46 protein-coding genes, 1 tRNA gene and 6 pseudogenes (1 of these 53 running past the window's edge) are annotated in these 57671 nt (G+C 57.9%); 25 read left to right on the top strand and 28 right to left on the bottom strand.

Annotated elements, in window-relative coordinates; all coding sequences use genetic code 11:
• On the top strand, nt 1-385 hold the end of the coding sequence (locus ACQZ5N_RS16375) for a LysR family transcriptional regulator (RefSeq protein WP_149622401.1). Its footprint begins 527 nt before the window's first position; only the last 385 of its 912 coding nucleotides appear in the window; its start codon lies beyond the left edge, outside the window; its stop codon occupies nt 383-385.
• Here the strand turns inward: ACQZ5N_RS16375 and ACQZ5N_RS16370 are convergent.
• The 10 genes from ACQZ5N_RS16370 to ACQZ5N_RS16325 all read right to left on the bottom strand — a co-directional run bounded on the left by ACQZ5N_RS16370 (nt 382) and on the right by ACQZ5N_RS16325 (nt 12808).
• Nucleotides 382-1584 (bottom strand): MFS transporter, encoded by a 1203-nt coding sequence (locus ACQZ5N_RS16370; protein WP_448733488.1) that lies wholly within the window; start codon nt 1582-1584, stop codon nt 382-384. The two genes, ACQZ5N_RS16375 and ACQZ5N_RS16370, sit on opposite strands and share 4 nt — an antisense overlap.
• A gap of 47 nt (nt 1585-1631) precedes the next feature.
• A complete protein-coding gene (locus ACQZ5N_RS16365) occupies nt 1632-2615 on the bottom strand; it encodes a D-2-hydroxyacid dehydrogenase family protein (protein WP_448733487.1) in 984 nt (327 codons plus the stop codon).
• A gap of 46 nt (nt 2616-2661) precedes the next feature.
• Complete coding sequence (locus ACQZ5N_RS16360) at nt 2662-4350, bottom strand: peptide ABC transporter substrate-binding protein (RefSeq protein WP_448733486.1); 1689 nt, start codon at nt 4348-4350, stop codon at nt 2662-2664.
• A 33-nt stretch (nt 4351-4383) separates the two neighbouring features.
• Nucleotides 4384-5334, bottom strand: a complete 951-nt coding sequence (locus tag ACQZ5N_RS16355; protein WP_448733485.1) for an ABC transporter permease — start codon at nt 5332-5334, stop codon at nt 4384-4386.
• Nucleotides 5331-6284 carry an ABC transporter permease gene (locus ACQZ5N_RS16350; RefSeq protein ID WP_448733484.1) on the bottom strand — a complete coding sequence of 318 codons (954 nt, stop codon included), beginning with the start codon at nt 6282-6284 and terminating at the stop codon, nt 5331-5333. The genes ACQZ5N_RS16355 and ACQZ5N_RS16350 overlap by 4 nt, the downstream gene beginning before the upstream one ends.
• Nucleotides 6285-6288: 4 nt before the next feature.
• On the bottom strand, nt 6289-7233 hold the full coding sequence (locus tag ACQZ5N_RS16345) for an ABC transporter ATP-binding protein (RefSeq protein WP_448733483.1): 945 nt from the start codon (nt 7231-7233) through the stop codon (nt 6289-6291).
• Entirely contained in the window at nt 7230-8243 is a 1014-nt protein-coding gene (locus ACQZ5N_RS16340; RefSeq protein WP_448733482.1) for an ABC transporter ATP-binding protein, read from the bottom strand. The genes ACQZ5N_RS16345 and ACQZ5N_RS16340 overlap by 4 nt, the downstream gene beginning before the upstream one ends.
• Nucleotides 8244-8343: 100 nt before the next feature.
• Nucleotides 8344-9705, bottom strand: coding sequence for a CapA family protein (locus tag ACQZ5N_RS16335; RefSeq protein WP_448733481.1), 1362 nt, complete (start codon nt 9703-9705; stop codon nt 8344-8346).
• A 1393-nt stretch (nt 9706-11098) separates the two neighbouring features.
• Nucleotides 11099-12052 (bottom strand): VOC family protein, encoded by a 954-nt coding sequence (locus ACQZ5N_RS16330; RefSeq protein ID WP_448733480.1) that lies wholly within the window; start codon nt 12050-12052, stop codon nt 11099-11101.
• A 21-nt stretch (nt 12053-12073) separates the two neighbouring features.
• Nucleotides 12074-12808, bottom strand: a complete 735-nt coding sequence (locus tag ACQZ5N_RS16325) for a PIG-L deacetylase family protein (RefSeq protein WP_448733479.1) — start codon at nt 12806-12808, stop codon at nt 12074-12076.
• Nucleotides 12809-13084: 276 nt separating this feature from the next.
• Between ACQZ5N_RS16325 and ACQZ5N_RS16320 the strand changes: the two genes are divergently transcribed.
• The 7 genes from ACQZ5N_RS16320 to ACQZ5N_RS16290 all read left to right on the top strand — a co-directional run bounded on the left by ACQZ5N_RS16320 (nt 13085) and on the right by ACQZ5N_RS16290 (nt 19838).
• Nucleotides 13085-13939 carry a branched-chain amino acid ABC transporter permease gene (locus tag ACQZ5N_RS16320; protein WP_448733478.1) on the top strand — a complete coding sequence of 285 codons (855 nt, stop codon included), beginning with the start codon at nt 13085-13087 and terminating at the stop codon, nt 13937-13939.
• Nucleotides 13939-14994 carry a branched-chain amino acid ABC transporter permease gene (locus tag ACQZ5N_RS16315; RefSeq protein WP_448733477.1) on the top strand — a complete coding sequence of 352 codons (1056 nt, stop codon included), beginning with the start codon at nt 13939-13941 and terminating at the stop codon, nt 14992-14994. Before ACQZ5N_RS16320 ends, ACQZ5N_RS16315 begins: the two co-directional genes overlap by 1 nt.
• Nucleotides 14991-15746 carry an ABC transporter ATP-binding protein gene (locus tag ACQZ5N_RS16310; RefSeq protein WP_448733476.1) on the top strand — a complete coding sequence of 252 codons (756 nt, stop codon included), beginning with the start codon at nt 14991-14993 and terminating at the stop codon, nt 15744-15746. Before ACQZ5N_RS16315 ends, ACQZ5N_RS16310 begins: the two co-directional genes overlap by 4 nt.
• On the top strand, nt 15739-16449 hold the full coding sequence (locus tag ACQZ5N_RS16305; protein WP_448733475.1) for an ABC transporter ATP-binding protein: 711 nt from the start codon (nt 15739-15741) through the stop codon (nt 16447-16449). Before ACQZ5N_RS16310 ends, ACQZ5N_RS16305 begins: the two co-directional genes overlap by 8 nt.
• 40 nt (nt 16450-16489) lie before the next feature.
• A complete protein-coding gene (locus ACQZ5N_RS16300) occupies nt 16490-17662 on the top strand; it encodes an ABC transporter substrate-binding protein (protein ID WP_448733474.1) in 1173 nt (390 codons plus the stop codon).
• A 92-nt stretch (nt 17663-17754) separates the two neighbouring features.
• Nucleotides 17755-18639: a DUF1932 domain-containing protein gene (locus tag ACQZ5N_RS16295; RefSeq protein ID WP_448733473.1), complete on the top strand. Its 885-nt coding sequence runs from the start codon at nt 17755-17757 to the stop codon at nt 18637-18639.
• Entirely contained in the window at nt 18636-19838 is a 1203-nt protein-coding gene (locus ACQZ5N_RS16290; RefSeq protein WP_448733472.1) for a LysR family transcriptional regulator, read from the top strand. Before ACQZ5N_RS16295 ends, ACQZ5N_RS16290 begins: the two co-directional genes overlap by 4 nt.
• Nucleotides 19839-19861: 23 nt before the next feature.
• Here ACQZ5N_RS16290 and ACQZ5N_RS16285 read toward each other — a convergent pair whose 3' ends face one another.
• The 4 genes from ACQZ5N_RS16285 to dctA form a co-directional block, all read right to left on the bottom strand.
• Complete coding sequence (locus ACQZ5N_RS16285; protein ID WP_448733471.1) at nt 19862-20872, bottom strand: Bug family tripartite tricarboxylate transporter substrate binding protein; 1011 nt, start codon at nt 20870-20872, stop codon at nt 19862-19864.
• 102 nt (nt 20873-20974) lie between these two features.
• Nucleotides 20975-22039 carry a 4-oxalomesaconate tautomerase gene (locus tag ACQZ5N_RS16280; RefSeq protein WP_448733470.1) on the bottom strand — a complete coding sequence of 355 codons (1065 nt, stop codon included), beginning with the start codon at nt 22037-22039 and terminating at the stop codon, nt 20975-20977.
• Nucleotides 22032-22703, bottom strand: coding sequence for a 4-carboxy-4-hydroxy-2-oxoadipate aldolase/oxaloacetate decarboxylase (locus tag ACQZ5N_RS16275; protein WP_448733469.1), 672 nt, complete (start codon nt 22701-22703; stop codon nt 22032-22034). Before ACQZ5N_RS16275 ends, ACQZ5N_RS16280 begins: the two co-directional genes overlap by 8 nt.
• Nucleotides 22704-22744: 41 nt before the next feature.
• Entirely contained in the window at nt 22745-24091 is a 1347-nt protein-coding gene (dctA, locus tag ACQZ5N_RS16270) for a C4-dicarboxylate transporter DctA (RefSeq protein ID WP_448733468.1), read from the bottom strand.
• Nucleotides 24092-24371: 280 nt separating this feature from the next.
• Between dctA and ACQZ5N_RS16265 the strand changes: the two genes are divergently transcribed.
• From ACQZ5N_RS16265 to ACQZ5N_RS16255, 3 genes are all read left to right on the top strand, one after another.
• A complete protein-coding gene (locus ACQZ5N_RS16265; protein ID WP_448733467.1) occupies nt 24372-25661 on the top strand; it encodes a LysR family transcriptional regulator in 1290 nt (429 codons plus the stop codon).
• A 148-nt stretch (nt 25662-25809) separates the two neighbouring features.
• Entirely contained in the window at nt 25810-26832 is a 1023-nt protein-coding gene (locus tag ACQZ5N_RS16260; RefSeq protein ID WP_149622380.1) for an amidohydrolase family protein, read from the top strand.
• Entirely contained in the window at nt 26832-27722 is an 891-nt protein-coding gene (locus ACQZ5N_RS16255) for an amidohydrolase family protein (protein WP_448733466.1), read from the top strand. The genes ACQZ5N_RS16260 and ACQZ5N_RS16255 overlap by 1 nt, the downstream gene beginning before the upstream one ends.
• Nucleotides 27723-27749: 27 nt before the next feature.
• On the opposite strand, the gene ACQZ5N_RS16250 is transcribed toward ACQZ5N_RS16255, so the two are convergent.
• Nucleotides 27750-28664 carry a LysR family transcriptional regulator gene (locus ACQZ5N_RS16250; protein ID WP_448733465.1) on the bottom strand — a complete coding sequence of 305 codons (915 nt, stop codon included), beginning with the start codon at nt 28662-28664 and terminating at the stop codon, nt 27750-27752.
• A gap of 102 nt (nt 28665-28766) precedes the next feature.
• Between ACQZ5N_RS16250 and ACQZ5N_RS16245 the strand changes: the two genes are divergently transcribed.
• The 4 genes and pseudogenes from ACQZ5N_RS16245 to ACQZ5N_RS16230 form a co-directional block, all read left to right on the top strand.
• Nucleotides 28767-29417 carry a tripartite tricarboxylate transporter TctB family protein gene (locus tag ACQZ5N_RS16245; protein WP_448733464.1) on the top strand — a complete coding sequence of 217 codons (651 nt, stop codon included), beginning with the start codon at nt 28767-28769 and terminating at the stop codon, nt 29415-29417.
• Nucleotides 29410-30915, top strand: coding sequence for a tripartite tricarboxylate transporter permease (locus ACQZ5N_RS16240; protein WP_448733463.1), 1506 nt, complete (start codon nt 29410-29412; stop codon nt 30913-30915). Before ACQZ5N_RS16245 ends, ACQZ5N_RS16240 begins: the two co-directional genes overlap by 8 nt.
• Before the next feature lie 28 nt (nt 30916-30943).
• Complete coding sequence (locus ACQZ5N_RS16235) at nt 30944-31936, top strand: Bug family tripartite tricarboxylate transporter substrate binding protein (protein WP_448733462.1); 993 nt, start codon at nt 30944-30946, stop codon at nt 31934-31936.
• A gap of 82 nt (nt 31937-32018) precedes the next feature.
• Nucleotides 32019-32150, top strand: a pseudogene (locus ACQZ5N_RS16230) (integrase core domain-containing protein); the annotation flags it as partial.
• 349 nt (nt 32151-32499) lie between these two features.
• Here the strand turns inward: ACQZ5N_RS16230 and ACQZ5N_RS16225 are convergent.
• Entirely contained in the window at nt 32500-33276 is a 777-nt protein-coding gene (locus ACQZ5N_RS16225) for an IclR family transcriptional regulator (protein ID WP_448733461.1), read from the bottom strand.
• Between the two features lie 271 nt (nt 33277-33547).
• Between ACQZ5N_RS16225 and ACQZ5N_RS16220 the strand changes: the two genes are divergently transcribed.
• Entirely contained in the window at nt 33548-35647 is a 2100-nt protein-coding gene (locus ACQZ5N_RS16220) for a TonB-dependent receptor (RefSeq protein WP_448733460.1), read from the top strand.
• Between the two features lie 117 nt (nt 35648-35764).
• Here ACQZ5N_RS16220 and ACQZ5N_RS16215 read toward each other — a convergent pair.
• The 4 genes and pseudogenes from ACQZ5N_RS16215 to ACQZ5N_RS16200 all read right to left on the bottom strand — a co-directional run.
• Nucleotides 35765-36456: pseudogene (locus tag ACQZ5N_RS16215) on the bottom strand (transposase); the annotation flags it as partial.
• Nucleotides 36457-37090: 634 nt separating this feature from the next.
• Nucleotides 37091-38575 carry an efflux transporter outer membrane subunit gene (locus ACQZ5N_RS16210; RefSeq protein ID WP_448733459.1) on the bottom strand — a complete coding sequence of 495 codons (1485 nt, stop codon included), beginning with the start codon at nt 38573-38575 and terminating at the stop codon, nt 37091-37093.
• Nucleotides 38576-38841: 266 nt separating this feature from the next.
• Nucleotides 38842-39492: an invasion associated locus B family protein gene (locus ACQZ5N_RS16205; RefSeq protein WP_149622372.1), complete on the bottom strand. Its 651-nt coding sequence runs from the start codon at nt 39490-39492 to the stop codon at nt 38842-38844.
• A 229-nt stretch (nt 39493-39721) separates the two neighbouring features.
• Nucleotides 39722-40471, bottom strand: coding sequence for a hypothetical protein (locus tag ACQZ5N_RS16200; RefSeq protein ID WP_448733458.1), 750 nt, complete (start codon nt 40469-40471; stop codon nt 39722-39724).
• Between the two features lie 225 nt (nt 40472-40696).
• On the opposite strand from ACQZ5N_RS16200, the gene ACQZ5N_RS16195 reads away from it, so the two are divergent.
• On the top strand, nt 40697-41422 hold the full coding sequence (locus ACQZ5N_RS16195; protein ID WP_448733457.1) for a response regulator: 726 nt from the start codon (nt 40697-40699) through the stop codon (nt 41420-41422).
• A gap of 219 nt (nt 41423-41641) precedes the next feature.
• Here the strand turns inward: ACQZ5N_RS16195 and ACQZ5N_RS16190 are convergent, their stop codons facing one another.
• Together ACQZ5N_RS16190 and ACQZ5N_RS16185 are read right to left on the bottom strand one after the other, a co-directional pair.
• The gene (locus tag ACQZ5N_RS16190; protein WP_448733572.1) at nt 41642-41974 is read right to left on the bottom strand and encodes a transposase; all 333 of its coding nucleotides are present in this window, start codon (nt 41972-41974) and stop codon (nt 41642-41644) included.
• Complete coding sequence (locus tag ACQZ5N_RS16185) at nt 41971-42339, bottom strand: transposase (RefSeq protein WP_448733456.1); 369 nt, start codon at nt 42337-42339, stop codon at nt 41971-41973. Before ACQZ5N_RS16185 ends, ACQZ5N_RS16190 begins: the two co-directional genes overlap by 4 nt.
• Before the next feature lie 367 nt (nt 42340-42706).
• Between ACQZ5N_RS16185 and ACQZ5N_RS16180 the strand changes: the two genes are divergently transcribed.
• The 4 genes and pseudogenes from ACQZ5N_RS16180 to ACQZ5N_RS16165 form a co-directional block, all read left to right on the top strand.
• Nucleotides 42707-44371, top strand: a complete 1665-nt coding sequence (locus ACQZ5N_RS16180; RefSeq protein ID WP_448733455.1) for a carboxylesterase/lipase family protein — start codon at nt 42707-42709, stop codon at nt 44369-44371.
• 79 nt (nt 44372-44450) lie between these two features.
• Nucleotides 44451-45938 carry a neutral/alkaline non-lysosomal ceramidase N-terminal domain-containing protein gene (locus ACQZ5N_RS16175; RefSeq protein ID WP_448733454.1) on the top strand — a complete coding sequence of 496 codons (1488 nt, stop codon included), beginning with the start codon at nt 44451-44453 and terminating at the stop codon, nt 45936-45938.
• A gap of 54 nt (nt 45939-45992) precedes the next feature.
• Nucleotides 45993-47549: a carboxylesterase/lipase family protein gene (locus tag ACQZ5N_RS16170; protein WP_448733453.1), complete on the top strand. Its 1557-nt coding sequence runs from the start codon at nt 45993-45995 to the stop codon at nt 47547-47549.
• 615 nt (nt 47550-48164) lie between these two features.
• A pseudogene (locus ACQZ5N_RS16165) lies at nt 48165-48638 on the top strand (substrate-binding domain-containing protein); the annotation flags it as partial.
• Nucleotides 48639-48806: 168 nt separating this feature from the next.
• Here the strand turns inward: ACQZ5N_RS16165 and ACQZ5N_RS16160 are convergent.
• The 3 genes and pseudogenes from ACQZ5N_RS16160 to ACQZ5N_RS16150 all read right to left on the bottom strand — a co-directional run bounded on the left by ACQZ5N_RS16160 (nt 48807) and on the right by ACQZ5N_RS16150 (nt 53486).
• Nucleotides 48807-50297, bottom strand: coding sequence for a carotenoid oxygenase family protein (locus tag ACQZ5N_RS16160; RefSeq protein WP_149622365.1), 1491 nt, complete (start codon nt 50295-50297; stop codon nt 48807-48809).
• 44 nt (nt 50298-50341) lie between these two features.
• Nucleotides 50342-51814 (bottom strand): annotated as a pseudogene (locus tag ACQZ5N_RS16155) (aldehyde dehydrogenase family protein).
• On the bottom strand, nt 51807-53486 hold the full coding sequence (locus ACQZ5N_RS16150) for an FUSC family protein (RefSeq protein ID WP_448733452.1): 1680 nt from the start codon (nt 53484-53486) through the stop codon (nt 51807-51809). Before ACQZ5N_RS16150 ends, ACQZ5N_RS16155 begins: the two are co-directional and overlap by 8 nt.
• Before the next feature lie 213 nt (nt 53487-53699).
• Between ACQZ5N_RS16150 and ACQZ5N_RS16145 the strand changes: the two genes are divergently transcribed.
• Nucleotides 53700-54296 (top strand): TetR/AcrR family transcriptional regulator, encoded by a 597-nt coding sequence (locus ACQZ5N_RS16145; protein ID WP_448733451.1) that lies wholly within the window; start codon nt 53700-53702, stop codon nt 54294-54296.
• 3 nt (nt 54297-54299) lie between these two features.
• Nucleotides 54300-54524 carry a hypothetical protein gene (locus ACQZ5N_RS16140; RefSeq protein WP_448733450.1) on the top strand — a complete coding sequence of 75 codons (225 nt, stop codon included), beginning with the start codon at nt 54300-54302 and terminating at the stop codon, nt 54522-54524.
• Here the strand turns inward: ACQZ5N_RS16140 and ACQZ5N_RS16135 are convergent.
• Nucleotides 54468-54827, bottom strand: coding sequence for a helix-turn-helix domain-containing protein (locus ACQZ5N_RS16135; RefSeq protein WP_448733571.1), 360 nt, complete (start codon nt 54825-54827; stop codon nt 54468-54470). The two genes, ACQZ5N_RS16140 and ACQZ5N_RS16135, sit on opposite strands and share 57 nt — an antisense overlap.
• 147 nt (nt 54828-54974) lie before the next feature.
• Nucleotides 54975-55259, bottom strand: a pseudogene (locus ACQZ5N_RS16130) (acetyl-CoA C-acetyltransferase); the annotation flags it as partial.
• A 382-nt stretch (nt 55260-55641) separates the two neighbouring features.
• On the opposite strand from ACQZ5N_RS16130, the gene ACQZ5N_RS16125 reads away from it, so the two are divergent.
• Nucleotides 55642-55726, top strand: a tRNA-Leu gene (locus tag ACQZ5N_RS16125).
• Nucleotides 55727-55795: 69 nt separating this feature from the next.
• Here the strand turns inward: ACQZ5N_RS16125 and ACQZ5N_RS16120 are convergent.
• Nucleotides 55796-56950: an ROK family protein gene (locus ACQZ5N_RS16120; RefSeq protein ID WP_448733449.1), complete on the bottom strand. Its 1155-nt coding sequence runs from the start codon at nt 56948-56950 to the stop codon at nt 55796-55798.
• A gap of 191 nt (nt 56951-57141) precedes the next feature.
• Between ACQZ5N_RS16120 and ACQZ5N_RS16115 the strand changes: the two are divergent.
• A pseudogene (locus ACQZ5N_RS16115) lies at nt 57142-57570 on the top strand (extracellular solute-binding protein); the annotation flags it as partial.
• Nucleotides 57571-57671 lie beyond the last annotated feature (101 nt).

The raw sequence follows: 57671 nt of genomic DNA, 5'->3' as shown, positions 1-57671 counted from the left end.
CGACAAACCGGTGCTTCTGGAATCCCTTGCGGCGGTGCCGATGGTGATCGCATGTCGTCCAAACAGCACACGGGTCGTGCTCGATTCGGAACTGGCACGGCTCGGACAGAAGCTCAATATCGTCTTTGAGTTGGACCCTCTCGACACCATGTTCGACCTTGTCAGGGATGGTTATGGATTCACTGTCGCATCTATACGCACTCTAGCGTCGAAAGGGCCGAAGGCTGAGCAAGGATTGGAGCTGCGCAAGATCGTCGGGCCGGAACTCATCCTTGCCGTCCAGCTTGTTCGACCGGCTCGGAGACTTTCAAACAGACTGCACGAAGCAGCGTTCCGCATTATGCGAGATCTGAGTCTGAAGCTTCTTCGTCCGCAGCCGGCTTAATCGTCGTCCGGCCGAAAGCTCATTCGGGATGCGGATGGCAGGAAAATGCCTGTGATTACGATCACGACGGCGGCGCTCGCGAAGGCCGCCGTAGCGAGGCCAAAGATGTCCGAAGCCATGCCGAGTCCCAGTGCTCCGAGCGAGGGGCTGGCGCGAAATATAAGGCCATGCACGCTGAGCGCACGCCCCCTCAGCGCTGCCGGAATAGCCAACTGGATAAATGTCTGAGTGGCGATGAGACTTACAGAGGACAGATAGCCCATCAACATAGCGAAAACGGCCAGAATGCAGATCGAGCTTCCGAGAGCAAACACCATGGCCGCGCAGCCCGAGAGTAACCACCCCAGCGTGACCTGATGGGGAAGCCTTGAGGTGGAGAGATAGGTGTTCATGGTGAGTCCGGCCATTATCGATCCAAATGCCATAGACGATGTCAGCACCGCGAGGCCGGTTGTCGGCACCGCAGAAAACTGGGCGGCAAAGGCCGGAAGCATTTCTGCAATCGCGCGGACGAACACACCGCCGGCCAGAAGCAAAAGCAGCATTGCCCGAATGCTGTGGTTCGACCCCACGTAACGAAATCCGTCCAGGATCTCAGCGAGCACGTTTCGGCTCGGCCTCGTCTTCGATATCGCGACGGCCGGAGCAAGGTGATGAAGCACGGCGACGAAGACGATGGTGACGAGCGTGTTCAGCAGGAATACCCAGATCACGTCGAACTGGACGATCAGCAGCCCGGCGAGAGCCGGCCCAACCAATCGGGCGAGATTGACGTTCATGGAATTGATGGCGACTGCGGTCGAGATATCGTCCCGGTTCACGAGCTCCTGAACGATCGTCATACGCGCCGACTGACCAAGCGCGATAACACAACCCTGCAATGCAATGATCGAAATCAACGCACTCAGAGTGAGGAGATCCAAATACATGAATAACGTCAGCAACGCCGCGGTGAGGGCAATCGCAAGCTGCGACAGTTTATTCAGCTTCAGTACATCCCATCGGTCGGCCACAGCGCCACCGATCGGTCCGACGAACACGGTCGGCAACAGGTCGGCAGCCGCCAGAACCCCCAGCCAGAACGGCGAATGCGTCATATCCCAGACGACGAGACTGCAGGCTATCCGTTGCATCCACGTACCGAGCAGTGAGAGGCAGTTACCCGCGGTATAAGCCGCGAACTGCCCCTTGGTCAGCAATCGTACCAGCCGCGAACGTGCTATCTTCGGAAGAAGCGACGACACCCTCAAGTACCGGTATCCGGCCTTGAGTTGACCACGCGCCGCGGGCGCCCATCCAGGAAGGCGCCGATCAGACGGATCGCATCGCCATAGTAGGTCCCAAGCATCTCGTGCGTGAAATAGCCAAGATGCGGCGTGATTACCACGTTCGGCAGACTGCGGAAGGGATGGTCGACCGGAAGCGGCTCCTTCTCGTAGACATCGAGACCGGCACCGGCGATCGAACCTGAGCGCAGGGCGTCGATCAGCGCGGTCTCGTCGACGATCGCCCCGCGGGCGGTGTTGATAAGGTAGGCGGTCTTCTTCATCGCCCGCAGTTCGGGAGCGCCGACGATGCCGCGCGTCCGTTCGCTGAGCGCCAGATGGACGGTGATGATATCGCTGCTGGCGAACAGCTCTTCTTTCGACACAAGGCGAGCATGGGCGGCTTCCGCCTGTTCGGCGGTCATATTTTGGCTCCACGCCTGAATCTCCATGTTGAAGACACGGCCGATTTCAGCCACCCGCCTACCGAGTCCACCGAGCCCCAGAATGCCCAACGTCTTGCCGCCGATGGTGGTGCCGGCCTGATGCTGCCAGCCGCCGCTGCGCATCATACGATCTTCGGAAGCGATATTCCGGGTTGAAGCGAGGATGAGGCCCCAGACGAGTTCGGCGACCCCGCCGGCACCGCCGCCGCTTACCGGCGTATTGGAGACCAGAATACCGCGACGGGCCGCCGCTGCGACATCCACAGTATCATAACGTTTGCCGGTTACGACGACGTATTTAAGCCGCGGCAAACGGGCAATCAGCTCTTCTGGGATCGGCATCCGCTCCCGCAGCGTGCAGATGATGTCGAAGTCGGCAAGTTCTCTTGCCGCTTCGTCCATCAAGGGCAACGGTTTGTCAAAGACGACGACATTGGCGCGGGACTTCAAGTCTCTCCAGTCAGCGACCACTTGAGAAATTCCCAGATAGTCATCGAGAATGGCGATGTTCATGTTCATAAATCCCCGCGCGATGCTGTTCCAAAGACTTGACCGAGTTTCCGGCCTATTTGCGCTGCCATTCCTCCGACCAGATCTGCAGCGGGTCCAGCGTTCCTTGCCGGAAGTTGGTGAGGTCGGTCACTGTCACGTAGGCCCGCGGATAAAAATAGAGCGGCAGCATCGGCAGGTCTTCGGCAAAAATCTTCTGGACCTCTGCCCATTTTTCCTTCGCCATCTGGGGATCGAGCGCCTTTTCGAGGTCGGAAATGGCCTTGTCCATCGCCGGGCTGGCATAACCGGAAAAATTGTTGCCAACGCCGTTGTTCTCAGGTTTCGGAATGGCGTCCGAACCCAGCGCAATGCGTGGAGAAACCGAGGGAGAAAAGTCTATCGACGACATCATCAGCGCCTTGAACTTACGCTTGCGGGCCATTTCGCCGTTGAATTCCTGCAGCGGCACGAAGTGGTTGGTAATCTCGACGCATACCTCCTTGAGTTGGCTCTGGATCACCTGGGCAATCTGCTCGCGCGTTTGGTTGCCGGCCGTGGAAACGAGTTCGAGAGAAAGACGATCCCCCTTGTCGTTCACGCAGATCCCGTCCCTCCCCGGCTTCCATCCTGCGCTTTCCAAGAGTTTCTTCGCCTCGTCTGCGTCATAGGCGTAAAGGGTCATATCCTTGTTGTAATAAGCGTTCTCGTTGCTGAGAATGCCGTTGGCAACCGGCTGGAGACCGCCAAAAAGCTCGTCGCTGATCGCCTGCCGGTCGATCGCGTAGAGGATCGCCTGACGCACCGATTTGTCCTTCAGGATCGGGTTGTCGAAGTTCATCGCGATGCGCTCGACGTTGGTGCCGTAATCGAGGTGATAGGTAAACTTGTCCGGCTGCTGGTTCTTCAAGTCCAGCATCTGCGAGAAGCTGATTCCACCCGGACTGACCGGCACAGCTTCAACCGAACCGGCGAGCAGATTTTGCAGCAATGAGGATGAATTATCGCGATAGCTCAGGATGATCCTCTTCAGGTGTGGTTTGGTTCCCGGCCAATTCGGATTGGGAGTGAAGACAATGCGGGTACCGATCTGGTAGTCGCTGAGCAAATACGAGCCGTTCCACAGGCCAGGATTTGTAGGCTGGGTATTGTAGAGCGATTGCTTGACATAGGTGTCCAGCGTTGGATTGGCGGCGTAGACTGGCCCTTCCAGATGCTCCGGAATTACCTGGTCCCAAGAATTGTAGCTGGACAAGATTTGCGGGATCGTCAGAATGACGGTCTGCGGATCCAATATTTCGAGGTCGGATGCACGCGTCCAGGAATTATAGTTGGAAAAGCCGATCTTCGGATCGCGGGCCATCTTCCAGGTAAATTCGATGTCCTTCGAAGTCACTGGCTTGCCGTCCCCCCAAGCAAGACCCTCCTTCAGCTTCAGCGTTACCTTCATTCCTCTTTTGCCACCAGGCAGGTCCACGATCTTTGCGAGACCGTTTTCGACGGTCGGCAGCCTTTCGCAGAGAACGCACTGGTTGACGACATTTTCGTCGAAGGCGGTGATAGGGCGAAGGGAATAGTTCACGACCAGTCGCTTCGTATTGTTGACCTGTACCAACGGGTGGAAATTGGTCAGAAACTGCAATTGGCCGACGACGAGCTGGTCTTTCGACTGAGCCATCGCGCTGACGATGGTCAACGAGGTGAGGGCCACTGTGGCCAGCGCGGTTTTGGCGAATCTCCTCAATTTCGATCTTACAGACGTCATTTTCTCCTCCATGAGACTTCTGTTTGAGTTGGTTCAATGCGATCCGGAACGTGTTTCCGAACGAGGGTCGAACGCCGATCGAACGCCGTCGCCGACGAAGTTCACGGCCATCACCGTGGCGAAGATCAGAAGACCCGGATAAACGGCTAGCATGGGCGCCGAGATAATCAGTTGCTGCGCGTTGGTCAGCATGTTGCCCCAGGTAGGTGTCGGCGGAACGATGCCGAAGCCGAGGAAGCTGAGCGTCGACTCGAACAGGATGATGCGCCCGACCGATAGCGTCATGGCGACGATGAGCGGTGTGGCGATGTTCGGCAACACATGGATGAAGACATTGTAGCGGCCGCTGGCACCGCTGACGGTCGCCGCACGGACATAGTCGACATCCCGAAGGCTGATCGTGCCAGCGCGCGCAATTCGGGCGATCGTCGTCCAGTCCACCAGCGCGATGATGATGACAATCCGGAGAAAGACTGCCGTGGGCGACGTTGCCGCGGTCTGGCTCAGCCCGAGTTTCGTCAGGTCCACTGCCCCCAGAACGATCAGCACCGGGATGAGCGGCAGGGCAATGATACAGTCCGTCATTCGCATGAGAATGTTGTCGAACTGACCGCCAATATAGCCGGCTGTGACACCGATCGCGATACCGATAATCGCGGTGATGAACGTGGCGAACAGCCCGACAGCGATGGATACCTGTCCACCGTAAAGCAAACGCAGCAACACATCGCGTCCGAGTTCGTCGGTGCCGAGCCAATGCTGCGCCGACGGTGGTCGGAACCGCCGCAAGAGGTTTGTCGCATTGGCGTCGATGCCCGTCAGATACTCGATCGGACCGGCCATGGCGCAGGCCAGCGCCAGAATGACGACGAACACTAGCGATATCATCGCAAGCTTGTTGTGGCGGAAACGCTCCCAGCGCTTGCTCCAGACGGAATTCGATCCGGCGTCTGCCGGTGCTTTGTCGGCGGTGACGGTGCTCATTTCAGGGTAATCCTCGGGTCAAGCCATGCATAGGCGAGGTCAGCGAGAAGGCTCGAGAACAGTGTGACGATAGTCGCCAGCAGCAGGCCGACGAGAGCCAGATTAAAGTCGATATTGCTGATCGCGTCGTAGATGACCTTACCCATGCCGAGCATGCCGAAGATCGTCTCGACGACCAGCGCGCCGGAAAACAGCGAGCCGAAGCCCAGTGCCAGCACGGTCACCATCGGAATGAGGGCATTGCGCAGCGCATGACGCATCACGACGGTGATTTCCGAAAGACCCTTGGCCCGCGCGGTGCGGACGAAGTCCGAGTTCAGGGTCTCGATCATCGAGGCGCGGACGTACCGCACCAGAGGCCCGACATGGAAAAAGGTCAGGACTGTCACCGGCAGTATCAGATGGACGAATTGCTCGCTGATTGCCGCATCGCTCATCAGAGGCGTGCCGCTCGCCGGAAGCCAGCCCAGCTTTACCGAAAACACGATAATCAGGATGAGCGATGTCCAGAAGCCCGGAAGCGAGATACTGGCGAAAGCAAGCAGGCTAATAATGCTGTCCGTCCAGCCGCCGGGCTTGCGAGCGGCAAGCGCTCCGAGCAGCATCGCGAGCGGAATGCTGATCAGTTCCGTCGCGACAAGCAGCTTTGCGGTCTGGATCACCGCCGGCCATAGAACGTCCAGAACTGGCCTGAAATAGACACTTGAGTAGCCGAGGTCACCCTGGAACGCGGAATAGAGCCAATGACCGTAGCGGGTATAGAGAGGCTGGTCCATTCCATAAAGCGCCCTCATCTGCGCCATCGTCTCCGGGGTCAGCGCCGGGTTTCCTTCTAGCATGTTCTCGACTGGATCGCCCGGCATCAGGCCGATCAGCATGAACAACAGTAGCGACATCACGAGAGTGACGAGAACTGCCTGGAGAAGACGCGAAATCGTATATCTCAACATCAGTTCAATCCTTGAAGTGGCACGCGGAAAGCTGGGCGGCCCGTCCGGGTGCAGGCAGAAGCGCTGGGCGCTCCTGTTTGCAGATATCCTGTGCTTTCGGACAGCGGGTGTGGAAGACGCAGCCGGAAGGTGGCGCCAAGGGTGACGGAATTTCACCCATAAGGATCTGCTCTTTCTTCCGCCGCCCCCTGCCGATGCGCGGCACGGCGGCAAGCAAGGCCTGCGTATAAGGATGACTCGGCGTGACGAACAGGTCTTCGGACGCCGCCACTTCCATCAATCGGCCGAGATAGAGAACCGCGACCCTGTCCGCCAGATGGCGAACGACGCCGAGATCATGGCTGATGAAGAGGTAGCTGATGCCGTGTTGCTTCTTGATGTCGTCTAGCAGGTTGAGCACCTGGCTTTGGATCGAGACATCGAGAGCCGAAAGCGGCTCGTCGGCGACAATCAATTCCGGCTCGGCGATAAGCGCGCGGGCAATCGCGATACGTTGGCGCTGGCCGCCGGAAAATTGGTGCGGATAACGCCGCGCGGCGTCCGGCGGCAGCCCCACCTGCCCCAGCACCTCGATTGCCCTCGCCTGCCGCTGGTCCGACGGCACGCCCTTGAGCCTCAAAGGCTCGGCAACAATCTCTCCGACCACCATGCGCGGATCGAGCGCAGAAAATGGATCCTGGAAAATGACTTGCACCGGGGCACCCGTGTTGCTATCGCGCCTCTCACTGTTGAACGTTACGGAGCCTGCGGTCTGCTTGCGCAGGCCGGCCACGACATAGCCAAGCGTCGATTTTCCGCTGCCACTTTCTCCGACGAGCGCCAGCGTTTCGCCCTTGGCAACACTCAGCGACACGTTGTTTACGGCCTGAAGCCAGAGTGCAGGCTTCATGAACCCGCCGCCAATTGGAATGTCAACGTTGATATGGTCGAGCTTTAGCAGTTCGGTCATGGCTTAACCCTGTGGCAGGCGACGTGATGGTTGGGGACAACTTCAAGAAGGTCCGGTTCTATCTGCCGGCACGTTTCGTCCGCATAAGGACAGCGTTTAGCGAAACGACATCCTGCGGTGACGTCCGAGGTGACACGTCCGGGTATCACGTAGAGACGCTCGACCCGCTTGTCAGGGTCCGGCAACGTCTGGATCAATCCTTGCGTATAGGGATGCAGCGGATTGGCGAACAGTGTGTCGGCCGGCGCGTATTCGACCGCTTTGCCGGCATACATCACCATGATCGCATGGGCGATCTCGGAGACGACAGCGAGGTTATGGCTGATGAACTGGATCGACATGTGTGCGTCGTCCTGCAGCGTCAGCATGAGGTCGAGAATCTGCGCCTGGATGGTCACGTCGAGCGCGGTCGTCGGTTCGTCGGCGATCAGAAGCTGGGGCCGGCAGGCGAGCGCCATGGCGATCATCGCGCGCTGGCGCATGCCGCCGGAGAGTTGGTGCGGATAGTCCTCCGCACGGCGCGCCGGCGACGGTATGCCGACCTGCGCAAGCAGGTCCACCGCCCGCTTTTGCGCTTCGCCCTTGCCGAGCTTCTCGTGCTTTATCAGAACCTCGGCTATCTGGCGGCCCACCGGCATGACAGGGTTCATGGCAGTCATCGGCTCCTGGAAGATCATGGCGATCTCTCGTCCGCGGACCTGCTGCCACTGGCGCTGGCTGAAGCTGGCAAGGTTCTTGCCGGTGAAATCGATCGTCCCGCCAACCTTGCCCCCGCCCGCCACCAGACCGAGTAGAGCAAGCGATGTCATGGTCTTGCCGCAGCCGCTTTCCCCGACAATGCCCAGGGTCTGGCCGCGCGGGATCTTGTAGCTCAGACCTCTTACGATTTGCAAAGGACCCATTGGCCCCGGAAAGGAGACCGTCAGGTCGCGAACGTCCAGCAAAGGCGTGGTGCCCTCCGCGATCGACGCAGCTCCGTCACCAACAATGACGTCGTTGACATAAAGCATTCGTCACCTCCCTTTCGAATGCCTGGCCTTTCAAAGGCTCAGTTATTGTTCTCTTCTATAGCTGCTTGCAGCGGCACAAGCCGCTGCAAGCAGGTCCTGATTAGAGATCGACGACGCCCACGCCATTCCTGATCTCGATCCTCGTCCCAAACGGCTCGGAGAGACGACGGTAGCGATCGATGATACGGACGGCATCCTCTCCCTTTGCCGCCATTGGCCGGCCTTCGGTATTGTGGTGATCACCATTGCCGGTGCGTCGAGTCTGCTTGACCTCGGGCGACGAGTCGCGCCCCATTTCCACCGGATGCAGAAGGATGCGCCTCAGCTTTTCGCCCTCCATCTCAAGCTTGATGATCGCAGAACTCCACCAGGTGTCGGAGGGCGTATCGAGGCCCGGATGAAGCGGATGGGCAGCGGGCGTCAGCATAGACAGACGATCCACATCGTGACCCCAGGCATCGTAGCTGTCGTAGGGAACGCGCTGTATGAATTCGGACTGCGCAAAGAAATTGCCGATACCGTAGAAGATCGGCTTTCCATTGTAAATTTCGATACCGAGCGTTCGGTGCCAGCCGTGGCCGACATAGACATCGGCGCCGCCATCGATGACCGCACGCGCGAATTCCTTGACGAAGCCGGGCGGAGTATCTCCGCGGGGGCCGTCGGAGACGCTGAAGTGATGCGCCACGATGACTAGGTCCGCCATCGATCGCGCTTCATGGACCGAACGCAGGTTGCGCTCCAGGTCGCGCTTGTGGCAACGACTGATGATCTCGCAACGATCGCCGACAAAGAAGGATTCCGGATCGCCCCATTGCTGCGCGCCGGGGATCTGGATGCCGAAGGAGCCCTCGCGGCCATGCTTTGGCTTCTTCATCACGTTGAGCTTGTTGCCGAAATCCTTGAGGTTTCTGGCAGTCTCCGCATCAACCATGAATTCGAAGGTCAAACGTTGGGGGTTGACGCCGGGGCGGCCCTTGAGTGCTCCCTTCGGCATGCCTGCCCACATGAAATGCTGGTTGCCCGAGCTGGTCGAAACGAGCGCAACGCGACCGTTTTTCTTTTCGACGTACCCCGGCTCGCTTGCGAGCTCAAGATCCGCGCCGGTGCCTGCGGTGACGATACCAGCGGCCTTCATATGCTTCTTGGTTGCGATTAGACCTTCAGCCCCAAAATCGAAGCTATGGTTGTGCGCCGTAGACATGATGTCAAAGCCGACCCACTTGAGATCCTTGGCAATCTCCGGGTCCGCCATCATGAAACTGCCGATACCCTGACCGCGCGCCGGGTACTTGAGTTCATCGTAATCGGCAAAATTCATTTCCAGATGGCCGTAAGTGACGTCGGCCTCCTTCAGGACATCCCAAACTTCCTTGAATTCGGGTTCGTCATGCATGGAGAAGGGGCGACACACCATGCATTCGCCCGCCAGTGCCACTTTCCAGTTTCGTGTCGATACCATAAAACCTCCTGAGCCGGCACGGGCAGATACACCGAAGTGCCGATGCCGCGCGACTGCCGCTTTCGTGTAATTCGTAAGTTAGAAAATCTCGCAATGCGACGATGCCTCACTCCCATCGCATCCCAACCATATCACTCTCCCCCGATATCACTAGTTTCATAACTTTGCTTTCAGATATACCTTTTCGGCATAGAATCCCGCTCGCGGGTGGACGTCGAGACTGCGCTTTCCGGAAATCGCTGCGCGCCTCCGTTTGTCATTCTTATCAACCGCACTCTTGCGGACACGGTCTGCCTTGGAATCTCCAGAGTGACAGCGTCTAGCAGCTGTCGATGCCCAAACACGACCACAATGCCGCTCGATCTCCTGCTTTGTGATGGCTAGGCAAGGCCAAAGCCGTTTCGTGCAGTTGCATTGCATCGCTGCCGCGGGAAAATGGCCGGAATATCCGCAAGCTCAGGCGATAATACTCTTGCCCTTCGTGAAGCCAGACGGCCCCGGTTCCTGCGCGATGACGATGACGCTGCGGACACTCTTTGCATCAACGACGCTTTGATAAGCGGTCGCCGGCCAATGGCAGAGACCGTTAGACCAACGGGCTGAGGCGCGGCCTTGGCCGCGCGTGCGCAAGCCTTCACTGTTCTAATCTCTCTCGCGAAAGCAATCGCTCCGCAACATCAAGGGAAAAGACCCGTCGCTGGCGCTATGTCCTCGGAAATGGCGCTAACATTGAGGAGCACGCTGAATGTGAGCAATCCGCGATCGATGCGGCCATCATCAGCCAGATAATGGAGAAAAATTTCCAGAACAGTTCGCGCAATCGATTGAACAACGTTTGGCCGGCTTCCCTCGCGCCGAGCTTCTGGCGGACGCTGCTGAACGTCGATCCGCCGATCAAATGGCATCAAGGGTCGCCCGAAAGCATGGTTCTATATCTCCTGTTTTGACGAGTTGGCTCGCATTGCGGGCAACCGCCATTCTCGACACCATCAATCACGACTTCGCGGCGTTTCCCATAAAGGGACCGCTGTGGGCGGCGATCTGAGATATCGAGCCACATCCGATGTCATCGACCAGCAGTAACCGATACCGCGCACAAACCGCGGTTCAGTTTGATAAGATCGACGATTACACAGTTCACCCTTTCAAATTCCTTTCGTCCGTTCTTTGGCCGGGAAACTTCACTATCATGAGATATGCTATCGAAAGTGATCAAGAAATTTGCACATGGCTTGATTGGCACCCGCAATGATCTGCTAGAGAGTGCTGTCCCCATACCCAAACCACCGAGACTGAATCCGTTCGAAACGGAAGGAGTTTGGCTGGATGCGCGCACCGCTCCTTCAAGCGTCAGCGGCCTTCCGCTGACGCAGAGCTTCTTCATATTGCTTCCTTATCTGTCCGACGGCGGCGTGCCGTGGGTATGAAATGTCTCGATGGTCTTGAGGCCCCAGGCTTGGCCCTTCTTGCGATCCGTCTCCGTCCAAACGACCGGCTCCCAGTCGGGCGCCAGGATCAACCGTGCACCAGCGTTGGCAAGCTCGACGCGATTTCCGGCCGGCTCCCAGACATAGAGAAAGAAGGTGCCCTGGATTGCATGTTTGTGCGGGCCAGTCTCGATATGCACGCCGTTTTCCAGGAATATATCGGCGGCGCGCAGGATATCCTCGCGCGTGTCGGTCGCATAGGTGACATGATGCAGACGGCCATCGGCGCGCCCATGCTCTTCCGTGCAGGCAAGATCATAGGTCTTGTTGTTGACGGTAAACCAGCATCCGCCGACCCTGCCATTGTCCAACTGAATCATCTCAGTCACCCTTGAGCCGAGGCAGGTTTCCATGAACCGTCGGAATTCGGAAACATCGGAGGCGAGAAGGTTGAGATGATCGAGGCGACGCGGATGGCATCCCCGTGCGTGAAAACGCTGTGCCAAATTCTTCAGCTTCGGCGTTTCCTCGAGCGGCGGACGATAGCGAACGGTGTCGTAATAGATCTCGAACACATGACCGAAAGGGTCCTCGAAGCGAAACGCCCGGCCATGCCCAAGATCGCCGTCGACCCAGCCGATTACCTTGTAGCCACTCGCCTCGATGGCACTTGCCCGCCGCTCCAGCGCCTGCGGGGAACTCGCTCGATAGGCAATATGGCCGACACCCGTCGTCGTGTGGCGGGTCAGTTTCAGCGTGTGAAACTCGTAGTCATCCCAAGCCCGCAGATAGGCCGAGTTTTCGTCCCTGTCGGTCACGGTCAGACCGTAGACGTTCACAAAGAAATCGAGACTTTCCTCGAACCTGTCCGAATACATCTCGACATGCGCCAGATGCGCGATATCAAAGCACTGCTCCATTTTTCTCCTCCCGTCGGCCTGTCAAAGTTCATCGACCGTTCGCGGGAAGACGGACTGAAAGCCTTCTGCATATTGTGCTGCCCGACCGCCCGACTGGCCGCCGGAATTACGTTGGAAGTGATTGGCGCGGTTCTGGGCGACGCGGGTGTAGAATTCCCACAGATGTTCCTGGCCCTCCATGCATTCTATCGCCGCCCGCTTCTTTTCCCAGACAGAGGTGATATCGAGAAATACATCCGGTTTCCAGCCCATCTGTTCGGTCTGATGCGGCTCGAAGAGGTAGAGTTGCGGCGCACCAAGAACTTTTTCGCCGGGATTATGGCCCCATGCCTGGGCGATCATTCGGGTTTCCAGTGCAACCTGCGTCGCGTACATATGGTCGGTATTATAGGGATCGTATTGCGAATGGCTGAGCATGAAGGAAGGCTGCACATGCCTGATCACATCGACCAGACGATACTTGTCCTCGTCCGTTAGTCGAAGCGGGTAATCCCCGAGATCGAAACTGATGATGTCATGAACGCCGAGCGCTCTGGCTGCTTGCTCGGCTTCTGTTCGACGCGCGGATTTAACCCTGTCCAAGGTCATTCCAGGCTGTTTCCAGAGCTTGGCGGACTCGCCACGCTCGCCGAATGAAAGGCATACGACAGTAACGTCATATCCCATTTCCGCGTGGAGCGCGATTGCGCCGCCGCAGCGCCAGACGAAATCCGCGGCATGCGCGCTGATGACAAGCGCCGTCTTTTTCTTTGACATGATGATCTCCTTCCTCGTGGCAGAGATTCCAAGCTTCGAAGACCGATTTGCCAATTTGGATTTCCGCTCAAATCCATAAGATATTGCTATAGTCACTGGCTCCGAAAAACAGAAAGCTATAGCTATTTTTTATGACGACCACGCCAATTTGAAATAGGCATTATCCAACATTGGCGTAAGCCTTAGGCCTCGAACTGGCGCCGCTCTCGCGATTGCCATGGAGAAAGTTCGAGTTTGGTGCCGCTCTCAGGAGGAGGGCATCTGTCGGGAGGAAAAATGCTGACCCTTCTATTCGATGGGCTCGCCTATGGGATGCTGCTGTTCGTATTGTCATGCGGACTGGCCGTTACCCTCGGGCTCATGAACTTTATCAATCTCGCCCACGGTGCCTTTGCCATGGCCGGCGGCTATGTCACGGTCATCCTGACCAACCGCTTGGGCGTGCCTTTTCTTTTGTCCCTGCCAGCCGCTTTCCTCGTCACTGCACTTGTGGGCGGGCTCTTGGAAAAGACGCTCTATTGCCGCCTTTACGACAAGAGCCATCTCGACCAGGTGCTGTTTTCGATCGGCATTGTATTTGTCGCCGTAGCCGGGATCGACTACGTCATGGGATCGCAGCAGCAGATCCTCAGACTGCCGGAATACCTGCACGGCCGCCTGACGATTTTCGGTGTCGGCGTCGGTGTTTATCGCGCCTTTCTGATCGTCGTCTGCGGCATTCTTGCTGTGGCACTTCAGCTTGTTCTTGCCCGCACGCGTTTTGGCAGCCGACTGCGGGCATCGGTTGATGACCGGCGCGTCGCCCGTGGAGTTGGCATCCGGGTCAACACGATCTTTGCTGTGACCTTCGCCGTTGGTTCCGGCCTTGCCGGCCTAGGCGGCGCGCTCGGTGCTGAGATCTTGGGCCTCGACCCGACCTTTCCGTTGAAGTTCATGGTCTATTTCCTGATCGTTGTGTCCGTAGGCGGCACATCCAGCATGACCGGCCCCCTTGTCGCCTCGATCCTTCTCGGCGTCGCCGACGTGCTCGGCAAATATTATGTCCCGTCGCTTGGCGGCTTCATCATCTATATCGTCCTCGTCGCGGTGCTGGTCGTGCGCCCGCAGGGCCTTTTCGCGAGGGCGAACTGATGCCGCACAGTAAAACAGAAGCCCCCGTCATTCCCGCTAACATCGATGCCGGCATGCGGCGCAAAACTCGCTGGTCGCCGCTCGAGATCATCTTCTGGGTTTGTGCCGTGGCCGCATGGTTCTTCGCTCCAGATGAACATCTGATCCTGACCGAAATCGTCGGCTTTGCTGTCCTTGCACTGTCGATCGACCTCGTACTCGGCTATGCCGGTATCGTCACGCTCGGCCAGGCTGCAATGTTTGGCGTTGGCGCTTATGCGAGCGGACTGTTTTCGATCTATGTCACTGCCGAACCGTTGACCGGACTCCTGATCGCAGCACTTGCTGGCGCGGCAGTCGCTTTACCGACAAGCCTGCTCCTTTTGCGCGGGGCGGATCTGACGCGGCTGATGGTCACGCTCGGCGTCGCCGCGGTCCTGCATGAGATCGCCAACCAGGCGAGTTGGCTGACCGGCGGCGCTGATGGGCTTCAAGGGATCACGATCGAACCCTTGTTTGGACGTTTCGAGTTCGATTTTTATGGTCATACCGGCTACGCCTACAGTCTCGCCGTCCTTTTCGTTCTGTTTGTCATCGCCCGCTTCATCGTCGCCTCTCCGTTTGGCTATTCCCTGAGAGCGATCCGCGACAATCCCTTGCGCGCATCTGCAATTGGGGTTCCCGTCAAGACGCGCCTGATTGCCGTCTATACACTCTCCGGTGCATATGCCGGCATCGCCGGCGCGCTTTTCACCCAGACCCAGCAGTTTATCTCACTTGATGTCCTATCGTTTCAGAAATCTGCCGATGGCCTGATGGTGCTCGTGATCGGCGGGACCGGCTATCTGTATGGCGGGATCGTTGGTGCCCTGGTCTACAAACTCATCCAGGACACGCTATCGTCGCTCACGCCGCAATACTGGCAGTTCTGGCTCGGACTTCTGCTGATCGCCTTTGTCATCATCGGACGCGATCGTCCACGCCAAACCGTGGAAATGCTCACCGCCTGGCTGACGTCCAGAAAACGTACCGTCGCACAGTCCCGAAACCTCAATAGCGAAGGCAAGGCGTCATGACGGCTGTCGCACTGGAAACCCGAAATCTCAACAAAACCTTCGGTGCGTTGAAGGCGACCACCGATGTCAGCTTCCGTCTCGCCAAGGGCGCACGCCATGCACTAATCGGCCCGAACGGTGCCGGCAAGACGACCTTCATCAACCTTCTAACCGGTGTCATCCGCCCTTCGAGTGGTGATGTGCTTCTTGACGGCGAGAGCGTGACGGGGCTGAACCGCGAACGCCGCGTTCATCGGGGGCTCGTGCGCACCTTCCAGATCAACCAGCTTTTTGCGGGCCTCACTGTCGTGGAAAGCCTGATGCTGGTGATCAATGAACGCGAAGGGCGCGGCTGGAACTGCTTACGATTCGCGGCGAAGTTTGCCGGGCTCGAAACGGAAGTCGCACAACTGCTGAAAGACTTCGGACTCGACACGGTTTTCGACCAAAAATGCTCCTCTCTTCCCTACGGTAAGCAGCGACTCTTGGAGATTGCACTAGCCGTCGCCTGCAAGCCGAAGGTTCTGCTGCTCGACGAACCGGCAGCCGGCGTTCCCGAGGCCGATCGCAAGGAGGTGATGGCGCGGATTGCCGCCCTTCCCAACGAGGTCTCCATTCTGTTGATCGAGCACGACATGGATCTCGTCTTCAATTTTGCCAAACGCATCTCGGTTCTCGTGGCCGGTGCGCTCTTTGCGGAGGGTTCCGTCGAGGAAATCTCGAAAGACCAGCGGGTCAAGCAAGTCTATCTTGGAGGCGCAGAGCATGGGTGAACTGCTCAGCATAACGTCGCTTTCGGCCGGATACGGCAAGGCGACCGTCATCCACGGCATCGATCTTGCGCTCGAACGTGGCAAGGCCCTGGCCCTGCTTGGGCGCAATGGCGTCGGCAAGACGACACTGCTCAACACCATGGTGGGCCTGACCCGTCACCATGGCGGAGTGATCACGCTCGACGGCCTTGATGTGACGAAGATGACACCGGAGCGCCGCGTCGAGGCGGGTATCGGCTGGGTGCCGCAGGAACGCGGCATCTTCCGCTCGCTGACCGTCGAGGAGAACATCACGGCGGTCGCGCGGCCGGGGAAATGGACGCTTGCTTCCATGTATGCGCTCTTTCCCCGGCTGGAGGAACGGCGCTCGAATTTCGGCAATCAGCTCTCAGGAGGCGAGCAGCAGATGCTGTCTATCGCCCGCGCATTGGTCCTTAATCCGAAAGTGCTTCTGCTTGATGAGCCAACCGAAGGATTGGCGCCGATCATCGTAGAGGAACTTCTTGCTGCGATCAGGAAGATCGTTTGCGACGAAGGAATGGCGGCAATCATCGTAGAGCAGCATGCCCAGCAGATCCTCTCCATCACGGACGAGGCGATCATTCTTGACCGGGGCAGCGTCGCTCATGCCTGCCAAAGCTCGACGCTTGCGGCCGATCACCAGACTTTAGGTCGGTTTCTGGGGGTCGGCGCGCAAGTTTAAAAACCACAGGACAATGAAAACCAAAACACAGGAGGAGAGAATGAAACGACTGAACAAATTCCTGACAGGCGCGATGGCCGCGGTTGCGCTGATGGCGGGGGGAGCCTCCACGCTACACGCGGAAGACAGTGTCAAGGTCGGTGTGGTCATCCCGCTGACTGGTGGTTTCCAATCAAACGGCCGCCAGATCAACGCAGCGCTGAAGGCCTATGTGGCGACCCATGGTGAGACTGCCGGCGGAAAGAAAGTCGAATTCATCGTCAAGGACGATGGCAGCGTCCCGGATAACGCGCTGCGAATCTCACAGGAGCTTGTCGCCAATGACAAGGTTTCGATCCTGACCGGTTTCGGCAATACGCCGACCGCACTTTCCGTGGCGCAATTGTCCAAGCGCGCAAAGGTCCCGCAGATCATCATGGTAGCAGCGACCTCTTCGATCATGAAGGCCTCGCCATATATCCTGCGCACCTCCTGGACCATCCCTCAGGTCGCCAGCGTGATCGGCAAATGGGCGCCGGAGAACGGCGCCAAGAAATTCGTCAGCGTGGTCTCCGACTACGGTCCGGGGAAGGATGCGGAGGAATGGTTCACGAAAGCGATCGAGGCCAATGGCGGCACGGTCGTATCCAAACTCAAGGTGCCGCTGGCCAACCCGGATTTTGCCCCCTTTTTGCAGCGCGCGGCCGATGAGAAGCCTGAGGCGTTGTTCGTCTTCGTGCCGACCGGCGCAGGCGCTGCCTTCATGAAGCAGTTCGTCGAGCGTGGTCTCGACAAGTCCGGCATCAAGGTCATCGCCATGGCCGACGTCACCGATGACGACATCCTCGACAGCATGGGCGATCCTGTGATCGGTGTCATCACAGGCGGACCTTACTCGACCAACCACGATTCTCCTCAGAACAAGGCCTTCGTTGAAGCCTTCAAGAAGAGCAATGACGGGATGCGCCCTAACATGGTGGCTGCCGCTGCCTGGGATTCGCTGGATCTTATCTACAAGACACTCGACAAGACCAAGGGCGATACCAGCGGCGATAAGTTTGTCGATGCGGCCAAGGGCATGCAACTCGACAGCCCACGCGGGCCAATTTCGATCGACCCTGACACCCGCGACATCGTACAGAACATCTACATGCGCAAGGTCGAGCGCGTGGAAGGTACGCTCTACAACACTGAGTTCAAGACCTTTGAAAAAGTGAAGGACCCGGCGCAGTGAGCGCCTGATCCCCTACACAAAAGGGGGCGCGACATCATGCGCCCCCGCGCAGGACATGAGATTGGGTTGGTGCGCGCGGGTCGGGAGAGATCATGTTGAAAATTGCGACTTTGGGCTTCGGTGAAGCGGCTCAGGCCTTCGTCTCCGGCTGGCGAAGCGAAATCGATGCAAAAAAACTGGGCCTGGTTTCGACCTTCGATATCAAGATCGAGGACAAAACGCAGCATAATGTGCTCATCGATGCCTGCGCAAAGCTCGACGTCACCTGCGCTCCGACGCGGGCCGCCGCCTTCAAAGGCAGTTCGGCGGTCTTCAGCCTCGTCACGGCCGACTGCGCTTTGGAAGCGGCAGAAGCCGCTCTGCCCTTTCTCGAAGGCGACAGCCTTTATCTCGACTGTAATTCCTGCTCCCCTGCGACCAAGTCAGCCGCCGCCGCGCTGATCGAAGGCGCGGGCGCCCGATATGTCGACGTCGCTGTCATGTCTCCGGTCCATCCCGGCCGACATCGCACGCCGCTCCTGCTTTCGGGCGAAAATGCACCGAGTGCCTTGGCTTTACTGGGCGATCTCGGCATGAATGCCCGGATTGCCGGCGAGAACGTCGGCGAGGCATCTTCGATCAAAATGCTTCGGTCGGTTATGATCAAGGGCCTTGAGGCGCTAACCGCAGAATGCATGCTGGCCGCCCGGCGCGCCGGCGTCGAGCAACAAGTGCTCGCCTCGCTTCAGGCGTCCGACCCCGGCATAGACTGGACCGCTCGTTCCGCATACAATCTGGAGAGAATGCTGGTCCATGGAAAACGGCGCGCCGCTGAGATGCGCGAGGTTGCGATGACATTGAGCGAATTGAACCTACCCAATCGCATGGCCCTTGCCACCGTGGACTGGCAGAGCCAACTTGGCGAACTCGATGCCGAAATCACCGACGCCAGCCTGACCGGACGGGCAGATGCAATATTGAAATCCCTCCCGACGTGACCCTGATTCAGACCGCATCGAACGTTCAACACAATCTTCGACATCTGCGGGTCTTCCTCGCGGTTGCCGACACTAATTCGGTAACCCGGGCGGCGGCGCTTTGCTATCTGTCGCAACCCGCAGTCACCCAGGCACTTTCGAAGATCGAGCGCATTTTGAAGACGCCCCTATTCGAGCGCACGGCGCAGGGCCTTTTTCCCAACGCCGAAGGCCAGGTTCTGGAGCGGCGCGTGCGGCGCGCCTTCGATTTTCTCGATCCGGCCCTCGCCGAACTCAGCCCACGCCTGAAACTTATCGCAACCACATCCCAGCTTGAAGCGCTGATCGCGGTCAAGGAAGCCGGCAACTTTACGCTGGCGGCCCATAGGCTCGGTCTGGCACAGCCCACCGTCCATCGCGCCGTAACACAATTGGAGGCAGAGGCCGCCAAGCCACTGTTCGAGCGGACATCTTACGGTATCATAGCCACGAAACAAGCTGTCAGCATTGCCGAGGCAGCAAGGCTCGCCTTTACCGAACTTATACAGGCGGAAGTCGATCTGGCGGAAACGCGGTCGGAAGAGGTTGGCAAGATCGTTGTTGGTGCGCTACCGTTGTCGCGTTCGTATTTACTGCCAAGAGCCATCGCCGAATTTCGCAATTGGCGCAGAAAGATCACAATTCAAATAGTCGACGGACCTTATGCCGAACTCCTAGCCGGCCTGCGTCGAGGTGAGATCGATTTCCTGATTGGCGCCCTTCGCGACCCACTTCCGATCGCCGACGTTAAGCAAACATTTCTCTTCAGCGACACAATTGTGATCGTTGCCGGGAAATCTCATCCGATACTAAAAGATATGCCCGTGCGAGCTGATAGGCTCGTGGAATATCCCTGGATCGTCAGCCTACCCGGTACGCCCATTCGTACACAGTTCGATCGCATGTTCGAACGGTGGAACTGTCGTCCGGACAGCATCGTGGAATCGGCTTCGCTTATCCTAATGCGGGAACTGCTGCTGACAACCGATCATCTCGGATGCATCTCATACCGCCAAGCTCAAGCAGAACTGTCGCGCGGCCTCATTTCATCCATATCGCTGGATCTCGAGCAAACGGCTCGCCCGATAGGTCTCACCACTCGAGCCAACTGGGTGCCCACCGCGCCTCAACGCCAATTTCTTGAGATTGTAGACAAGTATTCCAAAGCCGATATGGAATAGGGGACACCCAAGCCAACCCGTTCTTACTGCTTCGGCACTCCCGCACGATCGATCACCGACGACCACTTCGCGATATCATCTGCCAGCCGCTTCCCGATTTCCTGCGGTTCGCTCGAACGTGCCTCAACGCCTAAGTCTGCAAAGCGTTTTTTTATCCCTTCGTCCGCAAGTACCTCCTTAAGGGCGCCATTGAGGACCTCCAATGCCTCTCGCGGCGTGCCCTTGGGCGCAAAAACAGCATTCCACGAAGTGACTTCAAAGCCTGTAACACCTGCCTCCGCAACCGTCGGAACATCTCCCGTAAGACTTGATCGTTGAGCCCCGGAAGAAGCAATCGCAATAGCATTGTTCTGTTGCAACGCGGCCTTTAACGCCGATGGACTGTCAATGATCATGTCGAGTTCGCCTCCCAACAATGCGACTTGGAGGTCAGGAGTGGCCTTGTAAGGAACGATTGTGAAATCTATCCCCGCGGATGATTTGAATAGCTCAGCCGCGAGGTTCTGGCTGCTGCCTGTGTTGATCGTCCCAACGTTCAACGCTCCCGGATCTGCCTTTGCGGCATCCAGAACATCCTTCAGCGAGTTGAACTTGCTACCCGCCTTGGTGACGAAAACGAAATCGAAGTAAGCAAGGCTGGAAACCGGTACGAACTCGGCAACTGGATCGAATGGTAACTTTTTAAACAGCGGCACGCTGATCGCCGTTCCGTTCGAAAAAAGGGCAAGCGTGTAGCCATCCGGCTCAGCATTGAGAACGGCACGTGCCGCGGACGCTCCACCAGCTCCGGGCTGGTTCATGATTATGATCTGACGTCCAAGCTTTTTGCCGAGTGCATCCGACACGATGCGCGCAGTTATGTCGGCGATCCCTCCAGGACCAAAAGGCAGAACGAGAGTAATGTCTCGCTCCGGGTAACTCTGCGCCTCAGCAAAGTTGGGAAACACACCTGCCAACGCAAATGCTCCAACAGCCATGGTGAACCTCGTAGCTTTACAAAAACCACCAGCAATCTTGTGAACGAATAGCCTCATGTCTTCTCCTCCCATTTAAGCCGCAGGGCAGCTTGGTTTTATGATCTGGATAGCGCTCACCGCCGAGGCTCCTCTTCCATCGGTGATAAGCGGTTGTGATCGTCAATCCATCGGTGCAGGAAATACTAACCCGTCGAAAAGCTTGCGCGCCGTTCGCACGGTGCCAGCCGCGTTGATCTGTCCGTCAGCATCGATGTCGAGAAATACCTCCATGGCGCCGGTGGGATGCTCGATCAGGTACCGGCCGTCGTCTGGCGTCGTAACGAGTTCCGCAGCCGGACTCTTTGGAAGCCGCGTTGCAGTGGCGACGGTCACGGCCGCCAGAACGCCAACCGACGCATGGACGCGATGGGGAATGAAGCTGCGGGTGGAGATTGCTCCACCATCGGAGGCTTTTGAGACCAAAGTCATCTTTGGAACCGAAGCAGCTGTGACGTCCCCGAGGTTCATCATAGGCCCGGCTTTCAATCGGATCGTTTCGATACGCTGCTTCAGTTGCGCATCGGCTTCAATTTGCTCACGCGTCTCCGAGCCGCTCAGGCCGAAATCGGAGGCGCGCATCACGACGCATGGCATGCCGTTGTCTATGAGGGTTGCAGAGATGCCATCAATAACATCGACTTCATTGCCGGTGGGCAGCAATGATCCACACATCGATCCAGCAATGTTCTCGAATAATAGCGGCACAGCCGCGTGGCGGCCCGGTACGCCGGCGATTTCGGTTTCGCCTCGATAGTCGACGCGCTGACCAGGAGTAGCGACCTTCGCCACAGCCACCTCACCTGAGTTGACCATGTGGATGCGGACTTCGGTGACCCCGTCTGTTGCCGTGACAAGCCCGCGTTCGATCGCCGCGGGGCCGACCCCCGCCAGGATGTTCCCGCATCCTTGCGCATCGCTCACCAGAGCCTGGTCGACAAAAACCTGCAGAAAGAGGTAGTCGACATCCGCATCATCGCGCGTCGAAGGTGAAAGGATTGCGACCTTCGACGTGAGTGGATCGGCGCCGCCGATGCCATCGATCTGGCGTGGGTCCGGCGATCCCATGATGGCGAGCAGCAATGCATCGCGCGCGCGCGGCTCACCGGGTATATGTTCCCCGAGGAAATAGGCGCCTTTGGATGTGCCGCCGCGCATCCAAAGGCACGGAATACCTTCTTCAAACATATTTGAGACCCTTCTGCTCAAGCACCGGGCGCATATTGTAGATATCCAGGCCGAGTTCTCCGGCAGCAAGCTTGGTGCGCTTGGCGTCTTCGTTCGCAAGCCGCTTTTCCGCAGCCGCGAGTACGGTTGACGCCTCGATGCGCTTGACAACGCATACGCCGTCATCATCGGCGACGATAACGTCCCCGGCCTCTATATGTGCACCGGCACAGACAATCGGCACGTTGACGGAGCCCAACGTCTCCTTCACCGTCCCCTGCGCGGAGATTGCCTTGGACCAAACCGGAAAACCCATTGCCGTCAGGTCGCGGATATCACGTACGCCCGCGTCGATGACCAGGCCCTTGCAGCCGCGGGCCATTGCCGAGGTCGCCAGAAGATCGCCGAAATAACCGTTGTCGCAGGGGGAGGTTGGCGCCAACACAAGGATGTCCCCGTCCTTCAACTGTTCAATTGCAACATGCAGCATCCAGTTGTCGCCAGGAGGCGAGGAAATGGTGACCGCCGACCCAGCGACCTGACCACCGGCATAGATCGGGCGCATGTAGCTCGCCAACATTCCCTTCCGGCCCTGTGCCTCATGCACGGTCGCGACACCAGCCGCGCCAAGACGCTTGATGATGTCTGCTTCGACCCGCTCGATATTTTGAACAACGATACCCATTTCTATAAGTCCTTTTATCTATGAGAAAGTCTGCGTGAGGTTCACGCGGCAACAACGCCTTGAACGCGTCTTAAGCGAGCATTGCCAACCGTCTCTGCCAGCATCTTTTCATCGAGCTTGCCTTCCCATTTGGCGATGACGATCGATGCCAGGGAATTGCCGATGAGGTTCACGAAAGTCAGCCCTTCGGCCAGAATGCGGTGAATGCCGAGGATGAGAGCGATGCTCGCGACAGGGATGGCGCCGGTCGTATTGAGCGTGGCCGCGAGAACGACGAATGCCGCACCCGCAACGCCCGCAGCCCCCTTCGATGTCAGGAGAAGTACGCCGATCAGGCTCAGTTCATGCCAGATGGTGAGAGGCGTGTTCGTTGCCTGGGCAAGAAAGACTGCGACCGTCGTGAGATAAAGGCATGTCCCGTCCAGATTGAACGAATAGCCTGCCGGAATGACAAACCCGACGACGGATTCCTCGCAACCAGCCTCGCCCATCTTTTGGATGAGCCGCGGCAGCACCGTCTCGGTCGACGTGGTGGCCGCAACAATGATGATTTCATCCCACAGATAGCTGAACAGTCGGAACAGGCTGACCCCGCACCAGTGGGCAATCGTGCCGAAAACAATTGCGGTAAAAAGCGCGCAGACCGCAAAAAACTCGATGATCAATGAACCCAGCGACCAGAGAGACGACGTACCGAACTGACCGATAGTGAATGCGATGGCTCCAAACGCGCCAAGCGGCGCGAAATACATGATGTAGCCGATGATCTTGAAAAAGCCCTGCGACGCGCTTTCGATCACATGAAAGACCGGCCGGCCGCGCTCACCGATCGAAGCCAGGGCGATGCCGAACAGGACCGAAATGAACAGGACCTGGAGGACGTGCCCTTCGGTGAAAGCGCTAACGAAACTGTCAGGTATGATACCCATGAAATAGGCGGTCATCGACTGATCATGCGCCGTTGCGACATAGGATTTGATCGATGACGCATCAAGCGTCGTCGGATCGATGTTCATGGCTGCACCGGGCTTCCATAGATTGACGGCAACAAGGCCGAAAACCAGGGCAAGTGTGGTAATGACTTCAAAATAGAAGATCGACTTCAAAGCAACCCGGCCAACGCTCTTCATGTCGTTCATGCCGGCGATGCCGTGAACAACGGTGACGAAGATGATCGGCCCGATCATCATTCGGATCATCTTGATGAAAGCATCGCCGAACGGCTTCATCGCAATCGCTATTTCCGGTGCGAAATTGCCGAGCAGGATGCCGATCACCGTGCCGGCGAGAACCTGAAACCAGAGCTGCCCTAAAATGCCAAACCGGCTGCTTTCGCCGACCTTGCCCGGCCTTGTCGGCACAGGACTGCTTATTCCTGAATAAGTCACGCGATATTCTCCTCCCGAAGCCTCGGCTCCAACCCCGACAGGGTCTCGGATTGCGGTCCCGGCACATAATTGGCGCTATGCCACTCCCCGGACATCAAGCACGCGCTTGTGCTCGCTCGATATCCGAACTCCATGGAGATGAAGGGAAAGCAACCCGGCCCGCTCCCGCGATCCCGTTGCAAGGCCAGACACAGAGGTCACCTTTCCCGTTGGGCTTTGTAGAAGACCTCCTCTTCAACCTCCGACCCAAATTAAGGGACAAAGCGCCTGAAAAGGCAAAATGGATTTGCGCACGACCCATAAGTTCTGGTTAAGTATCGATATGACCTTGCAGCGTGAGATCAACTTTCGTCACTTCGAAGCCGTCGCGATTGCCGGCCGTTTAGGCAGCATTAGCAGCGCCGCAAACGCGATGAACCTATCGCAGCCGGCCGTGACCCAGGCAGTGGCCAAGGTGGAAGCTCAGCTTGGGCATATTCTTCTTGAACGACAGCCCGGCGGTGTGGTCCTGACCCAGGCGGGTCATCTCATGACGCAGCGAATAGAGCGGGCACTCGCCTACATTATCAGAGGCGGACAGGGAGTTCGTCGCTCAGCCCGCCTGCCTGCATTGCCGAATATCGAACGTCGCATCACGTTCGGACAGTTGCGCGCACTCACCGCTGTCGATCAGGCAGGCAGCTTTGCGTTGGCTTCAAAGATGACCGCACTTTCAGAGCCTGCCTTGCATCGATCGTCTCGAGAGCTCGAGCAGCTTCTTGGTGTATTGCTCCTCACTCGACATGGGCGGACAGTTCAGCCAACCCACGCGGCCTCACATCTCCTACGCTTTGCACGCTTGGCGCTTGCCGAAATTGAAGCCGGTTTCGATGAGCTGGCGGCGCTTCATCGTGATGGTGCCGGCCGACTGACGATTGGCACATTACCCATGGCGCAGACAATCTTGCTCCCACGGGCTCTCGCTCGTTTCTCCAGTGCCAATCCAGCTGCCAGTATCACCGTCGTTGAAGGGCCGTACGCAGACCTGCTCGTCAATCTTCGCAATGGCCAAATGGATGTGCTGATTGGTGCCGTTCGTGATCCCTCACCCGTGAAGGACGTGGTGCAAGAGGAATTGTTTGACGATGACTTGGTCATCGTCGCACGCAAGAAACACCCTCTGGCCCGGCGCAAAGAGGTCGACTTTACAAGCCTGAGAGATTTCCCGTGGATCACTGCATCCAGCGGGGCGCCAATGCGCTTGAAATGGGAATCGATATTCACGGAGCATGGTATTGACCCGCCGCCGATGCGGATCGAAAGCAATTCGGTCACGATCAGTCGCGGCTTGATGCTCAACGATGACTGGCTAACGTTGATGTCGCGAGACCAGTTCGTTGTTGAAAGGCTTGCCGGCCTTCTCGTCGAAATCCCCAGCGCTTTCTCTTCACAGCGGAAGATTGGCCTGACGTTCCGCAGCGACTGGCAACCGACCCGTCTACAAGCCGCATTCGTAGCAGAATTCCGCCGAGCTTGTGTTGACTGGACTTCAGAAAAACGAATGGAGAGTAACTCATTCCGATACGGCTGATATCGGCTTGCCAGCTATAACGCAATGAGCCGGGAGGAGAACCGCTCACCAAGTCTGATCACGTTCCAAACTCCTTCCGCTTGTCATGGATGCGGCCGCAGCTTCGCGCTTTCAGGACGCTTAAAAATACAGGAGGAACCCGGACGTCATGATTATCGATTGCCACGGCCACTACACAACTGCACCCGCCGCTCATTCTCAATGGCGCGGTCGTCAGGAAGACGCGATCAAAAGCGGTGGCGATATCAATCCAGCTTATCCCGAAATTTCCGACGACGAGATCCGCGAGACGATCGAGGCTAACCAGTTGCGGCTCTTGCGCGAGCGCGGCGCCGACATGACGATCTTTTCACCACGCGCTTCGGCGATGGCGCCTCACGTCGGCGACCAGCCTGCGGCAAAAGTATGGGCACGGCGTTCCAACGATCTGATCAAGCGCGTTGTCGACCTCTATCCGGAGACATTCGTCGGTGTTTGCCAACTGCCGCAGACACCCGGCATCTCCGTTTCCACCTCGATCGAAGAGCTGGAACGCTGCGTTTCGGAACTGGGATTTGTCGGCTGCAATCTAAACCCCGATCCGTCTGGCGGACGTTTCGATGCACCGCCTCTGACGGACAAGGCCTGGTATCCGTTCTTCGAGAAAATGGTCGAGCTCGATGTCCCGGCGATGATCCATGTCTCCGGGAGTTGCAATTGCGCCATGCATGCCACCGGCGCCTACTATATTGCCGCGGACACGATTGCCTTCATGCAATTCCTAGAGGGTGACTTGTTCAAGGACTTTCCGGATCTGCGCTTCATAATTCCCCACGGCGGTGGCGCTGTCCCCTATCACTGGGGGCGTTATCGCGGACTGGCGGACATGCTGAAACGGCCACCGCTCGACGAGCACGTCATGAAAAACGTGTTCTTCGATACCTGCGTCTATCATCAGCCCGGCATCGACTTGCTGTTCGAGGTCATAGACGTCGACAACATCCTGTTCGGCTCGGAAATGGTGGGCGCTGTCCGCGGAATCGACCCGCAGACCGGCCATTATTTCGATGACACCAAACGCTATGTCGATGCTCTCGATATTTCGGATGCCGACAAGAAAAAGGTGTTCGAACTGAATGCCCGTCGCGTCTATCCGCGTCTCGACGCGCAACTGAAGGTAAGGGGATTGTAATGACCACATTCACGATGGACCCGAACTGGTTATGTTTCGATCCTGATCCCAGCAAACCGCGCTATCGTCCGCCGGCCGGCGCAGTCGACGCGCATTGTCATGTCTTCGGCCCGGGCGACGCTTTTCCATATGCAGATGAGCGTAAATATACGCCTTGCGATGCCGGTAAGGACAAATTATTCGCGTTGCGCGACTATCTAGGTTTCGACCGCAACGTCATCGTACAGGCAACCTGCCATGGCGCAGACAACCGTGCGCTTGTCGATGCACTGCAAGGCTCTAGCGGCAAGGCACGCGGCGTGGCGACCGTACGCGACACAGTTTCCGACGATGAGCTTTCGCAACTGAACGAAGCCGGAGTCCGGGGCGTACGCTTCAATTTCGTCCGCCGCCTCGTAGATCCCAAACCGGACGCCTATTACCGCACCATTATCGACCGCATCGCACCGTTGGGCTGGCATGTCGTCATCTATTTCGAAGCAGCAGACCTTGAGGAAAGATGGAAGTTCTTCACCTCGCTGCCGACGACTGTCGTGGTCGACCACATGGGAAGACCGGACGTCAGCAAGCCTGTCAACGGTCCGGAATTCGGCCGCTTCGTGAAATTGATGGCGGAATACGAAAACGTCGTCAGCAAGGTCAGTTGCCCGGAGCGTCTGTCAAAAACGGGAGCACCAAGCTACGACGACGTCGTTCCCTTCGCCCGTATGCTGGTCGAACGTTTTCCCGATCGCGTGCTCTGGGGCACGGACTGGCCTCATCCCAACATGACCACTCACATGCCGGACGACGGTCACCTGGTTGACATCATCCCGCGCATAGCGCCGACTGCCGAACTTCAGAAAAAGCTTCTCGTCGAGAACCCGATGCGCATCTATTGGAACGACTAACGAACAGCTCGAGCGATCGTCGAGCAATTATGCGTCTCCCATATAGCCGAAAGACTGCCGGATAAGATTTCGTAGTCTTTCCGCATTGGCGGACAGCGAACCGCTCTTACGGGTGATGATGCCGATTTCGCGGGAGACGTTCGGCTCGGTAAGGACCTGGAGCGATAGCGCGGTGTCGGCCGTTGCATCAAAAGCCATGCGAGGAACCACAGCTAACGCGGCTCCTGCCCGCGCCATCGCAATCGCTGTTTGAAGATGTTGTGCCTCGAATTGCCACGACAAGTCGAAAACGGAGCCGGCAAGCGCATCGTCGATGATGAGGCGGTTTCCGGAATGCTGAGAGACACGGATAAGCGGGAAACCCTCCAAGTCACGCCACTTTACCGCCATGGGCTGAGCCAAGGCATGATCAGAAGGAGCTACAAGAACAAAAGGATCTTCGACAAGGACCTCAGCATCAAAGTCCCAACGGTTGGTGGTGATGATGGTAATGCCGAACTCGATGAGACCTTTTGCGAGCAAGTCTGAGATCTCCGCTGCTGACTTGTCGAAGATGTGGACGACAACGTCAGGATTGGCAGCGCTGAAACTCTTCAAAATCTCGGGAAGCCGGCCGGCGGCGAATGTCGGGAGGCAACCGATTGCAATTCGTTCGCGGCGCGCGTTCCCAGATAGCTTCAAGTCGTCGATCGTTGCCGCTAGGACCGCAAGCATCTCCTTGACCTTGGGAAGCAATTCCAGTCCCGCCTGAGTAAGGCTCACCTCCTTGCTACTACGCATGAACAGCTTCTGGCCGACCTCGTCTTCAAGCTTTCGAATACGGTGGCTTATCGCCGTGTGAGACAGATGAAGGTGTTGTGCTGCTTCGCGAAAGCTACCGCGATCGGCGATCGCCACGAACGCCTGAAGGCCGAGAAAATCCATGCGCGAAACAATGCTCATCTTCTTACTCCTGATGAATCTAGATCATCTGATGGTTCATAAAATTCGTTTGTTTCACCGGGAAAAATGCACGATCAATCACAGCATGCAAGGGAGGTGCATATGAATTTAGGGAGAAAAGCGACTCCGTCGCTCAATGAAAACGTATTTGCGGGCGCATTTCTGATCGCATTCGGATGTTTTGCGATCTGGCTCACAAGCGATTTGAGCCAGGGCAACTTGTCGTCGATGGGCGCGGGCTTTTTGCCTCGATACCTTGGAATGGCGATCGGCCTCCTCGGTGCAGTGCTTTTCGCTGCGGGCCTGCGATCCCCCGCGAGCGGCTTTGGCCGTACAAACTGGCGAGGGCTTGCATTGGTCTCACTCTCTGTGGTGTTTTTTGCGCTGACCATTCGCCCATTCGACCTTGGCCTCGTCACAACTCCGGGTCTCGGCCTGCTCATCGCGGGCCCAATGACGGTCCTTATCGCCGGATATGCATCGCCTGAGGCAAATCTTCGCGAACTGCTCATCATCGCATTTTCGCTGACGGCATTCAGCATCCTGCTGTTTGCGGACATCTTGAACCTCCCGCTTCCGGTCTTCCCAAAGATTGTGAACGTCGTGTTGTCAGGGATCCCGTCGAAGTTGGTGCTGAGGGTTACGACTGGTCTTTTGGTCCTTCTCGCCATAACGGCGCACATCTCCTCCTATGTCGTTTCAGCGAAAACGGACGGGACAGCATCGAAAAAAGCGGAGGTGAAGAATGCCTGACCTCTTCGCTAATCTGGCGTTTGGGTTCTCAATCGCCTTCACCCCAGTCAACCTAGGCTTAGCATTCATCGGATGTCTTGTTGGCACCCTGATTGGTGTCTTGCCAGGCGTTGGCCCCATCGCCACGATCGCAATGCTGCTGCCAATTACATTCGGCATCGATCCGACCGGTGCTCTGATCATGCTGGCAGGCATCTACTACGGCGCCCAATACGGCGGATCCACAACAGCAATCCTCGTCAATATTCCAGGTGAAGCCTCATCAGTCGTAACGGCGCTTGATGGGCATCAGATGGCGCGGCAGGGCAGAGCTGGCGTCGCCCTCGGCGTCGCCGCAATCGGATCGTTCTTTGCCGGTACGGTCGCGACAATTGTCATCGCTGCCTTGAGCGGTCCACTCACTGGTATCGCCCTGATGTTCGGCGCTCCGGAATATTTTGCATTGGTTGTGATGGGGCTAATTTTCGCTGTCGTTCTGGCAAGAGGGTCCGTCATCAAGGCTGTCGCCATGATCCTGGTCGGGATCCTGCTTTCGACGGTGGGAACAGACCTTGAGACCGGCGAAGAACGGATGACGTTCGGATTGCCGTTCCTGGCAGACGGCATTGATTTCTCGGTCCTCGCGATGGGATTATTTGGCATATCCGAAGTTCTTAGGAACCTCGACGCGCCAGAAACACGCGATACCGTGAAAAAGGCGATCGGGCGTTTGCTTCCGAACAGGAGCGACGTCAAGGCGTCTACTTGGCCGGTCCTCCGTGGCACCGTGATTGGAGCCATTCTCGGAATCTTGCCAGGAAGCGGTGCGATCCTCGGTCCCTTCGCCTCTTACACATTGGAAAAGAAGATATCCAAGACGCCCGATCGCTTCGGAAATGGTGCCATTGAAGGTGTCGCTGGGCCAGAATCAGCCAACAATGCCGGGGCACAGACATCGTTCATACCGCTTCTGACACTGGGTATCCCCTCTAACGCAGTTATGGCGCTGATGGTCGGTGCGATGACCATTCATGGCATCGTGCCAGGTCCGCAGGTCATGACGAAGAGCCCCGATCTATTCTGGGGAATGATTGCGTCCATGTGGATCGGCAACCTGATGCTGCTTGTAATCAATCTCCCAATGGTTGGGATTTGGGTCAGGCTTTTGACGGTCCCGTACCGGTTGATGTTCCCGGCGATATTGCTGTTTTGCTGTATTGGTATTTACACAATCAATTCAATGCCGACCGACGTGCTTTTCATCGGCTTCTTCGGCCTGCTCGGATACGCATTGACGCGGCTCGGGTTCGAACCCGCCCCGCTGCTTCTCGGCTTTGTACTGGGAGATCTTATCGAAGAGAACTTCCGACGGGCGCTGCTGATCTCCCATGGTTCACTGGCTACGCTAGTAGAAAGCCCGATCAGCATCTCATTACTTTTGCTCGCAGCAGTGACACTCGTTCTCGCACTTTTACCGAGCATTCGGCGCGGGCGCGATGAGGTTTTTGCGGAAGATTAACAACACGCATCTTTGGAGGATAGTGCACATGAACCAAGATATCGGGATTACCAGGCGCACCATGCTGATCGGAACGGCTGCGGCGGCCGTGTCCGCTTTGCCGGGCTTTGCCGCTCGGGCGCAGACATACCCGGACCAGAACATCACGATGATCGTCCCGTTTACCCCAGGGGGTTCGACCGATATTCTCGCACGTCTGCTTGGGCAGAAACTGGAAACCGCTCTAAAACAGCCCGTCATCGTTGAGTCACGGCCCGGAGCAGGTGGAACGGTCGGGGTGGCGGCCGTGGCGAGAGCACAGCCTGATGGATATACCTTGGTTATGGGGCACATTGGCACGCTTGCCGTCGCTCCTGCTCTTTATCCGAAGCTATCCTATGACCCATTAAAGAGCCTCGAGCATGTCAGCGGCATCGCGAAGGTTCACAATATGCTCGTCGTCAACTCTGATGTACCGGTAAACACTCTTGCCGAACTCATCGAATATGCGAAGCAAAATCCTGGCAAGTTGAACTACGCGTCCGGCGGCAATGGCAGTGCAGCGCATATCGCGATGGTCGCACTTAATGAGCAGGCTGGCGTTAAGATGACCCACGTTCCGTATAAGGGAACGGCGCCGGCTGTAACGGATCTTCTGGGCGGCAGGGTCCAGCTGACCTTCACCGGCGCACCAAACCTCCTCCAGCATGTCGAGGCGGGGAAGCTTAAAGCTCTTGCGGTTTCGGGTGAAACGCGTCTTCGCTCTGCACCAACGATACCAACCGTCGCGGAGACCTTCTCAGGCTTTGAGGCGTCGCAGTGGTATGGCATCTCGGCACCCGCCGGAACTCCCAAAGAAATCATCGAGACGTTGAACAACGAGATCGTGAAAGGCATGGCAGACAGTCAAATCCGCGATCGCCTTTCGGTCGAGGGTGCAGATGTTTGGACGAACAGTCCGTCCCACTACAGTCAGCACATTGCCACCGAAATCGACCGATGGGGAGCGCTGGTCAACAAAGCCGGTATCCGCCTCGATTGATCGAAAAAATTCGGCCCCGCTTGTGGCGGGGCTAATTAAATTCCAAGCCTCCACTGTGAAGATCTTGAGAGAATCGACCCCCGTCAACCTCGCTGTTCCAAAATCGTGCCGTGAGGATTGGCGTAGAGACTATGATGAGTTCCGGCCACACAGCGCTATCGGTAACAAGGTGCCGATTTTGCTCATGAACAGCTCATCGCTCCCCCCCCCCCCCGCCAACATGAGCCTTAACCCCGGAAAATTCCAGCTCCCGCTGGCCCTAAATCGGGGAGCACCTCAATAACCGCGCGAGCGAACTCAAAAACCGGATAAAACTTGGGAGGGGGGTCAGACTCCCTTGATAAAGGGGGCAAGGGCGCGGCTGGGCAACTGCAGATCCGCCCAAAGAGTACTTGCCAGCTGCGGCGAAGCTTCCCTTCCGTCGGGTACAAAACGGCCTGATAGCGTTCCAGGAAGAAGTTATTAATCGGAAGCCGACCGTCGCTGGTGTGGCGGATCCGGTACTCACACTAGTCCAAGCTATCCTCGTGCTGCACCTTTGCGGAGCATCTGGCCGAATAGGCTTACGCTCCGCCGGATTCGGCCGTCGCCTGTCTAGCTGCTTCGATCAGCCGGGAGAAATGCCGTTCGGTCTCGGCGGTGGCCACGAAGGATACGGTGGTGACGACACAACAGAGTTCGCCCTGGGCGTCGAAAACCGGCGCGGCCTTGCCCGTCAGGGCGGAGAACAGATGTTCATTGAGTTCCGCGCCACCCGCTTCGCGGATGGTTTCAAGAATGCCGGCATCGGGACGGGAGCCGCGAAAGGCGGCCGGTTGCAGCCTGCGCACGGCGGCTATCCTGTCCGGTGGCAGGTAGGCCTGAAAAACCAGCCCGCAGGCGCTGTTGTCCAGCGGCAGAACATCGCCGAGCGCCACGGTGCTGATGGAAAAGCTGGCGCTTCTCGCCCATCGCACCACGGTCGGGCCGCGTTCGGTCCAGATCGCCACGCCGCAGCTGGCGCCGATCCTGGAAGCAAGCGCATTCATCTGGCGGCCGGCGGTTTCGACGGGATTGATTCGCCTGAGCGCGCTGATGCCTATTCCGAGCGCCGCGGGTCCGAGATCGTAACTGCCGCTTGCGGGGTCCTGTATCACCAGCCCCTCCCGCACGAGGCTTTGCATGTAGCGATGCGCGGTGGAGCGGCCGGTGCCGGCGCGTTTGGCCAGTTCGCCAAGTGCCAGCGCCCTGTCCGATCTGGCGAGAAGATTGAGGAAACGCGCCGCGATCGACACCGACTGAATGAGGGCCGAGCGCTTTTCGCCCTCGTTTTCCGGCAGATTGTCCGAATCGTCATCCATGGCGTTCAAGCCCGTTCCCCCCGTTTTGTTGAGCATGCCTAACGCATCGGACCGGAAATCGGAATCGATTTCTGCGGACGGAACCATGCTGTTCCCTTTCGAAACGCTGCGGGTGCGCAAGCGGCGGTCGGTAAACTTTGTTGTAAATATGGCACATCCCGTTACGGAAGCCTTTTTGTCCGCAATACAGAACGCATTCTCTATTGCGAAACGGATAACGCTTCCGTTACTTGAATATGACTTTAATACTCATGTTTATTAGGGGTGTGTGATGGGGTTTAGCTCTAACGGTCGTTTGATGAGCGGGGTCAGCGCTCTGACGCTGGCGACATTGTTTGTGACGCCGGTTCTCGGTCAGGATCAGCAGGCGGCGACGGCGGGCACCACCGTCTTGAAGCCGATCGTCGTGACCGGTGAAAAAGTGGCGCGCGACATGAAGAACACGGCGTCGTCCGTTTCGGTCATATCCGGGGATAAAATCAAGAAGGAAAAGACCGGCGACCCGACCGTCTCGGAAGCGATCAAGGATATTCCGAACGTCGTTTACACCGACAATGTCAGCGCCCCGATCATTCGCGGTCTGGATACGCAAGGTCCGAATACGGGCGCGACGGCATTTTTTGCCGGCACCGTGCCACGCGCCACGATCAATGTAGACGGCCATTATCTCGGTTATAACGAATTCATCTATGGTGCCACCTCCATCTGGGATGTCGAAAGCATCGAAGTTTTCCGTGGCCCACAGACCACCTCGCAGGGTGCCAACGCCATTGCCGGCGCGATCATCGTCAACACGAAGGATCCGACATTCACGCCGGAAGCCTCCTATCAGGCGGAAATCGGGAATTACCACCAGAAGCGGGCTTCATTTGCGCTTTCGGGCCCGCTTGTCGAGGATCAGCTGGCGGCGCGTTTGGCGGTTGATTATTCCGGCCGCGACACCTTCATCGATTACATAAATTCCGCATTCGCCCATGAGGGAACGGATCAGGACTTCAAGGAATTTAACGCGCGTTTCAAGCTTCTGTGGGAACCGCCGGAGATTCCCGGGCTGACGACCAAACTGACCTATTCTTATAATGCCGCCAACCGGCCGAGCCAGGAAGCGGCGTCGCGTCCTTTCGAGGATCTCAATCACGTCACCACCACCATGCCAAGCTGGAGCCAGAACACCCACACCGGTATTCTCGACATCAATTACGATTTCGAGAACGGCGTGAAACTGTTCAACCAGACGCAGTTCTCGGCTTCCGATGCCAGACGCCGGGTTGGCGTCGTGAACAACGGCGATGCGGATATCGACCAGACGAACACTTCCCACGAAACACGCGTGACCTTCGGTGATCAGGAAGACGTGCTGAGCGGTGTTGCGGGTATTTATTACGCTCATACTCAGGCTGACGAGCTTCTTCGACTTACGGGGCGATATAACAATAGTCTTTCGACGTTCGACGACACCAAAGATAACTTAGGTATCTTCAGCGAGTTGAGCTATCGCCTAACGGACCAATGGACGCTGACCGGCGGGCTGCGCTACCAGCAGGACCGAATTCAGCGTACAGGCCGTTCCGTCTATTCGGCTCAGGCCGTGGATTTTGACGAAACATTCTCCGAACTGCTACCCAAGGCGACGCTTGCCTATGCGGTGAACGACGACTGGACTGTCGGTGGCATGATCAGCCGCGGATACAATCCGGGCGGGGTGTCACTCAATATCTCATCTGGCAAATGGATGACCTTCGAGGAGGAAAAGATCTGGAACTATGAGTTGTTCACCCGCGCGAGTCTGCTGGATGACCGGCTGGTGCTTAACAGCAACCTGTTCTACATGGACTATACGAATGCCCAATTTAACATTCCGGTCGTCATCTCTTCGGGTGTTACCCAGTCCTATACGATCAATGCACAGAAGGCTCACGCCTATGGTCTGGAAGTTGGTGCCGATTATCAGGTTCTCGACAATCTGACGCTGAAGGCCAGCGCCGGTCTGCTGAAGACCGAAATCGACGAGATCGCCAGCAACACCAGCTATGCCGGCAATGAATTCGCAAAATCGCCGGGCTACATGTTTAGTATCGGCGCAAGCTGGGATGTGACCGACAAGTTCACCGTTTCTGGACAGGTGCGCCATATCGACGGTTATTATTCCGATACGGCCAATACGGCTACCTATGCGATCGATCCCTATACGATCGCGGACGTGCGGGCGAGCTACAAGTTCCAGGACGAGCTTGAGTTCTACGCTTACGTCAAGAACGTCTTCGACGAGCGCGCGCCCACCTATATGCAGCAGAACCGCGGCATTGGTGGTATCGAGGCCAGCATGACCGAACCGCGAATGTTTGGCATAGGCGTCCGCGGCACGTTCTGAGCCATCGCCTCACCAACTATCGACGCTCGGCAGGCTTGGAACTCATCCACGAGCCCAAGTGTCCTCTCTAAAATAGTTGAGTGTTTCAAGTAGTTATAATTCATTCGGATTTGCGAAGCCGTCATGGATGCGGCCCTTGCGAACGGCCGTATGCTTCTCCAGCAACATGGCGTGGTTGCCCATGATGCGGTGAACCCGTTTGGCGTTGACGACAGGCTTATCGGCGGCTCGCCTTTCGCGATTGAGGAGCGCGGCGATCCGCCGATAGCCATAGGTTGGCCTCTGATCCACCAACCTGCGAATGGCGGGCAGAAGCTCTGCATCCTCGGCCTTCCGATAGGGCCCGCGCGGCTTTGATCTGCCTTTCAACCGCTCCACGAGGTTGGAACGGGACACCCCCAGCGTGTCTGCGACGGCTTTCATCGGGAACTGTCCTTCGGCAACAAGATCGGCCGCGATATCCGTTTTTTTGAGTCTGCTTTCGAAAGGGCTTCGCGGAGTATCTCGACCTCCATCGTCTTGCGGCCCAGCATGCGCTCCAGCTCGCGGACGCGGTCTTCAAGCTTCTTCACTTCCGAATTGCCGACAACCGGCTCGTCTGAATCCACGGCGGCAGCACCTCCCTCACTCAAGAGCCTGCGCCACCGGTAAAGCAGATTGGGCGCAACGCCATGGCGGCGAGCGGTCGAAGATACCGTCTCGCCTGGTTCGAAACTCTGCTCAATGATTGTCAGCTTCTGCTCGGTTGTCCACCGCCTGCGGCGGATATCACCCGTCAGCAATTCAACATGTCGATACTCGTTAGACATAAGCCTGTCCTCAAGCCCGTGCTTGAGCCTTTCTGCTTATGCCGACTGTCCGGTCGAAAGGGGGTGCAGTTCACCCCCAAAGGCTTAATAGATACGTCCCTCGATAATAGAACATACCGTGCGGGGAGTTGTTGCCTTTAGGATGGGCCAGCAATTCGGGCCGGACAGAGAGGTACGAAGAACAATGAGTTCGCTGCTTTCCACCCGATCGGTGGAAAATTTCTCAAGCCCAAAAGGGCCATTGCCACCAAAAGCATGCCCCTCCCTGACCTCTTCCGCCAACTTAACGACATACCACTTATCGCTGAGACCCAATCACAGACCGGCGCCCGGATGGTCCTTGCCGACTGGATTGTCTTGATCATCATCAGCAGCACGATCATTTCGATCTCTGCGGCCTCCTAAATCATCAAACCCCTGCGGCTTGTCGATAGTTCGATCGGACGTGTCGGATCGGACTGAGTATGTGCACATTCCCGGAGACGGCCCAGGCGAAGTTGGAGCAACTGCTCGGACGCTCAACCGTCTTTCGGCACGTTTGAATTACGCCATCGAGAGCCGAATGCGACTGGGGGCGGCCGCCTGCCACGGCCCATGTGGCGCTATCTGATCGGCGAAACCGCAATGACTGAGCTCACCTGCTGGCGATCCTGGGTCCTGTATCCGTATCCACAACTGCGGGTTTTTCGACGCGGGCATTCCCTTTCCATCCGCCACCCAAGGCCTTGTGGAGGGAGACATAATAGGTTGCTATATTCGCTTTACTCTCGATGAGGTCTTCTTCGGTGGAGTACAGATCGCGTTCCGATTCCAGTACATCCAGAAGATCCTCCATCCCGGCCTTGTTGAGTGCATGCGCCAATTGCACCGCCTGCCGATAGGCGGCGACCGACGCCGACAGCTTTGCCCGGCGCTGCTGCGACTGGTTGAGAGCGACGATGGCATTCTCGACATCTTCCATGGCTGAGAGGACGGCAGATTGATAGGCAACGAAATACTGGTCTCTTTGTGCCTTTGCCACGTCGACGGCGGCCTTCAATTGCCCGCCCTTGAAAAGAGGGATCGAAATAGTCGGTCCGAACGACCAACTGATCGACGACTTCTGGGCGAGATCGGAAATGCTTGCTGCCGATGACGCGATGTCGCCCGTCAGGCTGATGGAGGGATATCTAGCGGCTTCAGCCTGACCGATCTTTGCCGTGTACTGCGCCAACTGTCTTTCCGCCGATCGCACATCCGGACGCGAATGCAGTACGTCGGCCGGAATGCCGACGTTTACCGGATATGTCGGAGAAGGAATCTGGACGGGTTTATCCATGAGTTGCTGTAGCGCCGAAGGTGTGTTGCCGAGAAGAACGCTCAACCGATGGACGGAATGCTGATAGGAAATCCGATAGGATGGGATATCGGCTTCCGTGGAGGCAGCCTGAGCATCAGCCGTCGCAGTATCCACACTCGTTGCATCGCCAGCTTCCTGCTGCTTGCGCGTGAGAGAGGCGGTTTCGCGCTGCGATCGGGCCGTACGTCCGGCCAAGGTGATCAGAGCCTGATATTCGCGTGCCTGGATATAGTATGAGGCAACGTCGCCGATTAGCGTGACATAGGCATCGCGCAAATCTTCGTCCGCTGCTTCCGCCGAATAGCGTGCGGCTTCGGCGGCGCGGCGGTTTGCGCCGAACAGATCTATTTCCCAGTTCGCGTCAAAGCCGATCTGATATTCGGTGGAGATCGTGTTTTCGTCCGACGACTTGGATTTGCTCCGTGTTGTCGAAGCCGAACCGTCAAGTGTGGGGAGGAGGGCCCCCGTCTGCTGGCGATATGCAGCTCTTGCTTCCCTCACCCGGGCTTTGGCGCTTGCCACATCCAAATTCTTCTCGATGGCTTGCGCTATGAGATCGTCGAGGAGCGGGTCGTTCAACTTTCGCCACCATTGAGTCAGCTCCGGCGGCTTGGCCCGTTCGGCCTTTTTTGCACTGGCCCACGAGGCGAGATGGACCGTTTTCGGCGTCTGATAGTCAGGCCCGACGACGCACCCGACAAGTGTCGCAACCATTGTCCCGATAACGGAAAGACGGACGCAACCAAGTAGGGGGCCTTGATTAATTATCGTTTTCGGCACGATGACCTCCTTTAAAATAGACCATTCGGCTGGACTGACGAAGCCATCGTTGCTGCTCGTTGGGGCCCCTATCCTGCCCCGCGAGGGTGACTCGGGATGAAATTGCTTCGCGGTCGCCTGACGAACAGGGCCTAGTGCATTGAGTGCCGTGGAGCAAAAGAACGCTCTCGTGGTGGGAAGGACACCGCTCTTCGGCTCCTCTCACTCCCGCCGCGCAGGCATGACCTGCAGTTCCTGCTTACGACCAACCACGTCGTCACGGGCTCTCATTTCAAACTGATTAGCCGCCCGTAAGCAGCTGCGAATCCCTTTAACGAAATCTCGAACATCTGCTCTGTTGACGTGCCGTGAACCGTGGCAGCGATCGCTAGGGTCCCGGCGTGTTTCAGAGCGTCGATGCTATCCCCTGAAAAGACCATTGGAACGAGGCAACCATCCGCGACGCAAGTCGCAAAGGGTGCGATCTGAGCAGCTGGTTGACCATCCATTTTCAGCCGAATTCCCTGCGACAGCGAAAGACCAAACGGCATCAGTACCAGAACACGCGTTAATCCGTCTGCAGGCGGGAAAATCGCTATCGCGATGATCGTTCTGCCCGTTTTCTTATCTTCATGATATTGCCCCATCGAACATCTTCGGGCCGCTTCGATAATCTTGCATTCGACCGCCCAGTCCTCAAAACCCTCCCTAACGGAATTGGCGCTATAATGCGGCGCGGGCTCATCCTCCGCCGTAACCGAGGGGATATCAACCTCGCCGCTCGCCCCGGGCATCCTCTCGGACGCCAGCTGCATCAACGGTCCCAGGACCAACCAATCGACTGCTCCGCCCGAGACTGTGCCGCCGGCAACGCCGTGAAGCAAAAGAAGGGACGGGGCGAACCAAGCTATTCGTTTCAAAATCTTCGTGTTTACCATTTCAGTCGTCGTTTTCCGTGGCTGGCCCGTTCTGAACCGCCGGTGGCTGCGCGCCCAATCCGCTGCGACCGGCACATCTTCGAATTGAGGGAAGCGCCGCTCTCAGAAGAGGCTGTCTGATACGGTTGGGACCGGGGCGACAATGAAGTTTTTTGGGTACCCCAAGTTACAGCCGTTTCCGGCCTCATCGCCATTCGTCCTGGGAGCTGACATCGGGGGGGGTGGTGTCTCACCTCAGCGGCAGAGGCAGGGTGTCGCCGCCCGGGCTCGGAAGAATCTCCGGGGGGAGCGGCGGCGCAAAAAGATGAAGCGGACCAAAAGGGTGGTCGGCTTTAGCGAGCTTGTCGAGCTGTTCGGGTCGGAGCGTCTTTTGCAAGATGTCGATCGCCTGCTTCAAGGACCTGGCCTTCTTCGCACGTACGATGGCACCGTCGGCGAGGATTTCGGCAAAAAGCGGTACTGCCCTTTGATCTTCAGCCGGCATTGCTGGCCGACCGGTAGCTGGAGGCGAAGGAGGCCCGATGATCGCCCAAGGTACAGCCGGGGGCTCCAAGAAGGCGATAAATGCGGATGTATAGGCGCGCCAAGCATCGATCTGCGCGGCGCCGATACCGACATACAGTTCTAACGCCGACAATTGCGCTGCAAAACTAAGTGCGGGATCACCGGGCCAATCGCCACCAGGCCCCGCGCCGATTGGTGGCAGACCAGTATCCTCGTGCGGTCGGATTGGCTGGGCAAATGGATATTCACCGTGGATCCAGGGCGGAGGCAAGCCAGGACCGTCACCGCCTCCTGGCATGGGAAGGGGCAACATTCCGGTGGCGGCCGATCCGTCCTTCTTCGGCTTGCCTGGATTGCCCGCAACGATTGGGATCCTCAATTCCCTTTCTTCCGAAGTTCCGCCGCTGAGATCTTGCGTATGGGAGGGCGCGCTTATCAATATCACCAAAGCTGCCGACAGGAGCCCCGTAACCATGAGGGAGCCTCTCATGACGTCTTCCTTCCAATGTCAGTGTTCACGGTTGATGACCATAAGCAGCGAGCGTATCCCGAATTGGTCCGCATATTTGGGAAGGTTTCCCAGCCCGCAAAATTTGCAAAGAAAGGTTGCTAACTCTAAAGCAGAAAAGATTTTTTACAAAATTCTCAGCTTCGCGCGGGTGTGATCTCTATAATTCCGCCATGCAAGAGGGCATCGGAGATGAACAGTCAGGCTCATATATTAATCGTCGATGACGACCTTGAAATTCGCTCCCTGCTTGCGCGTTATCTCAGCGGACAGGGGTTTCGTGTCTCCGTCGCATCGAACAAGCGCGAATTCGAACATCACATGCAGGTTGCCAATCCAAATCTTCTGGTTCTCGATGCCATGTTGCGAGATGGCTCGGGTCTGGACATTTGCCGTGGGTTGCGTGATCGCCGCTCCCCCATACCCGTCATCCTGTTGACGGCGCTGAAGGAAGACGTCGATCGCATCGTCGGTTTGGAGATCGATGCAGACGACTATCTCGGCAAACCCTTCAACCCCAAGGAACTGGTTGCCCGCATCAAGAGCGTATTACGGCGCTCGGGTCAAAACGATCCGCCCGATGCTGAAGCGAGGATCTACAGTTTCGCCGGACTGGAAGCCGATCCCGAGCAGCGCCACGTGTCACGCGAAAATGGCGACACCGTCGATCTCACCCGTGCCGAGTTCGAGCTTCTCAGGGTATTTCTTGAGCGGCCCGGTCGGCCCCTGTCACGCGACCAGCTTCTTGAACTTACGCAGGGACGCTCTCGTGATCATATGGACCGCTCGATTGACGTCCTGATGAGCAGACTGCGTCGCAAGCTCGGCGAAAGCAAAACCGGACCGCTCTTCAAGACAATCCGCAACGGCGGCTATCAGCTCATGGTGCCGGTGAAGGTGTCGGTGATTACAAGATGAATTCACTATAAAACCTATCGTCGCACTACGATCCTGACAATCGTCACCGTCGTTGACTTGGCAATCTTCGCAGCCAATATGGTCTGCACCCCCGCAGTTGGAATATAAGGTAGAACCAATCGTCGGCCAGATCCGCTTTCTCAAATGGCGCGGTGGAGACGTGAGCGTTACACGCGGTACGGGCCGGTTGTAACGGCCTCCATCAAGCTTGAAAGCGGGTCAATTGATCGGAACCGACGGAATATTGCCCATATCCCGAACCGGTCCGATGAGGTTCTCGACCTTGTGGCGCTGACGGTAGAGGACCTTGTCGTAGGCGAATGGAACTTTGCGGCTCCGGCTGGACGAGATGCACGGCTCTATGCCTCTGGCTTCGAGTTCCTCGCGGAACCAAGTGCTGTCGTATCCTCGATCGGCAATCAGGTGAGCGGCGGGAGGCAACGCGTCGAGCGCGAGACGAGCGCCCCTGTGGTCGCTCATCTGGCCTTCCGACAGGAGCAGGATGATTGGCCGTCCGTCACCGTCGCAAACGGTGTGGAGCTTCGAGTTCAGCCCGCCCTTGGTTCGCCCGATACGACGGGGAACATCCCCTTTTTAAACAGGCTCGCTGCCGTGCGGTGGGCCTTCAGATGCGTCGCGTCGATCATGATGCGCTCGGGTTTCGGCCTTTCGCCCGCAAGCCCGGCAAAGATACGGTCGAAAACACCGAGGCGGCTCCAGCGGATGAAGCGGTTATAGAGCGTCTTGTGCGGACCGTAGTCAGCCGGCGCTTTCTTCCACTGCAGCCCGTTCCTGATCACATAGACGATGCCGCTTACCACGCGCCGGTCATCGACCCGCGCAATACCATGCGAAAGCGGGAAATGCGGCGATATTCGCGCAATCTGGCGCTCGCTCAGCAGAAACAAATCACCCATCACGGCCTCCTTCTCGGAGAACGTGAATCACATCTCGTCAAGCACTGGTAATGCCGGACGGACCGGTGCTGCTTGAAGCCGCTCGGCGACGAAGCGCACAACGCATCTGGATATTGCGGACGGAATTGTGCGAAGCGCTCGCTGAGCGTCTCAAATCGCTTGCTCTGCTTTTATATTGCATTTTGCTCTATCAGTTATGCCGTCCGCAAGGATTGACTTAAATCGATTATGTTCGACTTTACGCAGGTCCTCTGGATGGGAGGGCATCGTGCGGCTTTGGAGGAAGCTGCACGCGGTTGTGTGAGGATACCGTCAGCCTCGACGATTTCTCGCTCCCGAACGTCATCATGGATTGGAGGAATAGCAGATGCGTTACCAACCATCGTTAATATCCAAAGGCCTTTATTTCGCCATCGGCAAAACGCCGCGCCACCTGGCCATGGCCTCGGTAATTCTTCTCGCAGGTGTGAGTACTGCCTCGACGGTTTATGCCGACGGTTACGTGTCGGGCGCCAAGGCGGCCGTCGTCGATACCAAGGCTGGCGAGATCGTCGGGGCCGAACGCAACGGCGTCTATAGCTATCTCGGCGTTCAATATGCGACCGCCGAACGGTTCGTGCCGCCGAAACCGGTCGCGCCCTGGGAGGGCGTGCGGCCTGCGTTGGCGTTCGGCGAAACATGCCCGATCCCGGCGATGAAGTCGGTCGCGGGCGACGAGTTGTTCAATCCGCATCGCTACCTGCCGAGCAGCGAGAATTGCCTGTCCCTGAATGTCTGGACGCCCGGCCTGAAGGACGGCAAGAAGCGGCCTGTGATGGTCTGGCTGCATGGTGGCGGCTACACCAACGGCTCTTCGATCGAGCAGGTCTCCTATGACGGCGAAAACCTGTCGCGCAAGGGCGATGTGGTGGTGATCACCCTCAACCATCGCCTGAACGCGCTCGGATTCTTGGATCTTTCCGCCTATGGGCCGGAATACAAGGAATCGGGCAATGCCAGCATCGCCGACCTCGTCACGGCGCTGCAGTGGGTCAAGGACAATGCCGAAGCGTTCGGCGGCGATCCGGGCAATGTGACGATATTCGGTCAGTCGGGCGGCGGCAGCAAGGTGCGCACGCTGATGGGGCTCCCGGCGGCAAAAGGCCTGTTCGGCAAGGCGATCGTTCAGAGCGGCGCGACGACCTCGCCGGTCACCAGCCAGAGGTCGGCACGCCGCGTTGCGGAACTCACCTTGAAGAATCTCGGTATCGAAACCTCTCAGGTCGACCACCTCAAGACGGTGCCCGTCGAGCAACTTGTCGAGGCCGGTACGAAGGCACTGGAGGATGCCAAGAAAGAAGGCATCGAAAACCCGCGCTGGGCACCGGTTGTCGATGGCGCATATCTGCCGCGCGATCCGGTAGGTGATGGCTGGGTGGATCAGGCCAAGGATATCCCGCTGCTGATAGGCACCGTGCTCAACGAGCAAGAGACCGTCACCCGCATCAACCCGGCGATCCTTTATGCCGACAACAAGAACGAATGGAACGCTGAAAAGACCGACGCCAAACTGAAGCAACGCTTCGGCGACAAGGCGAATGCTATCGGCAAGGCTTTTCTGGAGGCCTATCCTGAAAAGAAGCTGGCGGATGCCGCCTTCGTCGATCTGACCGGCCGCACCGGCACGCTGAAGAACATTCAGATGAAGGCCAAGCAGGGCGGCGCACCGGTCTATTCCTACGTGTTCACGCGTGAATCGCCTGCCATGGGCGGAATCGGCGGCGCCTGGCATTGCTCGGAAATTCCCTATGTCTTTGCCAATGCCGAACTTGTCTCGCAGGCCACAGGCGGCGGGCCAGAGGCTGCTGCCTTGCAGGACAAGATGAGCGAGGCATGGATCAATTTCGCGAAATCCGGCAATCCGAACCATCCTGGCCTGCCTGAATGGCCGGCTTATGCCGCCGACAAGGGTGCGACGATGATCTTCGACAACAAGAGCGAAGTCCGGTTCAATCACGACCTGCCGCTGCTCAAGGCCGCCGGCGTGTTGTAGCCCGCATCTCGGTTCCATTCCTGATGAGTGACAAACTTCCGGCGGTGCCGTCGCCGGAAGAGCGGCTGGCCGTTACGCAATGTCACCGGATGTCCAGCCGGCGCGCCACAAGAACAGGCGCCTGTATTTCTTTTCATTTATTCCATTGGAGGAAAGCATGAAAAAGACAGTTATTAGCCTCGCAATCGCGTCGAGCGTATCTGCCCTGGCGGCGGCCCCTGCCGCGGCGCAGAGTGCAACGGGAACGCTCCGTGCTGGGGCTGCGCGCATCGAGATCACACCACCAGCGAGCCCGGCTTACCCGGCGATGAACGAATACGATCACGAGAAGCTTTATCTTCGGGTGATCGTCATCGACAACGGCAAGACGAAGATGGCGCTCATCGGTGCTGATCTCGGCGGCATAAACGAGGAAGTCTGGGCCGAGGCCAGCAAGCGCATCGGCGAAACCCTCGGCATTCCGCCTCAGAACGTTGTCCTGTCATCCACCCATACCCATAGCGACTGGCCGGCCAATGCGACCACGGCGCCTGGCCAGCCGCGCTACGGCAGCGATTTCGTGTCGAATGTTGCGGTCGATGCGGTGAAAAAGGCCGTTTCCGCATTGCAACCGGCAAAGGTCGGCTATTCCACCGGAGAAGCCTATCTCAACGTCAACCGCGACGCGATCAATCCGCGGACGCATCTGTGGACGCAGGCAGCGAATTTCAATGCCTATTCCGACAAGACCGTAAGCGTCCTTTCCGTCATCAAGCCGAGTGGCGAGCCGATCGCGACCTATGTCAATTATGCGATGCATCCTGTGAACGGCTATCTCTCGGGTTTTGTCAGCGGAGATTTCGCCGCCGCCACGAGCCGCTATATCGAGCGCAATTTCAGCGATGATGTCGTGGCGATATTCACCCAGGGAGCATCCGGTGATCAGAACCCGCGCTGGCTGAGGACTGGCACCAACACGCTCGCGTCAAAAACCGGAGTACCGATCTCCGGCTACGAGATGAGCCGCGAGGATGTCGAGGCGCCGTTGCGCAACAAGCAGGTGGTGGACGGCCCCCTCGATCCGAAAAGAGCGCACCAGCTTGCCGACTATATGCAGGCCCTCGGTGTGATTCTCGGCGAGGAAGTCATCCGCGTCATGTCTCATACGGATGGATGGATGGCATCGCCGGAAATCTGGGCGGCGCAGACCACGCTGACCTGCCCTGGCCGGACGCGACTCGACAAAGTGCGCGAGGGTGCGGCCGGTCAATACGAAGACGGCAAGGACGTCGACATCCGGCTAGGGGCCGTTGGCATCGGTGATATCGCGCTCTCGACCGTCAACGCCGAGATCTATAGCCGTATCGGCCAACGCGCGAAACAGATGTCGCCCCTGTCGAAAACCGTGTTGATCACCCTGGCGAACGGTCGCGCCAATTCCGGCTATATTCCGGACGACCAGTCGTTCGAACATCAGACGTTCCAGGTTCTGGGTTCGCGGCTGAAGCCGGGTTGCGCCGAAGAGGGCATTGCAAAGGGCATTGCCGGCATGGTCAGCGACCACATCGAACGCAAGCGCACGAACTGATGTGCGCCAAAGGCCCCGAAGCAAACTGAAGACCCTATATCAGGAGGAACACGAATGTTGTTCGCACATCGCCCCACGATGATCGGCGTCATGCTGCTATCGTTCGCAGCACCCGCCGCGCATGCCGTCACTCAACCCGTTTCCGCGCCGGTCGGCGAAGTCGTCGGACAAGAACAGGGCGATCTGCTTGTCTATCAGGGTATACCCTATGCCCGACCGCCGATAGGTGATTTGCGCTTCGCTCCGCCTCGGGAAGCGGAGCCGTTCAAGCAACCCTTTGTCGCAGATGTGCCCGGCAACGAATGCGTCCAACACGCGGTGTTCTGGCGTCCGGACAAAGGGGCAAGCTGGACCGAGGATTGCCTGACCCTCACCATCTACCGGCCGCAGGGCGATGCGGGAAATTTGCCCGTCATCGTGGGATATCATGGCGGTGGATCGCGCAATGGCGCCAAGACCGACTGGGACCCGAAGGAGATTGCAAGGCGCGGGAATATCGTTGTAACCGCGAACTACAGACTGGGAGCTCTCGGTTATCTCGCGCTTGCGGAACTGAATGCGGAATCTCAGGATGGCAAGAGCAGTGGGAATTTCGGTGATCTCGACAAGATCGAGGCTCTCAAATGGGTCAAGAAGAACATCGCCGCTTTCGGAGGCAATCCGGAAAGGGTCGTGGTTGCCGGACAATCGGGCGGAGCCCGAGGCGTATGCTTCATCGTCGCGTCGCCGCAAGCGAAGGGCCTGTTTCATGGAGCGATCATAGAAAGTGGACGCGACTGCCCGAGCACGCCGAACGAAAAGGCGGTGGAAAGCGGGGAGAAATTCGCGGCTGCAATCGGTTGTGCGGACAAGGCAACCCGCCTCGCCTGCCTTCGCGGCAAGAGCCCGGACGAAATCCTGGATGCTCAGGAAAAGTCCGCGCTGACTCTCCCCACGGTTTCCGGCGGCTACGCCATGCCGAAACCGCCTTTAGAGGCATTCGAGACCGGAGAATTCAACCGGGTCCCGGTCATTGTGGGCAATACGCGAAACGAAGCGCGCATATTCGTCTATGAGGCCAACGATCTGAAGGATCAACCGGTCAGTCAGGCACAGTATCGCGCCGAAGTCCGCAAGAACGAAGGAGACAAGGCGGAAAAAATCCTCGCTGCTTATTCGGCGATCGAAACGACCGCTCCCGGAGCCGCGCTGGCCGACTATAGCACCGACCGCGGCTCTACCTGCCCGACGACAAAGCTTGTTACGGCACTTGCCCGCTGGACCCCCACTTATGCCTACGAGTTCAGGGACGAAACGGCGCCGTTGCGTTCCTATGCCTCCGTTCCACAGTCCTTCGCCGTAGGAAGCGGCCATAGTTCGGAGATTTCCTATCTGTGGGGAGAAAGCATGGTGCCTGCGGGCTTGACGACTCGGCAACTGAAACTCGCCGAGGTGATGCGTCGCTATTTTTCGGCGCTCGCCGATCCCAAAGGAATGCCGCCCGAATGGCCTCGGTTTACCGTGGAAACCCCCCAGCGTCTGGCGTTTCTGGAAGACGGCATTACGAAGGTCATCAGCGAAGATGAGTATCGCGCCGATCATCGTTGTGACCTGTGGCAGGCCGCAAAATAGTCAGGCATCGTCCAGCCAGGCATGATTGGATGTCGTACTCGGTCGTTACATAGTTTGCGTTGGATTTGTCAGTCGTCACGATCTCCTTTGGTCAGCGGAGCGGCCTTTGCCCCTGACGGGAGGAGGCCCTCTCCTGCGGCTAGGCCGTCGACAATAAGACTTTGAGAGAGTGCAAGTATCCGGTGGTTGAAGGCCTCGCAAGGTGCGTTGCCGTTCCCGCAGTCGCCTGGGTTTTGCTGTTCAGCTTACGCCGGTGCGAGGTCTCGGCCGCCCCCTTGCTCAGGAGAGACACCTCCGGGGCGGTCATCTCCGTCGTGGGCGATCAGATGGGTATCTACCTCAGGCGGCACGCGGTCCAAACCGGGCGGTTGCGGTAGAGTTAAGAGGGCGTAATCCCGATTCGTCGTGCGATCGCCGAGATATCACCCCAAGCCGGCAAACGTCCTCAACGGCCTCGACATTAAATTCGTTAGACCAGAAACGTCGCAACTGACGTGAACCGTCAAGTCGATTTGTTACCATCTCTGGGCGGCGCATTGTCCTCAATGAGGCCGGTGTGCGCGATACCAAAGAATTTGAAGCCGCAAACGCCGTTTATAGCGCGGCCTCGGGCACACCCGGATCGCCTACGTGACGGACAAATCATTCACCTTTGCCCGCGCCTCGCGCCTCAAGGGTTTCCGAGCTGCGGTTGCTGAAATTAACCTCGCGGAGTGCCCTGTCTTCGAGGAAAACTCTGATAAAAAAGCGATCAGCTATTCGGACATCGAGTTGTTCGAGGTGGGGCGGCGTGCGGCGGGGCGCTTGCTGGAGACGGTACCGCGGCCAACGGCAATCGTTGCGCTCAATGATATGATCGCTGTGGGCATCCTCTCGGAACTACGCCAGCGTGACATCTCGATCCCGAATGATATTTCCCTGGTTGGAATAGACGACATTGTCTTATCTCGCCTGACGACGCCGCGGCTGACCACCATATGCCAACCTTTGTCACAAATTGCGGAGACGGCAGTCGACCGTTTGATTGCCCGTCTTTCTGCGCCAACCCGACCATCGGCTGAAGTTGTCTTCCAACCGGAACTGGTCGTGCGTCAATCGACGGCAGGGCATCTTCGACGGTCGGAATGGACGGACTCACGCAGGCGTGAGCCGCCAGCGACCCTGCGCCGAGATTCGGACACATGGTTGAAATCAGACAGAACTTTCTGGATCCCTTGCGCCGGGACGTATCCCGACGCACGGTTGCGTGTTTGCGGATCAGGCCTGTTTGCGGACCGCTTCGAGCGCCTTCGCGGGCGTCCAGTTGCCGTGCAGCGACATGCGCAGGCGGAACGGGATCTTGATGCGGGCCACTGGGCCGGCCGCCATATTCAACGAGTCGAGCACGACCAGTTCCGTGTTGTCGCCGTTGAGATGGTTCAGCAACGCAATCACATATCCATCGCCTTCAGGAGCATCGTCCGAACGCGGCACAAAGATCGGCTCCTGGAAGCACTGTCCATCACCGGGGAACCAGGCATCAGTCGTACCTGTCTTCACATTGACATGGGCAAGCTGGTTGAAGAACTGGAACGGTCGGTCCCCCAGGCTTTCATCGAAAGGTAGTGTCGGATCGAAGGCCAACACGAAACCATGCTCATAGGGTTTGCCGGTGAACCGTTCATCGCAACGCGGGAATTCACACGGGAAGGATGTGATGGGGCGCGGCTGGAGAGCATAGTCGGCCGCACCCGGTTCGCCAGGACCATTGAGATTGAACGACCAGCGCATCAGCTGCGAACTGAGGGTTTCGGGAAGCGGTACGGACCCGTCTGCCTGAGGGAAAAAGTAGAAGATATTCCCCGTGGTGACAGGCATGTCGACCTGCAGAAAGCCGTCTTCCTCGTACGAGTTCAGAGTATGCCCCTGGAATCCGTCCTTCGGCCCCTCGAACCACATGACATCCTCAGCGCTGCCGTCTCGCGGCAGCACACCGAAGAGCTGCGCCAGATCCGGTTGCCATTCAAAATGCTGCCCGCCCGCCTTCATGCGTTCGATATCGACGGTCAGAGGGATGAGCGGGAAGACGACATGCCGGGCGGTGATGGCGAAATCGTGGATCATTGCGGCGTAGGGAGCCTTGAACCAGATCTCCTTCTTGAGCTTGCCCGAGGCGTCGATTTCGAAATAGGCGATATCGGGCGTGCCGTCGCCCTTGGCTTCATAGGCGAAGCAAAGGAGGTCGCCGTTGTCAGGATCGACCTTGGGATGGGCTGTGAAAGTGGCCGACTTGATCTGGCCGTTGAAGTCCCAGACGCCGATCGTTTCCAGCGTCTCGGGGTCGAGCGCATAAGGAAGTGCATCCTCCTTCATGGCGAGCAATACGCCGGCATGGCAGAGTACCGTCGTGTTCGCTGTCGTGTTGTTTTCGGCTGCCAGCGGGTCGTTGGTGAAAACGTTGCGATAGACGCCGTTGAGCGAGCGCCGCTCGCGCCACTGCGCCGCCAACCGGTCTGTATGGACATAGCGCCTGCGCAGACTGACATGGCCGTTCTCGAACCTGAAGGCCGAGACCAGTCCATCGCCGTTGAAGAAGATGTCCTTACCGAGCATCGGCGGATAATAGGAATCCGGGGATACCTGGAAAAAGGTGCCGGCAATCGTCGGAGGAACGGTCCCCTCGACCTCGAGATCGAAGATCTGCGTTTCGACGCGACTGGGCTCGTAGAGGCCAGTGAATTCTGGAATTTCCGGGAAGGTCATGCTCATTTTGTCTTTCCTTCTGTTTAGGTCCGGTTGCTGGGGGGGTAAGGTCAGAACGGATAGACGCGCGGTTCGTCCTGCACGCTGATCCAGTGATCGGTGGTCAGTTCCTGGATGATCCAGTCGCTGTTGAAGCGGCCGAGACCGCTGTTCTTCTCGCCGCCGAACATTGTGTTCGGGTCGTCATTGGGAGAGATGTCGTTGATGTGGGTCATGCCCGCCTCGATGCCTTTGGCAAAGCGCAGTCCGCGCGCGGCATCGGTGGTGAAGACCGCGCTCGACAGGCCGAATTCGACGGCATTGGCCATGCGCAACGCGTCGGCTTCATCAGCCGCTCGGATCAGCGACGCGATCGGGCTGAACAGCTCGGTTTGCGCCAAAGCGGAATTATTAGCGACATCGACAAAGACTTGAGGCGGCAAAACCTGTCCTGAGGGTTCATCGCTCAGGACTTAGTGAATGCCGGCGGCCCTCGCCTTGTCGACATGACCGAGCGCTGCCTTGAGCTGCCTCTCATTGATGAGCGGACCGATCACCGTGTCCGGTTCGTTCGGGTCACCGACCTTCAATGAACGTGCTCGCTCGATGAACGCCTCCACGAAGCGATCATAAAGTCGCGACTCGACGATGATGCGGTTCGTACTCATGCAGATCTGCCCCTGATGCAGAAAGCGACCGACGATAGCTCCGGAAACCGCATGGTCGAGATCGGCATCGTCCAGCACTACACAGGGCGCATTGCCACCCAGTTCAAGCGCTACGCGCTTCAACGTGGCGCCGGTCATCGCCAGTTCGCCGATACGCCGTCCTACTCGCGTAGACCCTGTAAACGAGATGAACTTGGGAATTTCGTGCAGCGTGAACGCATCGCCGATTTCCCTTACGTCGCCGACGACAACGTTGAGCAGGCCGGCGGGCAGTCCCGCTTCCTCGTAGATGCTGGCAAGCAGAAGGCCACCGGTGACCGGCGTGTCCTCGGCAGGTTTGAGCACGATACCGTTGCCAAGTGCGAGCGCCGGAGCGACCGAACGATTCGACAGATGCATCGGAACGTTCCAGGGGCTGATGACGCCGACGACACCCAACGGCCGGCGATAAACTCTGCTCTCCTTCCCGGAAATGTCGATGGGCAGTATCCGTCCCATCACACGCGCGGGCATGGATGCTGCAACCAGCGTGCCGGCGCGAACGGCCGCCCATTCGATTTCCGCCTTCATGCGGGTGCTGCCGGATTCGGCGATCAGCCAGTCGACTATCTCGGCATGGCGGCGGTCCATGACGGCGACTGCGCGATGCATGACCGCAGCCCGTTCTCCTGGCAGGAGCCGCGCCCAGTCGAGCTGGGCTCTCGCTGCGGCGCGATAGGCGTCGTCGAGATCATCGTGGGAGGCGCAACCGATTTCGGTTAAGACTTCACCGTTGCACGGGTTGCGATCGCTAAGCGATGTTGCAGCCCGACCGGTTCGCCAGCGCCCATCAATATACTGGCCGGTGAACTGACGCTGGATCTGAGTATCAGGCATTGTTTTTCCTTCTTGTGTTTGAAGTGGCCAGCGCATCGAGCGCCGCGCTCGCCTTGATCGAAGCCTCTCTTGCGGTAGCCGATTTGAGGCGGCGGCTTTCTGCGGCGGCGGCCAGGCAGGCCTGTGCTGCTTTGAAAAGCGGGGACTCAACCTCCGTGACGTCGAGCAGCTGCACCTGCGCGCTGCGCAACGTCTCATGATGGGATGCCAGTGTTTTTTCGTCGGCGCCGCAGGCGATGTCGATGTGGTGCGTCAAGGTTGCAATACGGCGGGCGAGAAGCCTGCGGCGTACATCCGGCGTCGACGGGAGGACCAGCCAAAATATCGCCACCGCTATGACCACGCCCGAGACGATTGCCAGGGCTTCCAGAACGGCGGTCTCGGCGGCTACTGGCGCGGTTCCCGGCTGGGCGGTCAACAGGAATGTCATGGCCATGTCTATGGCCATCTTGGCGGTGACGGTCTTGCGCATGAGCCACGCTGAAACCAACAGGAACGGCGTGACGCAGACTAGTATCGTCAGCAGACCTTCGGCATGCGGCAGCAGAAGCAGCCGGACAAGCAGTCCCATCGCGGCGCCGGCGAGGGTTCCGAGCAATACCTGGACAACCATATGGTTTCCATGGTCGTGACTGGAGAACAGCGAGGTGAACAGGACCGCTGTCATCGCCATCATGGAGCCAGCCTGCCAGCCTGTGGCCAGCCAGATCGCGGACGCGACTGCCAGTGCAACCACCGGCCGCATGGCGGCGCGATACGAGGCGACGCGATCGAAGTCGAACCGGAAGTAACTGAGTGCAGACAGACGGCCGGGCTCCAGCGCCTTCGCAAGATCCTCCAGCGCGCCGGCCAGCACCACGTGACCGTGTGCTGCGGTATCCCTGGCCATACGCCGCGCCCGCTGAAACGGATCGTCAGGCGCGAAGGGTCTGTCGAGAGCCGTGTTCCTACTTCCGCCCAGCGCGAGAAGTTCCAGCAATATGCCGGAGATGTGCCGCAGGCGCCGGGCGTCGGCACGTCCGCGGATCGATCCTGCGGACTGCTCGTCGATGGCTCGGTCAAAGGCCCCTATCTCGGCGATCAACGAAGCGTCCGCATGCGCTTGTTTGTCGGTCTGCCGGTTTTTGATGCGCTGCAAAACGCGACCCAGAAGGTTCCTGGCCCGTGCCTGTGCATCCGCCTTTCGCGACGGCAGGGCTCTGAAGGACAGCATCGAACAGGCGATGCCGATCAGCGTGCACAGAACCCGGTCCTGCGCCAACACGCTGTCCGCATGTCCGTCGCCCAACCCAAACAGGACGACGATCCCCGCAGTGTAGCCGGCAAGAACAAAGCCGTAGTTGCGGAAATGCCGGAAGATCGTGCCGAGCCCAGCGCAACAAGCCAGCCAGAAGGCAAGCAGGATCACAGTGACCGGCAGATATGCATGGACGAGCAGAATCGATGCGCCGGCGGCGGCTCCACAGATCGTCCCGACGAGGCGCGCGGCGCTGCGCTCCACAAGAAGGCCGCGTGTCGGCTGAGCGACCAGCCAAACGGTCATCGCCGCCCACCATGGATGATGGATGCCGAGCACGTGTGTTAGGGCGAGCGCCATGAGTGCAGCAATGGTGGTGTGCAAGGCGAACGCGATCGGGTGACGAGGTGGATCGGCAGCGGGCCGGTTGTCCATCGGCTTTCCCACAGCGCATGGAGCCACGGGGGCGGATTGCCCCCAGCCTTTTTCGTTTTCAAGCATTTCCGGCTTAGCGCTCACAGAGGCACCCATAATTGAACGTTATCGTTTAGATATAACCCGACTTGTTCCTTGTCAATATTCCTGTACGATATCGTTTAATTATGATGACGGCGGGCGTTGAGCCTGATGCGAAACGGGAATGACGCGATGCGAAGAAAGACCGAGGATCGGCGGTTGAGTTTTGTGAAGGCCGCCGGGAAATTGTTCATCGAAAGGGGCTTCGGCGCGGTGACTATGGAAGCGGTAGCGGCTGAGGCCACGGCGTCGAAGGCTACGCTTTACGGTTATTTCCCAAGCAAGGAGGCGCTCTTTGAGGCCTTTGTTAACGAGGCGGGGAAAGGCGGCGTCGAGGAAATCGAGGCTGCGGGACGCGGCGACGATGTCGAGCAAATTCTTCGAAAGCTCGGGACTGCTTATCTCGATCTTGTCACGCGCCCTGACGTCGTCGAGGCAAATCGCCTGATCATGGGCGAGGCCGGACGACAGCCACAGCTAAGCCGCATCTTTTATGAGAACGGACCGCGGAAAACCCTCATCGCGATCAGTGAAATCATTGCTGCGCTGATGGAGGCGGGCAAGCTTCAACGATCCGACCTCCGCGAGGCCAGCCTTTACTTCAAGTCCCTTTGTGAGGCTGGACTTGTCGAGCGTCAGCTATGGGGATTGGATGACCAACCCGATCACCAAGTTCGTCAGTCCGCAGTCGAAAGGGCGACGGAAGTGTTTCTAGCGGCGTTTGGATAAGCGATGAACGTGGAGAGCTCCCCGGCCGCGGGCGTGGTGATCGATTTTCCCGCACGTTATGGAGAGACGCGAGCCTACCAGAACAAGCGGCAAGTCTATTCGATCCTGTTTGAGGCGGCCACCAAGACGCTTAGGATCACTACTGCCGATCGCCAGCATTCGCGGCAATTATCAATTCAACACGGGGCGCGTCCAGATATTACGGGGAAAAATCCGGATACTCGGTGACGAATTGGTGAAGGCTTTTGTAAGTTCACCGTCGAGCATGGACACATGCACGCCGACGGAGAGGCTGCCGCTTGTTGTGACGACCATTATCCCCGAGGTTGAGAACAGTTTCGAGGTCGGTGATAATCTGGCGAACGTCGCGAAATGGGCTGCATCGGGCGTAGGGGTCACACCGCTTCCACCGCGGGTAAATAACCTTATCCCCACCGACTCTTCAAGGTAGCGAATTTTGCGGCTCACCAGGAAGTAATGCGTGTTGAGCCTTCTTCCGGCACGAATAAAGCTGCCTTCCTCGGCGACGATGAGCGCCTGACCAGTTGAATGTGGTTGAGAACAGAAGACACGATCTCAGACAATCGCCTTTTTAGCTGGCTGATTACGGAACTCCACGAATTGCCAATTTGATTTTTAACCAAATCTGCGTTGAGCCATCCGGGGACTGACATATAGTCAGCGTTCAATTGTCAGTGCGATCCCCATTCCACCGCCTATGCACAACGTTGCCAGTGCTTTATGTCCGTCTCTTCTGGCAAGTTCGTGGAGAAGCGTAACTAGGATGCGTGCACCGGATGCACCGATCGGATGCCCGAGAGCGATCGCTCCGCCGTTGACGTTTACAATGCTCGGGCCCCAACCGATTTCCTTATTTACGGCGCATGCCTGTGCAGCAAATGCCTCATTCGCTTCCACCAGATCGAGGTCTTCAACCTTCCACCCCGCCTTGTCCAGTGCCTGTCAATCGGCGTCGTAACGGGGGTCTGACTCATTCTCGATGATGTTTCGGATTCTACTGGCCGTTTCTGACGGAGAATCAGCGCATGCGAGCCCATTTTCGGCCTTCCGATCTGATCCCTGCCGAGTTGAACGTGGAGGCAGTGCACCACAGCGCCGACATGATCGTCGTCGCCGCATGTGGTCAGTCCCGAGGTTGTATGTGTTCCCGAGTAACAGGGGCACGAGTTGAAGGAAAGGCAGCAATTGGTTCGACAGCGTTCGCTACAGCGCTGAAATTACTGTTTTTCCACAGCGCAACTTTGCTCTGGAAATCACTGCGCAGGTGCTGTATAGGAGCGGTCGGCTACCCTCAGGCGCTACGCACGCAGGAGATCGGCACCGTGCGGGTGTGGTGGAATTGGTAGACGCGCCGGATTCAAAATCCGGTTCCGAGAGGAGTGTCGGTTCGAGCCCGACCACCCGCACCATCTCTTATCTACAGAGAGTTTTTCTGTTGGGAAGAGTGTACGCTGACGCCGCATGTAGGCGGATTTCATCTAAAAAAACGTCAGCTTGAACGGCGTGGCTGCCGCACCCATGGCTGCGGCGTCCGGCTTTATCTCCGAAACAATCAGCTTCGGGCTGGCTCGGCCGACACCATAACGCGGCTTGCCGTACAGCCGCGTGCGATCGATCATCATTTCCGCAAGCCCGGCCGGAATCTGTCCGCCGAACACGATGGCCTGCGGATCGTAGACCGCCCAGATCGCGTTGATCAGGCGATTGTAAGCCGGTGTGATCTCGTCCAGCCATTCAATGACACCCGGCCAGTTCGGATCGAAGTTCCGGCGGAGATAGGTGATCGAGGGCACATCGACCCCGTGGGCCTTGAGCTTTTCAAGGATGATCTGCAGCGCCGGGCGGCGTGTGACCTCTTCATCTTCGTACATTTGCGAGAACTCGCCGGCATTGCCGTTGCCGCCGTGCAGAAGTTCGCCGTCGCAGATGAGGCCGCCCCCGAAGCCGTAGTTGAAGCTGAGATAGGCGAAATCCTTGATGTACCGCCCAACGCCGAACATCGCCTCGGCGATGGTGCCCGTCTTGCCGCCATTCAACGCCCAAACCGGCCTGTCGAAATGACTGGTGACGAGCGGGCCGAGCTCGATGAGCGACCATTCATGCAAAGGCAGCGAGGCATTGAAACTGGTCCCGCTCACATGGAACCCCGCAATCCCGAGGCCGACGCCGAAGAACCGCTCGTCCGACAGACCGAGCTTGCCCTGCTGCTCCTTCACCCAGTCACGGACCCGCTCCAGCGCCTGAGCAACCGTCTTCTCCCGAAGTTGGACATTGGTCTCGGCCAGAACCGAACCTGCGAAATCCATCAGACAGACATCGATGACGTCGGTGTTGACCGACATGCCACAGGACCAGGCGTAGGCGCCGTCCAGCGTCAGCATCGGGCTGGGCTGTCCCTTTCCGAGACCGGGTTTGGGCGCCCCGAGACTGATGATGCCGCGCTCGGCCAGCTGGTCAAGCAGCCGGTGTATCGTCTGCTGGGCAAGTTCGGTCAGACCGGTCAGCTCAGTGCGGGAAACGCCGGGATTGCGCCAGATGACACGCAAGAGTGCCCGCTCGTTGGGCGTTGCGACCGCATCGTCGGTCGGCCGGAAAAAACGTGGCGCGATCAACGCGTAGGGTGAATAGCCCATTGATCATCCTCAATAACTTACCATGCAAGGGTATAAACCAAACCGATCGATTTAAGCCATAGATTACTAACGTTGATTTTTTCTCGATTCAAGCTCTTGCACTTTGTCATACTATTGTTACCCTATCTGAGTAACTAAGGCATCGCTCAATCGGCCGAGGAGGGCTCGGCGATGTCTCAACGGAGGTCTCTATGAAACTCTCAACCCTTGCCGCAGCAGCGGCACTTCTTGGTTGCGCCGCGTCTGCTCATGCCGCCAACATCGAATTCTGGTACGGCAACACCGGCCCGGTCGAAACCGCGATCCGGGCGCAATGCGACGCCTTCAACGCCGCCCAGAGCGAGCACAAGGTCACCTGCGTCGGCCAGGGCAATTACGAAGTCCTGATGCAGAAGGCGATCGCCGCCTATCGGGCCAAGAACGCGCCGGTTCTTTTGCAGGTGCTCGATGCCGGCACGCTGGATCTGATGCTGTCGGACGCGGTCGTTCCCGTGCAGGACGAATTGCCTGATGTGAAGTGGGACAGCTATATCGCCGGTGCTCGCACCTATTACGAGACCTCGAAGGGCAAGCTCTTCGCCCAGCCCTATAATGCTTCGACCCTACTGTTCTACACCAACAATGTTGGTTTCCACGCGGAACTGAGCCGGTTTTTCCACCGAGAAGTGAGCCACCTCTGAGTATGGTTTTCTGATCAGGCTTTGGTCAAGGGGTTGGCCTT

This window comes from Agrobacterium sp. 22-221-1 (assembly GCF_053522445.1).
Note: the sequence above shows the minus strand (reverse complement) of the source record. Positions and strands in the feature narration are given on the sequence as shown.

Excerpts from the sequence above, each read along its gene's own strand:
- ACQZ5N_RS16365 (WP_448733487.1), bottom strand. The coding sequence starts at position 2,615 with ATGAACATGAACATCGCCATTCTCGATGACTATCTGGGAATTTCTCAA.
- ACQZ5N_RS16360 (WP_448733486.1), bottom strand. The coding sequence starts at position 4,350 with ATGACGTCTGTAAGATCGAAATTGAGGAGATTCGCCAAAACCGCGCTG.
- ACQZ5N_RS16355 (WP_448733485.1), bottom strand. The coding sequence starts at position 5,334 with ATGAGCACCGTCACCGCCGACAAAGCACCGGCAGACGCCGGATCGAAT.
- ACQZ5N_RS16350 (WP_448733484.1), bottom strand. The coding sequence starts at position 6,284 with ATGTTGAGATATACGATTTCGCGTCTTCTCCAGGCAGTTCTCGTCACT.
- ACQZ5N_RS16345 (WP_448733483.1), bottom strand. The coding sequence starts at position 7,233 with ATGACCGAACTGCTAAAGCTCGACCATATCAACGTTGACATTCCAATT.
- ACQZ5N_RS16340 (WP_448733482.1), bottom strand. The coding sequence starts at position 8,243 with ATGCTTTATGTCAACGACGTCATTGTTGGTGACGGAGCTGCGTCGATC.
- ACQZ5N_RS16335 (WP_448733481.1), bottom strand. The coding sequence starts at position 9,705 with ATGGTATCGACACGAAACTGGAAAGTGGCACTGGCGGGCGAATGCATG.
- ACQZ5N_RS16330 (WP_448733480.1), bottom strand. The coding sequence starts at position 12,052 with ATGGAGCAGTGCTTTGATATCGCGCATCTGGCGCATGTCGAGATGTAT.
- ACQZ5N_RS16325 (WP_448733479.1), bottom strand. The coding sequence starts at position 12,808 with ATGTCAAAGAAAAAGACGGCGCTTGTCATCAGCGCGCATGCCGCGGAT.
- ACQZ5N_RS16320 (WP_448733478.1), top strand. The coding sequence starts at position 13,085 with ATGCTGACCCTTCTATTCGATGGGCTCGCCTATGGGATGCTGCTGTTC.
- ACQZ5N_RS16315 (WP_448733477.1), top strand. The coding sequence starts at position 13,939 with ATGCCGCACAGTAAAACAGAAGCCCCCGTCATTCCCGCTAACATCGAT.
- ACQZ5N_RS16310 (WP_448733476.1), top strand. The coding sequence starts at position 14,991 with ATGACGGCTGTCGCACTGGAAACCCGAAATCTCAACAAAACCTTCGGT.
- ACQZ5N_RS16305 (WP_448733475.1), top strand. The coding sequence starts at position 15,739 with ATGGGTGAACTGCTCAGCATAACGTCGCTTTCGGCCGGATACGGCAAG.
- ACQZ5N_RS16300 (WP_448733474.1), top strand. The coding sequence starts at position 16,490 with ATGAAACGACTGAACAAATTCCTGACAGGCGCGATGGCCGCGGTTGCG.
- ACQZ5N_RS16295 (WP_448733473.1), top strand. The coding sequence starts at position 17,755 with ATGTTGAAAATTGCGACTTTGGGCTTCGGTGAAGCGGCTCAGGCCTTC.
- ACQZ5N_RS16285 (WP_448733471.1), bottom strand. The coding sequence starts at position 20,872 with ATGAGGCTATTCGTTCACAAGATTGCTGGTGGTTTTTGTAAAGCTACG.
- ACQZ5N_RS16280 (WP_448733470.1), bottom strand. The coding sequence starts at position 22,039 with ATGTTTGAAGAAGGTATTCCGTGCCTTTGGATGCGCGGCGGCACATCC.
- ACQZ5N_RS16275 (WP_448733469.1), bottom strand. The coding sequence starts at position 22,703 with ATGGGTATCGTTGTTCAAAATATCGAGCGGGTCGAAGCAGACATCATC.
- ACQZ5N_RS16265 (WP_448733467.1), top strand. The coding sequence starts at position 24,372 with ATGGATTTGCGCACGACCCATAAGTTCTGGTTAAGTATCGATATGACC.
- ACQZ5N_RS16260 (WP_149622380.1), top strand. The coding sequence starts at position 25,810 with ATGATTATCGATTGCCACGGCCACTACACAACTGCACCCGCCGCTCAT.
- ACQZ5N_RS16255 (WP_448733466.1), top strand. The coding sequence starts at position 26,832 with ATGACCACATTCACGATGGACCCGAACTGGTTATGTTTCGATCCTGAT.
- ACQZ5N_RS16250 (WP_448733465.1), bottom strand. The coding sequence starts at position 28,664 with ATGAGCATTGTTTCGCGCATGGATTTTCTCGGCCTTCAGGCGTTCGTG.
- ACQZ5N_RS16245 (WP_448733464.1), top strand. The coding sequence starts at position 28,767 with ATGAATTTAGGGAGAAAAGCGACTCCGTCGCTCAATGAAAACGTATTT.
- ACQZ5N_RS16240 (WP_448733463.1), top strand. The coding sequence starts at position 29,410 with ATGCCTGACCTCTTCGCTAATCTGGCGTTTGGGTTCTCAATCGCCTTC.
- ACQZ5N_RS16235 (WP_448733462.1), top strand. The coding sequence starts at position 30,944 with ATGAACCAAGATATCGGGATTACCAGGCGCACCATGCTGATCGGAACG.
- ACQZ5N_RS16225 (WP_448733461.1), bottom strand. The coding sequence starts at position 33,276 with ATGGATGACGATTCGGACAATCTGCCGGAAAACGAGGGCGAAAAGCGC.
- ACQZ5N_RS16220 (WP_448733460.1), top strand. The coding sequence starts at position 33,548 with ATGGGGTTTAGCTCTAACGGTCGTTTGATGAGCGGGGTCAGCGCTCTG.
- ACQZ5N_RS16205 (WP_149622372.1), bottom strand. The coding sequence starts at position 39,492 with ATGGTAAACACGAAGATTTTGAAACGAATAGCTTGGTTCGCCCCGTCC.
- ACQZ5N_RS16200 (WP_448733458.1), bottom strand. The coding sequence starts at position 40,471 with ATGGTTACGGGGCTCCTGTCGGCAGCTTTGGTGATATTGATAAGCGCG.
- ACQZ5N_RS16195 (WP_448733457.1), top strand. The coding sequence starts at position 40,697 with ATGAACAGTCAGGCTCATATATTAATCGTCGATGACGACCTTGAAATT.
- ACQZ5N_RS16185 (WP_448733456.1), bottom strand. The coding sequence starts at position 42,339 with ATGGGTGATTTGTTTCTGCTGAGCGAGCGCCAGATTGCGCGAATATCG.
- ACQZ5N_RS16180 (WP_448733455.1), top strand. The coding sequence starts at position 42,707 with ATGCGTTACCAACCATCGTTAATATCCAAAGGCCTTTATTTCGCCATC.
- ACQZ5N_RS16175 (WP_448733454.1), top strand. The coding sequence starts at position 44,451 with ATGTCACCGGATGTCCAGCCGGCGCGCCACAAGAACAGGCGCCTGTAT.
- ACQZ5N_RS16170 (WP_448733453.1), top strand. The coding sequence starts at position 45,993 with ATGTTGTTCGCACATCGCCCCACGATGATCGGCGTCATGCTGCTATCG.
- ACQZ5N_RS16160 (WP_149622365.1), bottom strand. The coding sequence starts at position 50,297 with ATGAGCATGACCTTCCCGGAAATTCCAGAATTCACTGGCCTCTACGAG.
- ACQZ5N_RS16150 (WP_448733452.1), bottom strand. The coding sequence starts at position 53,486 with ATGGACAACCGGCCCGCTGCCGATCCACCTCGTCACCCGATCGCGTTC.
- ACQZ5N_RS16145 (WP_448733451.1), top strand. The coding sequence starts at position 53,700 with ATGCGAAGAAAGACCGAGGATCGGCGGTTGAGTTTTGTGAAGGCCGCC.
- ACQZ5N_RS16140 (WP_448733450.1), top strand. The coding sequence starts at position 54,300 with ATGAACGTGGAGAGCTCCCCGGCCGCGGGCGTGGTGATCGATTTTCCC.
- ACQZ5N_RS16120 (WP_448733449.1), bottom strand. The coding sequence starts at position 56,950 with ATGGGCTATTCACCCTACGCGTTGATCGCGCCACGTTTTTTCCGGCCG.